Origin of the sequence: Pseudomonas sp. R2-7-07 (assembly GCF_003852355.1) — a bacterium.
Taxonomy (GTDB): Bacteria; Pseudomonadota; Gammaproteobacteria; order Pseudomonadales; family Pseudomonadaceae; genus Aquipseudomonas.
This window is the reverse complement of sequence record NZ_CP027759.1, coordinates 5,542,880-5,597,898: the sequence shown is the minus strand read 5'-3', so window position 1 is coordinate 5,597,898 and position 55,019 is coordinate 5,542,880. Positions and strand designations below refer to the sequence as shown.

Below are 55,019 nucleotides of genomic sequence, written 5' to 3'. Positions count from 1 at the left end.
CCGGGACCATGAACGCCACCGAGACGATCTGCAGGGCAATCTGGTGCGCCGCCAACTGCGTACTGCCCATGGTGCCCATGCACAGCGCCGCAAACGCGAACAGCCCGACTTCCACTGCATAGGTGCCGCCGATCGGCAGGCCCAGGCGCCACAGCTCGCGCAGATAGTGGGTATTGAGGCGCAGCAGGCCGGTAGTCAGGGGGTAGGCGGCGTAGGTCCGGTTGCTGCGGATGTACCACATCAGCGCCAACGCCATGCCATTGGCGACGATGGCCGTCACCAGGCCAATGCCCATCAGCCCGAGCTTCGGCAGGCCGAACATGCCTTCGATCAGCGCATGGTTGAGCAGGTAATTGACCACCGTGCCGCACAGGCTGATCACCACCACTGGCGTGGCTTTGCCGATAGCGCTGGTGAAACCGCGCAACGCCATGAAGCTCAGATAGCCGGGCAGGGCGAATGGCAGGAGGGTCAGGAACTGCCCGGCGGCCTGCACGTTGGTTTCGGTCTGGCCGAACAGCAGCAGCACTGGCTTGAGGTTCCACAGCAGCAGCGCCGCCGCCAGGGCCATCAACCACGCCAGCCACAGCCCGGACTGGGTCAGGCGGGTGGCGCCGTCGATGTCGCCCGCGCCGTGACGGATCGCCACCAGGGTGCCCACCGCCGCAATCACACCGATGCAGAAAATCGCCACGAACGAATAGCTCGCCGCGCCCAGGCCACCGCCGGCCAGGGCTTCGGGGCTCAGGCGGGCCATCATCAGGGTGTCGGTCAGCACCATCAGCATGTGCGCCAACTGTGAGGCAATCAACGGCCCCGACAGCCGCAGAATGGCCCAGAGTTCGGTACGTACCGGATGCTGCATGATCATCACGCTCGACAGGTCAGGGTGGTGGAGAGGGCTGATTCTCGGCGCTTTGGGCGCATTGCACAAAAGGATAAAAGCGATCGTTTGCATGATTAAAACTCATGCCTGATCTATTCTGGTAGGGTTTGCGGATTGCGCTGTCGGAGCTTTCAGAATGTCCCGTCGTCTTCCTCCGCTTTACGCCCTGCGGGCGTTCGAGGCCGCGTCTCGTCACCACTCCTTTACCCGCGCGGCAGAGGAGTTGTCGATTACCCAAAGTGCGGTCAGCCGGCATATTCGTACGCTCGAAGAGCATTTCGCCTGCCGGCTTTTCCAGCGCAGCGGCCGCACTCTGCAGCTCACGGAGGCGGCGCGCTTGTTGCTGCCCGGCGTGCGCGAAGGTTTCGCCGCCCTGGAGCGCGCCTGCCATACCCTGAATGCCGAAGATGACATTTTGCGCATGAAAGCACCGTCCACCTTGACCATGCGCTGGCTGCTGGCGCGGTTGAGTCGCTTTCGGGCCTTGCAGCCGGGCAATGAGGTGCAGCTCACCAGTGCGTGGATGAACATCGACGAAGTGGACTTCAACCAGGAGCCGTTCGATTGCGCGGTATTGCTCAGTAACGGGCACTTTCCCGCAGACTGGGAAGCCAGTTACCTGTTTGCCGAAATGCTGATTCCGGTGGGCGCGCCCAATCTGTTGGATGACGGCCCCTGGGACGTGACGCGGCTGGCAACGGCTGAACTGCTGCATCCGACACCGGACCGGCGCGACTGGCGCTACTGGTTGGAACGCATGGGGTTGGCGTCCCGGGTTTCGCTCAAGGGTGGGCAGGTGTTCGATACGCTGGAGTTGGGCATGATCGCCGCCGCGCGGGGTTATGGGGTGTCCATGGGTGACTTGCTGATGGTGGCCGAGGACGTTGCCCAGAAACGCCTGAGCCTGCCTTGGCCAACGGCCGTCGCCAGCGGGGAAAGCTATTACCTGGTGTGGCCGAAAACCCGCCCCGGTGGTGAGCGCCTGCGGCGTTTGGCGGAGTTTCTCCAGGGCGAGGTGCATGCGATGGTTTTGCCCGAAGTGGCCCGCCTCGAATAAAGGGTTTGGCATGTGTACGGCAATCGTTTGCGCGATACCCCTGTGAATCGCTCAAGTATTGTAAAACTCCGCCGAAGTAGGAGTGTTGGAACCATCGTGCACTTACGTTTCCCACCAGATAATTCGCCGAGCAGCGCTAAGAGATCAGGATGATCCTGGCCTCGGCTCAGGAGCTGTCATGTCTCAACCTCGCGCTCGGATCGCCTCCCAGTTAGGCCTCGCATTGGCCGTGATTCTTGCTGTCGTTATCAGCGGCAGTACCGTTTTCGCTCTACGTTCCCTCGACACCGCCAACCTCGCCACCCGCGAGGAACACCTGGCCAGCGAGGCGCGCCTGCTCGCCGACCAACTCAATACCTTCCACAGCACCTTGCGCGAGAGCACCCAGCGTTTGAGCGGGCTGTTTGAAAAGCGCTTCGGCGCCGGCTTGAGCGTGCGTGCAGACGAGCCAGTCGCCGTGGCCGGTGTGCAAACCCCGGGCCTCTACCTGGGCAGCCAGCTGCTGAACAACAACTTCAGCGAAGTGGATGAATTCAAGGACATGTCCGGCGGCGTGGCCACGGTATTCGTGCGCAGCGGCGATGATTTTGTCCGCATCAGCACGTCCCTGACCAAGCAGGATGGCAACCGCGCCATCGGCACCGTGCTGGACCGCCAGGGGCCGGCCTACCAGCGTGTGTTCAGCGGGCAGACCTACATCGGTCGGGCCGTATTGTTCGATCGCTCGTACATGACCCAGTACAGCCCGGTGCGTGACGCCAGCGGAAAAGTCATTGCGGTGCTGTTCATCGGTTTCGATTACACCGACGAGCAGAAAGCCCAGTTCGACAACCTCAAGCGCTTCCGTATCGGCCAGACCGGCTCCCTCTCGCTGCTGGATGAACAGAAGCACTGGCTGGTGCCGCCGGCCGGTGTACAAGCCTTGGATCAAGCCATTCCGGTGATGCTCGACCTGGCGAAGAAGCCGGGTGAAGGGCGCTTCTGGAGCGACAAGAACGAAGATTTCTACAGCGTTTCGGTACCGTTCGAGGGCGGCCCCTGGGCGGTGGTGGCGAGCATGCCGAAGGCTGAGATTCGTGCAGTGACCTGGGACGTCGGCCTGCGCCTGGTAATCGGCAGCGTGCTGGCCATGCTGTTGGCGGTGGGCGCCACCGTGTGGCTGTTGCGCAGCAAGCTCGCGCCCCTGAGTGACCTGGTGCGCCAAGCCGAAGCGCTCGGTGCGGGCGACCTGAGCGCGCGTCTGAACGTCTCCAGCCATGACGAAATCGGCCAGTTGGCGCGCAGCTTCAACCAGATGGGCGAAGCGCTGTCGACCATGGTTTCGCACATCCGCAAGGCGGCGGAAGAGGTCAACAGCCGTGCCCAGGCGTTGTCCGGTTTGTCTGGCGGTGCCTATGAAGGCATGGAACAGCAGTCTGGCGAGATCACTAGCATGGCGGGCGCGGTGGAAGAGTTCAGCGCCACCTCGCTGAATATCGCCGACAACATGGGCAGCACCGAGCGCCTGGCCCAGGAAAATGCCCAGCAGACCCGCATCGGACGTGCCTCGATGCAGGAGGCGTCGTCGTCCCTGGAACATATCGCCACCGCCCTGAACAGCACCGCGACGGTGATCAACACCTTGGGCCAGCGTTCCCAGGAAATCGGCGGCATCGTTGGCGTGATTACGTCGATCGCGGAACAGACCAACCTGCTGGCGCTGAACGCTGCCATCGAAGCCGCCCGCGCGGGCGAGCAAGGCCGTGGCTTTGCCGTGGTCGCCGACGAAGTGCGCAACCTGGCCTCGCGTACCCGCCAGGCCACTGATGAAATTTCCGGCATGATCCAGAGCATCCAGCAGGAAACCGGGAATGCCATCAGCACCATGGAACACGGCAATGTACTGATGCAGGAAGGCCTGTCGCGTAATGCCGACGTGGCTTCGGCCCTGGCGCGCATCGACGAGCAGAGCCGCTCGGCCGGCCAGCAGTTTGCCGCCATCACCACCGCCACCCAGGAGCAGAGCAGCACCGCGACCTTGCTCAGCAGCAACCTGCAGAGCATTGCGCTGGCTAACAGCGAGCAGCGTGAAGTGGTGTCGAACCTGGCGATCACCGCCAAGGAACTGGAGACCCTGGCGGCGGGCCTGCGGCATGAAGTAGACCGGTTCCGCTAAGCCACCGCCATTCAGGATGCGCAGGCGCATGGCTCAAGTGCTCGCCGCCGGACGGTACTGCAAGGCCTCTTGCAGATGGTGGCGAGCGATGTTGTCTGTTTGTTCCAGGTCCGCCAGGGTACGCGCTACCTTGAGCAACCGATGGGCCGCCCGCAGCGACAGCGTCAGTCGTTCGCATGCGCTTTCCAACCAGCTTTCATCGACCTTTGCCAGCTTGCAGTACTCGCGCAACCCCGGCAGGTCGAGGAAGGCGTTGGCGCATCCTTGGCGGCGTTGCTGGCGTTCCCGTGCATCGGCCACTGCTGCGGAAGCTTTCGCGGTGTTGTCACCGGTCTGTTGTGCCGGGCTCAGTGCCGTGGCCTCCCGCGCCACGGTCAGGTGCAGATCGATCCGGTCCAGCAAAGGCCCGGACAGCTTGTTGCGATAGCGTTGGATCTGCTCCGGCGTACATCGACAGCGGCCGCTGGGTTCGCCCAGATAGCCGCAAGGGCAGGGGTTCATCGCCGCGACCAATTGGAAGCGTGCCGGGAAGCTTACCCGGTCGCGGGCGCGGGAAATCACGATATGCCCCGACTCAAGTGGCTCACGCAGCACCTCCAGGACTTTGCGATCGAACTCCGGCAACTCGTCGAGGAACAGCACGCCGTGGTGGGCCAGGGTGATTTCCCCCGGTTGCGGTTTCGATCCGCCGCCGACCAGCGCGGGGCCCGACGCCGAGTGGTGCGGCTGGCGAAACGGCCGTTGCGGCCAATGGCTCAACGGCGCCAGGCTGACCACCGATTGAATCGCCGCGACTTCCAGCGCTTCGTGCTCACTCAGTGGTGGCAGCAACCCCGGCAGGCGGCTGGCGAGCAAGGTCTTGCCAGTGCCGGGCGGCCCGCTGAATAACAGGTTGTGCGCCCCCGCAGCCGCGATCAGCAAGGCACGCTTGGCAGCCAACTGGCCCTGTACTTCACTGAGGTCCGGGTAAGGTTTGTTCAAATACAGCAAGCCGTCCGACTGGTAGGGCTCGATCGGTACATGCCCGTTCAGGTGCGCCACCACTTGCAGCAAGTGGTCCACCGCAATCACCTTCAATCCCGATGCCAGGCACGCTTCCTCAGCGTTCGCCCTGGGCACTATCAAGGTGCGCCCGGCCTTGCGCGCCGCCAATGCGGCCGGCAACACGCCTTTCACCGCGCGTACCTCGCCGGACAGCGCCAACTCGCCCAGGCACTCAACGTCATCGAGCATCAACGCCGGCACCTGCATACTGGCCGCCAGGATCCCCAGGGCAATCGCCAAATCAAAACGCCCGCCGTCCTTGGGCAGGTCGGCGGGCGCGAGGTTGAGGGTGATGCGACGCGGCGGATATTGCAGGGCCGAATTGAGAATGGCGCTGCGTACACGGTCCTTGCTTTCCTTTACCGCCGTCTCCGGCAAGCCCACCAGCGTCAGTGATGGCAAGCCATTAGCCATATGCACTTCAACCGTGACGACGGGGGCTTCAACGCCGATCTGGGCGCGACTGTGGACGATGGCGAGGGACATGCTCGATCCTTGAATGGGAGGCCGCTTCCTGCGGGTTATTCAAGGGTAGACGAGGGTGGAAAAAGCAAAGCGGGGGAGGTTTTACAGAACGTATCAGGCAAAAACGCAGGGCAAATGTGGGAGGGGGCAAACCCCCTCCCGCACTGATTGCGTTTATTCGGCGGTGGGTGGCGTCAGGCGCGCTTCCAGTTCCGCCACTTTTGCCTCCAGGCTTTCAAGCCGCGCACGTGTGCGGGCCAACACCACCATCTGGCTGTCGAACTCTTCACGGCTCACCAGATCGAGCTTGCTGAAGCCACTTTGCAGCAGTGCCTTGAACTGGCTTTCGATTTCATTGCGGGGCAGCGGAGTGTCGCCGCTGAACAGGCGAGAGGCGTGGCCGCTCAGGGCGTCGAGGAAGTCTTTGGGCGCGAGCATGGGAAATATTCCGGAAAACTGTTGGCCGGCAGTGTATCACGCAGCGTCTATAGTCTTTTCACGGCCCTGATGCGCACGCTTTTCGCGCATCGGGATGGGCGCTTGCGCACTGTTTTGATGCGCATCGCCACCGCCGGAACGCCCTGCAGATGGGCATGAGTGGGCAATGGACTGATTTCAGTGAGTTTTACGGAGCTGGCAAGGTTTCTGCTTAGACGATCATGACCCATGCACTGATGCAGTCGCTGTGACGAATGCAGTGCGCCGACGGATCAGGGGTACAGGTTTCGTCACCAGTGGTTCGCTGGCGTCGCTACGGTAAATGCCGAGGCGACGATGCGTTACAAAGCCAGGCACTGCGCTTAGACTTGAGACGGGTTTGTTTTCCTGGGGCAAGTCCACCAATTCGGGAGAGAGTTTTCATGAAGCTAGTCACTGCCATCATCAAGCCGTTCAAGTTGGACGACGTACGCGAGTCACTGTCCGAGATCGGCGTGCAGGGCATTACCGTTACTGAGGTCAAGGGCTTCGGTCGGCAGAAGGGTCATACCGAGCTGTATCGCGGCGCGGAATATGTGGTCGATTTCCTGCCGAAGGTGAAGATTGATGTCGCCATTGACGACAAGGATCTTGACCGGGTTATCGAGGCGATAACCAAGGCCGCCAACACCGGCAAGATCGGTGACGGCAAGATCTTCGTGGTCAATCTGGAACAGGCTATCCGCATCCGTACCGGCGAAACCGATACCGACGCAATCTAAGCCGCCAAACCCCAACGCCCCAGGAGAAAAACACTATGACTCTGCGTACATTCGCAGGGCTCGGAGCCCTGTTGTCCATCGTAATGCCAGGCCTTGCAATGGCGGCAGACGAAGTGGCGGCTCCAGTCCTCAACTCCGGCGACACTGCCTGGATGCTGACCGCCACCGCATTGGTGCTGTTCATGACCATTCCTGGCCTGGCGCTGTTCTACGGCGGCATGGTCCGCTCCAAGAATATTCTGTCGGTGATGATGCAATGCTTTGCCATCACTGGCCTGATCAGCATCCTGTGGGTCGTCTACGGTTACAGCATTGCGTTCGATACCACCGGTATGGAGCAGGGCGTCGTCAACTTCAACTCCTTCTTCGGCGGCATGGGCAAGGCGTTCCTGGCAGGGGTCACTCCAGCCAGCATTACCGGGCCTGCGGCGCTGTTTCCGGAAGCGGTGTTCATCACCTTCCAGATGACGTTCGCCATCATCACTCCGGCGCTGATCGTCGGTGCCTTCGCCGAGCGCATGAAGTTCTCCGCGATGCTGATTTTCATGGGCATCTGGTTCACGCTGGTCTATGCGCCGATTGCGCACATGGTCTGGAGCGGCAACGGCGGCCTGATGTGGGACTGGGGCGTGCTGGACTTCGCCGGTGGCACCGTGGTGCACATCAACGCCGGTGTGGCTGGCCTGGTGGCGTGCCTGGTGCTCGGCAAACGTAAAGGCTTCCCGACCACCCCGATGGCCCCGCACAACCTGGGTTACACCTTGATCGGCGCGGCCATGCTGTGGATCGGCTGGTTCGGCTTTAACGCCGGTTCCGCTGCCGCAGCCAACGGCACGGCCGGCATGGCGATGCTGGTTACCCAGATTGCTACCGCTGCTGCGGCGCTGGGCTGGATGTTCGCCGAGTGGATCACCCACGGCAAGCCGAGCGCACTGGGCATCGCCTCGGGTGTGGTGGCAGGCCTGGTTGCGATTACTCCGGCGGCTGGCACCGTGGGCCCGATGGGCGCCCTGGTCATTGGCCTGGCGGCGGGCGTGGTGTGTTTCTTCTGCGCCACTACCCTCAAGCGCAAGCTGGGCTACGACGACTCCCTGGATGCCTTCGGCGTGCACGGTATCGGCGGTATCCTCGGCGCGATCCTGACCGGCGTGTTCGCGGCTCCGTCGATGGGTGGCTTCAACGCCGCTACCACTGACATCGCCGCCCAGGTGTGGATCCAGTGCAAAGGCGTCGGCTTCACCGTGATCTACACGGCGATCGTCACCTACGTCATCCTCAAGGTGCTGGACATGGTCATGGGCCTGCGCGTCACCGAAGAGGAAGAGGCGGTCGGTCTCGACCTGGCGCAACATAACGAGCGCGGCTACAACCTGTAAGTACGCAAAAAAAAGATGCCCGGCTTGCCGGGCATTTTTTTGTCTGGCGTTTGTCTCTGCCTATAAGTGGCATGGGTTTTTCGTCAACTTTGTGATGGGATCCACACGGCACTTTTAAGGGTGCGAATGTCTTACAGGCATGTAGGCGTATTCGGCACTTTGTTTTTTTCCAGAGCGCGCTAGAATGCGCGCCGATGGGCGGAGAACTGTATGTGGCAACAGACCCTGATTACCCTTCGGGCCAAGCCCCGGGGCTTTCACCTGGTGACCGACGAGTTGCTTGCCGGCTTGCCTGAATTGAAGGCGTGTCGCGTGGGCCTGTTGCATCTGTGGCTGCAGCACACCTCGGCCTCGTTGACGGTCAACGAGAATGCCGATCCGGCGGTTCGCCGTGACTTCGAGCGTTTCTTCAACTTGCTGGTACCGCAAGGCCATGCAGGGTTCGAACACAACGACGAAGGTCCGGATGATCTGCCGGCGCACTTCAAGGCCAGTCTCCTGGGCTGCCAGCTGAGTTTGCCGGTGAAGGCTGGCTGCTTGGCGATGGGGACCTGGCAAGGTGTTTATCTGGGCGAGCACCGTGATCATGGCGGTGCTCGTAAAGTCCTCGCCACCTTGCACGGTGAAGGGGCATAAGCCACTGGTGATCCAGTGGATGTTGATTTTTTTCCGGCGACCTCGACAGAGGGTGAAGCTGGGCTATAACTAATCTGCTTTTCGCAAGTCATGAGGTAGAACATGAGCGACGATGATCTGGAAAACGACGACCTCGAAGTAGGTGACGAAGACGACACTGAGGAAAGTCTTGAAGCGGCGGCTGATGACGTTGCTGAAGACCTTGATGACAGTGCTGGCGATGATGTCGCGCCCAAAGCCAAAGGCAAGGCCAAGGCTGCTGTTTCGGTAGACGAACTGCCCAGCGTTGAAGCCAAGAACAAAGAGCGCGATGCCCTGGCCCGTGCGATGGAAGAATTCCTCGCCAAAGGCGGCAAAGTGGTCGAGGTCGAGCCCAACGTGGTGGCTGATCCACCGAAGAAGCCGGATAACAAATACGGCAGCCGTCCTATCTGAGGTCAGCTACCTGCTTGTAAGAAAGAACCCGCCGTCGCTGCGGGTTTTTTCATGCCCGCTGATTTATTCGAGCGTTGTGGTGATCCAGATGTGGGAGGTGCAAGCCCTAATGTCAGTCAGTGAAGGCTTTTTGTAGGAGCGAGCTTGCTCGCGAAGAACTCAGGGCTCCCTCGTTCATCCAGAATGAACGCGTTGCCTGGGCGTTTTTCGCGAGCAAGCTCGCTCCTACAGGGAACCCCTTTAAGCCCCCTCCCACATTTGGATCGCTGGTGTTACTGCCAGCTGCGGAGCAATTGCGGTAGCTCCGTCAGGCTGCGAATTTGCGCATCCGGGAGTTTATCCCCTTCCCACGCCTTGCCCGCCGGGTTGAACCACACTGCTCGCAGGCCCGCCTGCTGCGCCCCGGCAATGTCATCGCCCGGATGATCGCCAACATGCACCGCCGCTTCGGCCTTCACGCCGCCGCGCTGCAATGCCTCCTGAAACAACCGCGCATCCGGCTTGGCGATGCCGATATCCTCGGCACGCAAGGCAAAGTGAAAGTAGTCGGCCAGGCCTACGCGTTGTACGTCGGCATTGCCATTGGTGATCACTCCTAGCAGGAAGTGCTGGCGCAGGGCTTTGAGCATGGGCTCGGCTTCGGGGAAGACGGTGAGTTGATGCCGCGCATGAATGAACGCTTCAAAACACACGTCGGCCATTTGCGTGGCTTCAGGCTGTGGATAACCTGCCTCCTCAAACGCATGCATCAACACCCGATGGCGCAGGATACTGATGCGGTGTTTGAGTTCAGGATGACGTTGCAGCACCTGTTGGCGCAGGCTGGCGAAATGCTCCAGGGGCAAGTCGCCGACCTTGGATGCGTTGAGCGCCAACCATTCGCGCATTGACGCTTCGGCGCTGATGATGACGGGTACGTTGTCCCAGAGCGTGTCGTCCAGGTCGAAGGTGATCAGCTTGATGCTCATGAGTCGCCGCCCTTGATGCGTTTGGCCCGTGGATGGGCGCTGTCATACACCGTTGCCAGGTGCTGGAAGTCGAGGTGGGTGTAGATCTGCGTGGTCTTGATGTCGGAGTGGCCGAGCAGCTCCTGTACTGCGCGCAGGTCCTGGGACGACTCCAGCATATGGCTGGCAAAGGAGTGCCTGAGCATATGCGGGTGCAGGTTCTGCCCCAGTTCGCGCTCGCCGGCGGCTTTTACGCGCAACTGAATGGCCCGTGGCCCCAGGCGTCGGCCTTGTTGGCTGATAAATACCGCGTCGTCCTGCGGATTGGCCAGCGCGCGCAACGGCAACCACAGTTGCAGGGCTTCACGGGCTTTTCTGCCGACGGGCAGCACCCGCGTCTTGCTGCCTTTACCCAACACCTGCACCAGCCCCTCCGCCAGGTCCAGTTGATCGAGGTTCAGGCCGGTCAGCTCGGACAGGCGCAGGCCCGAGGAGTAGAACAACTCGAGGATCGCCTGGTCGCGGTGCGCCAGGAAGTCATCCTCGACCGCGCCGTCCAGCAGTTGCAGAGCGCGGTCGGTGTCCAGGGTCTTGGGCAGGCGGCGCTCGCCTTTGGGCGGCGACAGGCCATTGGCCGGGTCGTGGTCACACAGGCCTTCGCGGTTCAGGTAGTGATAGAGGCCGCGCACCGCCGACAGCAGGCGCGACAGGCTACGCGAGGACTGGCCTTGCTGGTGCAGCCGTGCGACCAGGCTGCGCAGGCTCTGGATATCCAGGGCTTTCCAGCTGGCGATCTGCTGCTTTTCGCAATAGGCCAGGACCTTGTTCAAGTCCCGCCGGTAGGCTTCCAGGGTATGAGGCGACACCTGGCGCTCGTTGCGCAGGTGAGCGCAGTAAGCGTCCAGTTGCCGTTCCATGGCTAGCGCACCGCGCGCAGGGCAGTGGTGAAACGCGGCAAGACGCGGCCCAGCACTTCGGCGATGTAGGTCAAAAACAGGGTGCCCACCGAGCTTTTGTAATGCGCGGGATCGCGGCTGGCGATGGCCAGTACGCCATGCAGGCCTTGGTGGCTGAGGGCAACCACGGCGGTGGAGCCGATCTGTTGGCGCTGTTCGGCACCAAACAGGAAGTCCAATTCATGCTCGCGCAGGGTGCCGCTGATGGTCTTGCCTTCGGAAAGCAGGCCGCCGATGGCGGTTTGCGCTTCGCCACCGCTGACCCAGCGACCCACCGGCATCGGGTTATCGCTGAACAGGATCAGGCTGACAAACGGCACCTGGAAGTCCTGGCGCAGGCTGTCTTCCACGGCCATCACCGTTTCTTCCAGGCTGGCGGCGTCCATCAGGGTCAGGATCAGGCGACGGGTCTTGTCGAACAGGCGATCGTTGTCGCGGGCCACATCCATCAGGTGCGAAAGCCGGTGGCGCATTTCGATATTGCGCTCGCGCAGGATCTGCATTTGCCGCTCCACCAACGACACGGTATCGCCGCGTTGGTGGGGGATGCGCAAGGCCGGAAGCAATTGCTCGTGCTCGACGAAAAAATCCGCATGAGCCTCAAGGTACGCCGCGACTGCAGCGGCCTCCAGGCTTTCACTTGGGGTGATTTGTGCGGGTACTTGAGGCTTATCGGTCATTGGCTTGGCTCACTCATAGACGGACCTGTCCTTCGTATACACGCGAGGCCGGCCCGGTCATCATCACCGGGTGGCCAGGGCCTGCCCATTCGATGGACAAGCGCCCACCCGGCAGGTCGATCAGCAGCGGCGAATCCATCCACCCCTGGCTGATCGCGGCCACGGCAGCGGCGCAGGCACCGGTGCCGCAGGCCTGGGTTTCGCCGGCGCCGCGCTCCCAAACACGCAATTGCGCGCGGGAACGGTCGATCACCTGCAGGAAGCCCACATTGACCCGCGCCGGAAAGCGCGGGTGATGTTCGATCTTCGGCCCCAGTTCATGCACGGGCGCGTTGTTGATGTCATTGACCCGCAGCACCGCATGGGGATTGCCCATGGATACGGCGGCGATATCCACGCGGGTACCGTCCACCTCCAGCGCATAACTGAGGGCCTGCTCGGGCGCCTGGAACGGAATGTCCGCCGGCACCAGGCGTGGCGCGCCCATGTTGACGCTGATCTGGCCGTCACTGCGGATATCCAGTTCGATCACGCCGCCCTTGGTTTCGACGCGAATCTGGCGCTTGGCGGTCAGGCGCTTGTCCAGCACGAAGCGCGCAAAGCAGCGCGCACCGTTGCCGCACTGTTCCACTTCAGAGCCATCGGAGTTGAAGATCCGATAACGGAAATCCACCTCCGGGTTGGTCGGCGCTTCCACCAGCAATAATTGGTCGAAGCCGACACCGGTATGCCGGTCGCCCCATTGTTTGGCGTGCTTGGGCAGGATGTGTGCGTGCTGGCTGACCAGGTCGAGAACCATGAAGTCATTGCCCAGCCCGTGCATCTTGGTAAAACGCAGCAGCATGGCTTACTCCGGCAGCAGGCTTTCGCCAGCATACAACTCGGCTACCGTCTCGCGGCGACGCACTTCGAATGCTTGATCACCGTCCACCAGCACCTCGGCGGCTCGCCCGCGCGTGTTGTAGTTGGAACTCATGACAAACCCATAGGCACCGGCCGAATGCACGGCCAGCAGGTCGCCTTCCTCCAGGGCCAACTGACGATCCTTGGCCAGGAAGTCGCCGGTCTCACAGATCGGGCCGACGATGTCGTACGCGCGCGTTTCGCTGTCGCGAGGGACCACGGCGCTGACATTCATCCAGGCCTGGTACAGCGCCGGGCGGATCAGGTCGTTCATCGCCGCGTCGACGATGGCGAAGTCTTTGTGCTCGGTGTGCTTGAGGTACTCGACCTGGGTGAGCAGCAAACCGGCATTGGCGACGATGTAGCGGCCCGGCTCGAACATCAGCGTCAGGTCGCGGCCTTCGATACGCTCGCGCACGGCCTTGATGTAGTCGGCGATCAACGGCGGCTCTTCATCGCGATACCGCACGCCCACACCGCCACCCAGATCGATGTGGTGCAGGTAGATGCCGCAATCGCCGAGGCGGTCGATCAGTGCCAGCAGGCGGTCGAGCGCATCCAGGAACGGCGGCAGGGTGGTCAGTTGCGAGCCGATATGGCAGTCGACGCCCAACACGTCCAGGTTCGGCAATTGGGCGGCGCGGATGTACACGTCTTCGGCGTCGGCAATGGCGATGCCGAACTTGTTCTCCTTGAGGCCGGTGGAGATGTACGGGTGGGTGCCCGCATCGACGTCCGGGTTGACGCGCAGGGAGATCGGCGCGCGAACGCCCATCTCGGCGGCCACGACCTGCAGGCGCTCCAGCTCGTCGGTAGACTCGATGTTGAAGCAGTGCACACCCACTTCCAGGGCGCGGCGCATGTCTTCGCGGCTCTTGCCGACGCCGGAAAACACGATCTTGTCGGCCTGGCCACCGGCGGCCAATACACGTTCGAGTTCGCCACGGGACACAATGTCAAAACCAGCGCCCAGACGCGCCAGGACATTGAGTACACCCAGGTTGGAGTTGGCTTTCACTGCGTAGCACACCAGGTGCGGCACGCCTTCCAGCGGGTCGGTGAACGAGCGGTATTGCGCTTCGATATGTGCACGGGAATACACATACGTCGGGGTGCCAAAGCGCTCGGCAATCGCAGACAGCGCCACGCCCTCCGCGAACAGCTCGCCGTCCCGGTAGTTAAAAGCGTCCATGAGGGTCCCTTAGTAAGTGTCGTGCTTGTGCGCTTTCGATGGCTTTTGCGACGACTGCGCCTGTTCGTTCGGGTCTTTACTGTCGTCGGGCAGGTACAGCGGGCCTTTTTGACCACAGGCACTAACGAGGCAAGCGACCGCGACGAGCGCAGCAAGGGAAGAGATCAGGCGCTTCATGGCGAAATCCTTGAATATGCATTAATTGCGCCCGAGTATACCGACCACCCGCCAGCTTGCCTATGCGCCGGAATACCCATCCGGCGGGGGTTTGCCGAGAGGGTCGGGAAGCGGACTACGCTGTTTGAGGATATTTCACGCCGTCAATCGTGTTGAAATCGGTATCCTTTGCAATCGGCGGGGCGCGTCCGTATCGTGCGGCGCTTGAGCAGAACCAGACACTTTTGAGGTTGCCACAATGAGTTTGACCGAAGCCCGTTTTCACGACCTGGTGGATGCCACCCAGGAGAAGCTGGAAGATATTTTCGACGACAGCGACCTGGATGTGGATCTGGAAAACTCGGCCGGTGTGCTGACCGTCAAATTCGAGAGCGGCCAGCAACTGATCTTCAGTCGCCAGGAACCGCTGCGTCAGTTGTGGCTGGCGGCGCGCTCCGGTGGCGTTCACTTCGACTACGACGAAGACAGCGGCAAATGGCAGTGCGACAAGAGTGAAGAGTTGTTGGGCGAGATGCTCACGCGGCTGGTCGAAGAATATACCGGCGCCGAGCTGGACTTCGACGAGATCTGACCGTGACCCAGCCTGCCCCCGTACGCCCGCCCAAGCCGCTGTTCAGCAATGTCAGCCCGGCGGTGCCGTCGCCTTGTATCAGTTTGTGTCGCCTGGATGAGCAAAAAGTCTGCCTCGGCTGCTTCCGGCATGTCGAAGACATCCGTGAATGGCGCTCCGCCGACGATGCCCGGCGTCGAGTGATCTGCGCGCAGGCCGAGCAGCGCCGGGCCCACGCCTGACGCCATCTTGTTTATTTGTGACGCTGTGGTAGTGTCCGGGTACGCCTCAACTCATCGAGGCCCGTGAGAACCCCGCCTTTTCCTGGCGGGGTTTTGCTTTTTTGTGCAGAAAAAAGGAGTCTGCCTGAATCATGACCACCGCACCGTCCATCATTCTCACCCGTCTTGACGTGCAGCGTCTGGAGCAACTGATCGACCGCTTGGGCGACGAGTTTCCCGGCGTCGAAGCGTTGCAGGCCGAACTCGACCGCGCCGAAGACGTGGTTGGTCACGATGAAGTGCCTGCAACTGTCGTGACCATGAACTCCAGCGTGCATTGCCGTGAACAAGGCAGTGGCAAGGACTATCACCTGACCCTGGTTTACCCCAAGGACGCGAATGCCGATGAAGGCAAGATCTCGATCCTGGCACCGGTCGGCAGTGCTTTGCTCGGCCTGCAAGTGGGCCAGCACATCGATTGGCCTGCACCGGGCGGCAAGACCCTCAAGCTTGAATTGCTGAGTGTCGAAGGCCAGCCCAAAGACGGCGGCGCCTTCCCGCTTTAAATCTGGCTCAGCGCTTCATTGAGCGCGAGCTCCAGCTCGGCCTTGTAGCGCAGGTACAGATTGCTCGGGCTTTGCACGTCGCCGAGCAGGCCCGACAGGTCCAGGTCGGTGATGTAGCAACGGTAACGCTCGGATTCGCGGCGCTGCCCGATGATCTCCCGGGCGACCACCGCAAACAACTGGTCGCCAAACTCCATTTCGGAAAATTCCCGCTGATTGCAGTACAGCGTGACACCCACCTGGCCGGGCGCCGCCTTGCCGATAATCGCCTGCACGTCATAAAACGGCTTGTTGGCCGGGTGTTGCGGCGCCGGCCTTGGTTCGACAACGCGTGCGCGGGCGCTGCCCGATGGCAACAGTTGGTAGTACAGCGTTTGTACTTCGCCCAACGGCTGTTGGGTGTCCAGCGGTGACAGCGCTTCGCGGCGATAGATGATCGACAGCAGGAACCGCTGCAGCGGTGCCAACAGGCTCTGTTCATCATGAAACGGCAAGCGCTGCTGCCAGAGCGCGTTGAATTCGTCGAGCACATACAGTTCGGCGAAGCCTTCATTGACCCGGTAGAACACTTGTATGCAATCGGCCTGGCCCATGGGCAGCAGCAGCGCCAGGTCGTGGTCTTCCAGCGCCATGGCGTCCAGGTGCCACGGGCTGTAGCTGGCCAGCTCTTCGCTGAGGTAGGCGACCAAGGCGTCCTGGGTCGGCAGTGACACGTGGGTGGCCTGGCCGGGAATCAGTTCCATGACGTGATAGTGCTGCTGCACCTGGAGCAGGTAGCGGTGGTTGCTTTGGCCGAGCAGCAGATGCTGTGCGGTGTCGAATATTTCTTCGACGCGCTGGGCAATGAACTGCGCTCGGTTGTGACAGAAACAGCGCACCCGCAACCGCGGCAAATGAGCCGGCGGCAGTTGGTTGAGGTAGTCGCGCAGGCAGTCGAGCAGCGCATGGGGCCCGTCGTAGCGGCTGACCATCACCTCGTTCCAGCTATTGAGCGTGACCTGGTCCAGGGTCAACACCAGGTTTTCACGCACGCCGGCATAACTCAGGGAGTCGGTGCGCTCGGTGGTCATCAGAATGTTCAGGTCGCGGTGATGCTTGAGTGGGTCGACGCCGACGTTGATCAGCAACAACACTTCTTCCGGTACCGCCGAACGCAACAGACGCGCTTCATCGACGCTGGCCAGGGGCAGGGCGATGGTCTGTTGCAGGCTGCCCAGCAGGTTGAACAGCTCGAACTCGGTCATGTCGCTGGCACCGGGGTGCAGCGCCAGGCGCGTGCTGCTGTCGATCACACCGTTGCGATGGCACCAGGTGAGCATTTCCAGCAGGTCGCGGCTGCGTTTGATCGGCGCGAAGTGCTCCCATTCCAGGGCCGTGAGGTTGCCGTTATACAGGCCCCAATGGTGCTGGCCCGGCTCCTTGCGGTTGGGGGAGTGCACCAGGGTCAGGGTGTCTTCGGCCAGGTCCGGGGCAATCCCGGGGTTAATGAACTCAACCTTGCCGGCCTTGCGTTCAAAAGCTGCGTACAAGCGCCGGCCCAGCACATTGAGGTCGCGCTTGTTGATCAGGCTGACGGTCTGTTCCGTACGGGCGAACTGGGTAAGGAAGCGGTAGCTGTAGTTCAGCTCGTTGACCAGGGCACGGCGCTCGGAGGCGACCTGACGCACTTTCCATTGGCTGCGGCTGTCCAGCAGGGCCAGTTGGCGCTGGTCCCAACCCCACTCATCGGCCAGGCGTTCGAGCAGCAGTCGTTGCCAACTGGCGGTGCGCTGGCCGGCGCTGAGCTTGCGGTTGACCTTCAGGTACAGGCTGCGCCGTACCAGTTCCAGGCGCTCGGGTTCCTTGCGGGCCTTGAGGTATTCCTCGATGCGGCGGTAGACCACGATGTACGGATCCAGCTCGTCCAGGTCCAGCTGATTGGCAAACACCGCGCGTTTGAAGCGCAGGCTCAGGCAGTGCACCTTGGGGTGTTCACTGGCGTAGACCTCGGTCAGCAGCAGCTTGAGCACCGATTTATAGGGCGACTCGATGCCCTTGAACAGTTGCCACAGCCCGGCGCCGATGAATTCCCCCGGAGGAATGCGCGCCAGATGGCCGAGATCGAGGGTCTCGTCGGCGCGAATGAAGCGTTTGGAGATCAGCGTGTGGGTGAACTCGGCGTAGCGGCTTTCTTCATACACCGGGACCAGCCACCAGATCGGCGTGCGCCCGGCCAGCCAGATGGCGGTGCGGTAGAACTCGTCCAGCAGCAAATAGTGCTGGGTGGTGCCGCAATCGTCGGAACTCAGTTGGGTGTCCCGTTCACCGAGCACAAAGCGCGTCGGTTCGATCAGAAAGAAATGCGCCTCGGCGCCCATGGTCTGGGCCCAGGCTTCCAGCAGCTGGCACTTCTTGCGCAGCTCGGCCAGCTCGTTTTCATTCAGGTCCGGAGCGTGGCACACCCACACGTCCATATCGCTCTGATCCGCCTGGGCCAACGTGCCCAGGCTGCCCATCAGGAACAGACCGTGGATCGGGCGGGGCGGGTTGCCATGGCGCGGCTTGTAGGAGAACGAACGGGTCAGGCGCTGGGCTTCGGCCAGGGCCTGGGCATCGGGTTCGAAATTCGACAGCCCGGCCGGTGTGCCGCTGGAGACATAGCCCGGCAGCAAAGGGTGATTAACGTGGAAAAACAGCGGCAACAAGGTGAGCACGCTTTGTTGGCGCGGAGTCAGCCCTTCGACGGCCCGGGCCATGCGGCCTTCATTGAGGGCCATGAAACGCGCGCGCAATTGGGCCAGCACCTTACGGTCGATGCCTTCGTCCAGGTCTGGGCGGATTTCATGGGTGCGGGTCATGTCGAATTCGGTGGCTCGCAGGGCCCGACGTGGGCGGCCGTGTAGGAGTTTACAGACAGTAGCGTAGGAGGTTTAGAGGGAAATGGCGGTTGGCGCTAGAATTTTGCACCTTGCACAGCAACGCCCGCGGAATCCGCAGCGGGGCGGACTCCATGGGCGGGATCAGGTGTCAGGCGGCTTCTTTGGTGGAGGCGGTGGTCAAGATAGTCAGCAAGGTCTGCGCTTGCTCGGCGGCGTCCCGGCCAAGGCTGGTCAGGTAGCCTCCATCCGGTTGGTCGATAAGCCCTTTCGCATGGAGACGCTTGGCGGCGGCGATGGCAGTGGGGGCGGCGGTCTGATGGACTTTCAGACCTTCCTTGGTGCTGTCTAGGGGAAAGAGTACAAGGATTTCCAGTTCGGCAACCAACTCAGGGGTATACGACATAAGGACTCCAGACTTTCTAAAATTTATTAGAGGCTAGCAGGCCATAAGGTGAACGCACTTTGCCGAACTGTCCAGCGTGTTGCTGCGCGGCCGAGAGTTATTGTTTTTCCGGCGGCAACTCAGGCAAAGCTCGCAGCGCTGTTTCATACCATTGGGTATCAAAAGCGCGGTCTTCGTCCAGCATTGCATCGATCTCGAAGGCCAGCACATGGGCCATGAGATTCAGAATCTCTTCGCGCTCATAACCGACCAGCGTCAGTTTGTTGAACGTGGCCTTGGCCGCTGGCGGGTTGTCGCTTTCGATCTGGTTTTCAATCGCTTCGATCAGCGTGTTTTCGGTGAATTCTTCTTCGTCGTTGTCGATATCGGTCGGCTCGCTCATGGCAGGCTCCTCAAGGAAAGGGCGCCAGTCTAACTCCATTCAGGCGGGTGATGCTGCTGGTCAGGCCGCGCCTCAGCGTCTATAACGCTTGCAGCCAACCCCACACCCGGCCTGGAGGCGTTCGCAATGCTCAAGCTCTACGGTTTTTCGGTCAGCAACTACTACAACATGGTCAAGCTGGCGCTGATGGAGAAAGGCCTGCCTTTCGAAGAGGTGCCTTTTTATGCAGGACAAACGCCTGAAGCCCTGGCGGTAAGCCCACGAGGCAAAGTACCGGTGCTCGGCGTCAAGCAAGGCTTCATCAACGAAACCAGCGTGATCCTCGAATACATCGAGCAGACTCAGGATGGGCCCGCGCTGCTGCCGGCCGAGCCGTTCCAGCGTGCCCAGGTGCTGGCGCTGTGCAGGGAGATCGAGCTGTACATTGAATTGCCCGCACGGGCGTGCTTCGCCGAGGCGTTCTTTGGCATGCAGGTGCCGGAGGCGATCAAGGAGAAAGCCAGGGGCGAGTTGCTGCTTGGGGTAGGAAGTTTAGGCCGGCACGGCAAGTTCGCGCCTTATGTGGCGGGGGAAAGCATCACCCTTGCGGATCTGTATTTCATGTACAGCATGAACCTCGCCTGTGCCGTGGGCGAGAAACTGTTTGGGCTGGATTTGCTGGCTGAAATGCCGAAGGCGAAGGCGCTGCTGGAGCGTTTGAATGCGATGCCCAATGCGCAAAAGGTCGAGGCGGACCGGCAGGTGGCGATGCCTGGGTTTATGGCGATGATTGCGGCTAAAAAGTGATCAAGTGTGGGAGGGGACAAGCCCCCTCCCACATTTTATTCAGCGGCTGGCGAGCAGGGCCTGGCCGCGTACCACTGCTGCCTTCACCTGCGCCGGCGCGGTGCCGCCTATGTGATTACGGGCATTCACCGAGCCTTCCAGGGTCAGCACGGCGAACACGTCCTGCTCGATCTGGTCGCTGAACTGGCGCAATTCTTCCAGGCTCATTTCAGCCAGGTCCTTGCCGGTGTCCACGCCGTATTTCACGGCATGGCCCACGATTTCATGGCAGTCACGGAACGGCAGGCCACGCCGCACCAGGTAGTCGGCCAGGTCGGTCGCGGTGGAGAAACCCCGCAAGGCTGCTTCGCGCATGATCGCGTGCTTGGGCTTGATCGCCGGGATCATGTCGGCAAACGCACGCAGTGAGTCGCGCAGGGTGTCGGCGGCGTCGAACAGCGGCTCCTTGTCTTCCTGGTTGTCCTTGTTGTAAGCCAGCGGCTGGCCTTTCATCAGGGTCAGCAGGCCCATCAGTGCGCCGAATACGCGGCCGCTCTTGCCACGCACCAGCTCGGGCACGTCGGGGTTTTTCTTTTGCGGCATGATCGAACTGCCGGTGCAGAAACGGTCCGGCAGGTCGATGAACTGGAATTGCGCGCTGGTCCACAGCACCAGCTCTTCGGAGAAGCGCGACAGGTGCATCATCGCGATGCTCGCGGCGGCGCAGAATTCGATGGCGAAATCACGGTCCGACACACCGTCCAGGGAGTTGCCGCCGACGGCGTCGAAACCCAGCAGCTGCGCGGTGTACTCACGGTCGATCGGGTAGGTGGTGCCCGCCAGCGCGGCGCTGCCCAACGGCATGCGGTTGGTGCGCTTGCGGCAATCCACCAGGCGCTCGTAATCGCGGCTGAGCATTTCGAACCAGGCCAGCAGGTGGTGGCCGAAGGTCACGGGCTGAGCGGTCTGCAGGTGAGTGAAGCCGGGCATGATGGTGTCCGATTCACGCTCGGCCTGTTCCAGCAAACCTTTCTGCAAGCGGGTGATTTCAGCCAGGATCAAGTCGATTTCATCGCGCAGCCACAGGCGGATATCGGTGGCCACCTGGTCGTTACGACTGCGACCGGTGTGCAGCTTCTTGCCGGTCACACCGATGCGATCGGTGAGGCGAGCCTCGATGTTCATGTGCACGTCTTCCAGGTCGACGCGCCAGTCGAACGTACCGGCTTCGATCTCGCCACGGATGGTGGTCAGGCCATCGATGATGCTGTCGCGTTCGGCATCGGTCAGTACGCCGACCTTGGCCAGCATCGTGGCATGGGCGATGGAGCCCATGATGTCGTGGCGGTACAGGCGCTGGTCGAAGGTGACGGAGGCGGTGAAGCGCGCGACGAAGGCGTCGACGGGTTCACTGAAGCGGCCGCCCCAGGACTGGTTGGTCTTGTCGGTGCTCATGGATTCGCTCGTGATCTGCTTAAAAGAGGCGTGGAGGTGTGCCGCCGATAATAACAGGGTTGTCCGCAGACGCGGTGCTGTGGGCGGACGGCAATTTTATTTGTGCAAAGGATGGCTAAGTGCCTTGCCGCCGACCGCGTCCGGGACGAGACTGGGAGCAGGTTCTTATTGAAACGATATTTGACGATTGAGCAATATCGTCTCAGCGAGCGTCTACAGTTGGACTGAGAGTGTGTGAATGCACCAAAGTCGGGTCATGCGGTCAGAGCCCAGACTATCCATTAAAAAAGGGGGGTATTCGGATTGTGTATCAGCAAACCCTACGACGCTGCGCGAATGCAGCGGGTCTTGGGCGCTATTGAACAGGTCCGGGTAAATTTGGGTGCCGCTCCCAGGGCACTTTTTGCCGCTCGCGCTAGTCTTAGCGTGGATCGCTGTGACGCAAGTCACCGCACCTGTCTACGCTATCCTTGTGCGAGACTCACGCAGGAATCCAGCGCTATATGAATGTCCTGATCGTTGATGACGAACCCCAAGCCCGCGAGCGACTGAGCCGTCTGGTCAGTGAACTCGAGGGTTATACAGTCCTTGAGCCGAGCGCCACCAGCGGCGAGGAGGCGTTGACGTTGATCGACAGCCTCAAGCCGGATGTGGTGTTGCTCGATATCCGTATGCCGGGCCTCGATGGTCTGCAAGTTGCCGCCCGCCTGAGCGAACGCGAGTCGCCCCCTGCCGTGGTGTTATGCGCGGCCGAGGAAGAGTTTTCTGCACAGACGCTGGAAGACAGCGGTGTCAGTTTTCTCGTCAAGCCGGTGACTGGCGAAGCATTGCTCAAGGCCCTGAAGAAAGCCGAGCGCCCCAGCCGTGTTCAGCTCGCAGCCCTGACCCAGCCTGCCGCCCAGAGTGGTAACGGCCCCCGCAGCCATATCAGTGCACGCACCCGCAAGGGCATCGAGCTGATTCCCCTCGGTCAGGTGGTTTATTTTATCGCCGACCATAAATACGTGACCTTGCGCCACGAAGCCGGCGAAGTGTTGCTCGATGAGCCGCTCAAAGCCCTGGAAGATGAATTCGGCGACCGCTTCGTGCGTATCCATCGCAATGCGCTGGTGGCCCGTGAGCGTATCGAACGCTTGCAACGCACGCCCCTGGGGCACTTTCAGCTGTTCCTCAAGGGGCTCAATGGCGATGCCTTGATCGTCAGTCGGCGCCATGTCGCCGGCGTGCGCAAGATGATGCAGCAGCTTTAACCCAGAGGCCCTGGCGAGCTGCGCAGTCCTTATCCCGGTGCGACGCGGCCAGGGAGGCCCCGCACTTGCTGATTCAAATCAAAGCGTATTTGCCTGAGCTGTTATTATCTGCCGTATCTATTCAGTACGGATTGATCCATGTCTTCTCGCGAAATCCGCATCGCCACCCGTAAAAGTGCCCTGGCCTTATGGCAGGCCGAATACGTCAAAGCACGCCTTGAGCAGGCCCACCCTGGCCTCAGGGTGACCCTGGTACCCATGGTCAGTCGCGGCGATAAATTGCTGGACTCGCCACTGTCGAAAATTGGCGGCAAGGGCTTGTTCGTCAAGGAACTGGAGACCGCGCTGCTGGAGAACGAAGCCGACATCGCCGTGCATTCGATGAAAGACGTGCCCATGGACTTCCCTGAAGGCCTGGGCCTTTTTTGCATCTGCGAGCGCGAAGACCCCCGCGACGCCTTTGTTTCCAACACCTATGCCTCCCTGGATGACCTGCCCCTGGGCAGCATCGTGGGCACCTCCAGCCTGCGTCGCCAGGCCCAGTTGCTGACCCGTCGCCCCGACCTGCAGATCCGCTTTCTGCGCGGCAACGTCAACACGCGCCTGGCCAAGTTGGATGCAGGTGAGTATGACGCGATCATCCTCGCAGCGGCCGGCCTGATCCGCCTGGGCTTCGAAGACCGTATCACCAACGCAATCAGCGTCGAGGACAGCTTGCCCGCTGGAGGGCAGGGTGCAGTCGGCGTTGAATGTCGCACCGCCGACAGCGAAATTCATGCCCTGCTCAAACCGCTGGATCATGCGGACACCGAAGTTCGTGTCACCGCCGAGCGTGCCCTGAACAAGCACCTCAACGGTGGCTGCCAGGTACCGATCGCCTGCTATGCCGTGCTCGAAGGTGAGAACCTGTGGCTGCGTGGCCTGGTCGGGGACCCGGACGGCGGCACGCTGCTGACCGCGCAAGTGCGCGGCCCGCAACGTGAGGCCACGGCCCTGGGCATCCAGGTCGCCGAGGAATTGCTGAGCAAGGGCGCCGGCGCCATTCTGCAAAAAGTCTACGGCGAGGCCGGCCCGCAGTGACCCCGTGGCGATTGCTGCTCACACGGCCTGCCGAAGAATCGGCAGCCTTGGCGGCGACATTGGCCGATGCGGGTGTTTTCAGCAGCCAGCTGCCCTTGCTGGAGATCGAAGCCTTGCCGGTCACTGCTGAGCAACGGGCAGTCTTTGGGGCGCTGCAGCGCTACTGCGCAGTTATCGTGGTGAGCAAGCCGGCGGCGCGTCTTGCCCTGCAACAATTGAGCGCGCCCTGGCCGCGACTGCCGTGGTTCAGTGTCGGTGCCGCAACTGCACAGATACTGGCCGAGCAGGGTCTGGACGTGCACTATCCGCCAACGGGTGACGACAGCGAGGCCTTGCTTCAATTGCCGGCGTTGCGCGAGGCTATCGCACTCCCTGGCGCCAGGGTATTGATCCTGCGCGGCGAGGGCGGTCGGGAGCTGCTCGCGGAGCGTTTACGCGAGCGAGGTGTTAGTGTCGACTATCTGGAATTGTATCGCCGTTTGCTTCCGGCCTACGACCCAGGCGCACTGACGCAGCGCATCCAGTTGGAACGCTTGAACGGCGTGGTGGTCAGCAGTGGGCAAGGTTTTTTACACTTGCAGGCCGTGGCCGGCTCCGACTGGCCTGAGGTGGCGCAGCTGCCGTTGTTCGTGCCCAGCCCGCGCGTCTACGAGATGGCGCGGGCCGCTGGCGCAGAAAAAGTTGTGGATTGTCGCGGCGCGAGTGCTGCGGCTTTGTTAGTGGCGTTAGGGAGTCATCCCGTTCCCACTCTCTGATACGCAAAGGACGGATACGTGAGCGAAACAGCCTTGCCTAAAGATGAAGCTCAGCCCGCGCTCGATGCGCCGGTCGGAACGCCGGTCGCCGCGCCACGCCGTGGCAATGGCCTGGCAGTCGTCGCTTTGCTGCTTGGCGCTGCGGGCGTTGCCGCCGGCGGCTGGGGAATCTGGCAGGTGCGTGCCCTGCAAGCCAGCAGCCAGCAGCAACTGGGTCAGGTACAGACCCTGGATGACCAATCCCAGAGCCTCAAGCAGAGCCAGCAACAGTTGGCCGCCCGCCTGGCGCAGTTGCCCGGCGCCGATGAGCTGGAAGAGCGCCGACGCCTGGTCGCCCAGTTGCAGGGTGACCAGCAACGCCTGAACCAGCGCCTGGAAACCGTACTGGGCGCCAGCCGCAAGGATTGGCGCCTGGCCGAGGCCGAGCATCTGATTCGTCTGGCCAGCTTGCGTCTGTCGGCCTTGCAGGACATCAACAGCGCTCAATCGCTGGTCCAGGGTGCCGACGAGATTCTGCGTGAGCAGAGCGACCCCGGCGCGTTCGCCGCGCGCGAGCAACTGGCCAAGAGCCTGGCGGCGCTGCGCAGCACCGAACAGCCGGACCGCACCGGCTTGTACCTGCAGTTGGCCGCGTTGCGCGACCAGGTGGTGCAACTGGCGGCGATCGCCCCGGAGTATCAACTCACGGAGCCCGCTTCCCAGGGCCGCCCGACCAGCGATACGGGCAATCAATTGAGCCAATGGTGGGAGCAGATATCCCGTTATTTCCGTATCGACTTCAATCCCGATGACAACATTCGTCCGCTGCTGGCGGGCCAAGGGTTGAATCAGGTGCGCCTGGCCCTGAGCCTGGCGCTGGAGCAGGCGCAGTGGGCAGCACTCAACGGCGAATCGGCGGTGTATAGCCGGTCGCTGGGTGAAGCGCGCAGCGTACTGCAGGATAACTTCAACCAGGACAACCCGCAGAGCAAGGCGATGCTGTCGCGTATCGCCGAGCTCGAGCCCAAGGCTGTGTCGGTGGTGACGCCTGACCTGGCCGCGAGCCTCGCGGCTGTGCAGGCGTACCTCGAACGTCGTCATCTGTCTGCCGACGAAGCCAAGGCTTCGGCTGCCAAGCCTGCGACCCAGGAGTAGAGCCGATGAAGCGTTTCTATGTGATCCTGGTGCTGGCAATTGCGATCGCCCTCGCGTTGGCCGTAGGTATTTCGAAACACACCGGCTACGTGCTGATTACCTACCCCCATCTGCTGCATTACGAATCTAGCCTGTGGGCCACATTGGTGGCGGTGTTTGCCATAGGCCTGGCGATCTATCTGATTCGCGTCCTGCTGAGCCTGGTCACTGCCTCGGGTGGCGTGGTCAACCCCTGGTCGCGGCGCAATCGCAGCCGCCGCGTGCAGATTGCAATCGAGCAAGGCCAGATGGACCTGGCCGAAGGCCGCTGGGCCAGTGCCGAACGCCACCTGCACCGTGCCGCAGAAGCGGAGCGCCAACCACTGCTGTACTACCTTGGTGCGGCGCGTGCGGCCAATGAGTTGGGGCGTTATGCAGAGTCGGATGGTTTGCTGGAGCGTGCGCTGGCTCGCCAGCCCCAGGCGGAACTGGCCGTTGCCTTGAGCCATGCGCAATTGCAGATGGACCGTGGCGATACTGAAGGTGCCCTGGTCACCCTGCAGGCGATGCATGAGCGCCATCCTCACAATGCCCAGGTCCTGCGACAGCTGCAGCGGCTGCACCAGCAGCGCGGTGATTGGTCGGCGGTGATTCGCCTGTTGCCTGAACTGCGTAAGGACAAGGTGCTGCCGGCCAGTGAACTGGCCGAACTGGAGCGCCGGGCCTGGGGAGAAAACCTCAGCCTGGCCGCATACCGTGAGGAGCCGGGCGAGGCCGGCTTGCGATCTCTTGATCGCGCCTGGGAGCAACTGACTTCAGCCCAGCGTCAGGAGCCGCAACTGGTGTTGGCGTATGCTGACCAACTGCGTCGACTGGGTGCGGACGCCAAGGCCGAGGAAGCACTGCGCGGTGCGCTCAAGCGCAGTTATGACAGCCATCTCATTCGGCTCTACGGCCTGCTGCGCGGCAGCGACCCGGCCCGTCAGTTGAAGTTTGCCGAAGGCTGGCTGAAGGATCATCCGGGCGATGCCAGCCTATTGCTGACGCTGGGCCGTCTGTGCCTGCAGAACAGCCTGTGGGGTAAGGCACGTGATTATCTGGAAAGCAGCCTGCAGGTTCAGCGCAATCCCGAAGCCTGTGCCGAATTGGCCCGCCTGCTGGCCCAATTGGGTGATACCGAACGCAGCAACCAGCTGTTCCAGGAAGGCTTGGGGTTACTCGACAATCGTCTGCTGGCCTCACCGTTGCCAGCCCCCGCCCGAGCTTGAAGTAGGAAAGGAGCAATGGGTTGGCTCAGACGGATCCAGAAGCCAATCCCATAACCCTATGTAAACATTCGGCTTAAGTGGGCTCGTAACCAATTCTTACGTCTTGAAGGGCGATTTCCTCAGTGTGCTGGCGGGATCTCCCTGTGTTTTAGCGGAATTGTCTGCTCCAAGGCGTATTGAAAGGGGTCGGGCCTTTCCTCTACCGTAGCGACCTATCTCTTGCGGTGCGGATAAACAATGTCTTTGGCCCCCTTACGCTCCTTGTTTTTCCTGGCGTTCATGGCCGGTGCGCTGACGTTGGGCGTGTCTTTCTATCTGGAATATGGCGCACTGTTGCAGCCATGCTTTTTGTGCCAGGTGCAACGGTTGTTGCTTGCTGCCTTTGTACTGATCAACCTGATCGCGTTCCTTCATAACCCTGGCCGCTCCGGTGTGTATGTGTATGGGCTGGCGAGCATGGGGTGTGCGTTGTTTGGCGCCGTCACCGCCGGGCGCCAGGTGCTGCTGCAGAACACTGCGTCGGACCAAATGCCGAAGTGCTGGCCAACCCTTGATTACATGATTGAAAACCTGTCGTTTTGGCAGGCTGCTCGGTCAGTCTTCAAGGGCACCGTCGATTGCGTCGAAATCAATTGGACGCTATTTGACCTCAGCCTGCCGGAGTGGAGTCTGTTGTTTTTCGTGGCGATGCTGATTCTGGGTGCCACGCCGCTTTCTCGCTTGTTGCTCAGCCGGCGTTATCTAGCGTAAAGCGAGGAAAATACGGTTCATGTCGTAGGACGGGATTAAACGCTTGTATGAACTTTCTCTCCTGCGTACCTTGAAGCCATAGTGATGCGGGCATAATCTGGCCCGCACGCGTTATCGAAACCGCTTGTCAGACGTGGCCTTGTCCGGCTGCCGCTTTAACCTTGAAGTGTTGCACGGGCACACGGCAGCAGCGTCCCCATAGGGAAGAGAGATCATCATGCTGGAAAGTTGTCAGAATGCTCAGGAACGCTGGGGTGGGGTGCACAAGCTGATCGACAGCTGGTTGAAGGCACGCCACGAACTGGTTCGGGCCTTTGATGCGCTAGGTGCCAAGCCCGAGGCGCTGGCCGAGAATCGCGAGCCGCTGCAAGATTTCTGCGCAGTGCTGGTGGACTATGTGTCTGCAGGTCATTTCGGCGTCTACGAGCAACTCACCAAAGAGGCGGAAGCGTTCGACGACCAGCGTGGCCTGGAGTTGGCAGAGACCCTTTACCCGCGCATCGATGTTATCACTGAAAAGCTGCTGGCGTTCACTGACCTGTGCGATGCGGGGAAGTGTGTTGCTGAAAAATTCAAAGAGTTGGGCGCCCTGTTGCATGAGCGCTTCGAACTGGAAGATTGCCTGATTGAAGTGCTGCACAACGCTCACAAAGAAGAGCCGGCTACACCGGCATGAAGCGTTGAGATGCAATTAAAAACGGTGCGCATGTCGCACCGTTTTTTATGGGTTAGTGGCGAGTCCCGAGCAATTCGATTTCGAAGACCAGGGGGGTGTAGGGTGGGATCAATTCGCCTGCGCCGTCCGCGCCATAGGCTTGGGCCGAGGGAATAACCAGGCGCCATTTCGCGCCTACCGGCATCTGTTGCAATGCACTGCTCCAGCCACTGATCACGCTGTCCAGGCGAAACCATTGGGGTAGTGCGCTCTGATCGAACACGCTTCCATCGGGCAGTCGACCCACGTATTTCACCTGCACTTCATCAGTTGCCAACGGCTTGTTGCCGGTACCCGGCGTCAACTCGGTGAGCAGTATGCCGTCCGCCAATTCGCGCACGCCCTTTGCAGCTTTTTCCTTCGACAAAAATTGCTGTTCGGCAGCGAGTGCTTTTTCGCTCTGCGGCACTTGGGCGTCGGTGGCGTTCTGTGCCTCATGCTGAGCAAGAATTTGTTCGATGCGGGTGTCATCCAGTGCCAATGGTTTGCCTTGGTAGGCTTGTTTGAGACCCTCGACGAGGGCTTGGATCTGCAAGTCGGGCACCTCCTGGCGCAGACGCTCACCGAGGCTGGCGCCCAGGCTGTAGGCGAGGTCGTGCTGGTCTTGAGTAGCGGTTTTTGGCGGCGATTGCTCGCTCGCATCGGCGCTGAAAATCGCCAGGCCAAGCACTAGGAAAAGGTAACGCGACATGGGTGTTCTCCGCCGAAAGTGCGACGGATTATGCCAGCGTGAGTGGCTGAGCAGTGGGGTGGTTTTCTGTTATATCGATAAGAATTTTCGTACGTTGCAACGCAACGCAAACGATACTGTCAACATGGCCTAGCGGCGGTAAGAGCAGAGGGCTAGTATGAGCCGCACCCACGTCAGCCAGGAGGTAAACCATGTCGGCCAAACAGAAGCCTGTAAATACCCCGTTGCACTTACTCCAACAATTGTCGGGCAGCTTGCTCGAACATCTGGAAAGCGCTTGTTCCCAGGCCTTGGCCGATGCAGAAAAACTGCTCGCCAAACTGGAAAAACAACGCGGCAAAGCGCAAGAAAAGCTGCACAAATCCCGCACCAAATTGCAAGACGCCGCCACTGCCGGCAAAGCCAAGGCACAAGCCAAGGCCAAAGATGCGGTTAACGAACTTGAGGACCTGCTGGACGCCCTCAAGGACCGTCAAACCGAAACCCGCACCTACATTTCCCAGCTCAAAAAAGACGCTCAGGAAAGCCTGAAACTGGCCCAGGGCATTGGTCGTGTGAAAGAAGCCGTCACCAAGGCCCTTGGCGCGCGTACGCCGGCAAAAGCCGTCACCGCCAGCGCAGCCAAAAAGCCAGTGAGCAAAGCTGTTGCAGCGAAGGCGCCGGCTAAAATTGCCGCCAAGCCAGCGACTAAAACCACTGCTGCCAAACCAGCCGCTAAGCCAGTTGCCAAAACTGCTGCTGCCAAACCAGCCGCCAAGCCGGCTGCTAAAACTGCTGCTGCCAAACCAGCCGCTAAGCCAGTTGCCAAAACTGCTGCTGCCAAACCAGCCGCCAAGCCAGCTGCTAAAACTGCTGCTGCCAAACCAGCCGCCAAGCCAGTTGCCAAAACTGCTGCTGCGAAACCAGCCGCCAAGCCAGCTGCCAAAACCGCTGCTGCGAAACCAGCCGCCAAGCCAGCTGCCAAAACTGCTGCTGCGAAACCAGCCGCCAAGCCAGCTGCCAAAACCGCTGCTGCGAAACCAGCCGCCAAGCCAGTTGCTAAAACCGCTGCTGCGAAACCAGCCGCCAAGCCAGCCGCTAAAACCGCTGCTGCGAAACCAGCCGCCAAGCCAGCCGCTAAAACCGCTGCTGCGAAACCAGCCGCCAAGCCAGCTGCTAAAACCACCGCTGCCAAGCCAGCCCCTGCAAAGCCAGCAACTCCTGCAGCACCTGCCGCTACCCCGGCAACGTCCTCCGCTCCAACCGCATCGGCCAGCAGCAACTCTGCACCGGTAGCGCCAAGCACCACCCCAACCAGCGCTTCCTAAGTGCGGGTGACCCCAACGCGCAGCTGCTGCAGCGCGTTGTGGTCAAGGTCGGCGGCTTCGCTTGCCAGGTCTTCAAGCCATTCGTATTGCCCTTTCCCCTCGTTGGTCGGCCATGTCTTCGCCAGCGCTTCCAGGCGTGTCAGTAATGCTCGCTCGGCCTCCAGTTCCAATGCTTTGACCTGACGCCGTAATTCAGCCAACTGCACATCCTGCTGTGCCAGCGCCCGCCATTGCACGCGGACTTCGCGCAAGGGTTCGACGACACGCGTGCGCCATGGCCGCGCAAGCTGCTGCAGCGCCACCACGCGTTCGGGCAACCGCGCCACACCCCGTTGCTCCAGCCACGCACCACACAGCAACAGGCACACATCCGCGCCTTGCGCCTGCAACCGCAGGCAAGCAGCCTCCACGCCGGGGCGGGCGTAAGTCGAGAGGGCAAAGCTCCACAGGTCAGCGCACATATTCACACCCAAGCCAGCGGCCAACGAAGCTGGTAGACTCCGCCGCCATTATGATCCGACTTCAAAGCCTAACATTACAGCGTGGCCCGCAGCGTCTTCTTGAAGATGCCGAGCTGACCCTGCACGCCGGTCACAAAGCCGGCCTGATCGGTGCCAATGGCGCCGGCAAATCCACGTTGTTCGCCCTGTTGCTGGGTGAGCTGACCCCGGATTCCGGGGACTGCCTGCTGCCGGCCGACTGGCGCATCGCCCATATGCGCCAGGAGATCGACACCCTGGACCGCATCGCGATCGACTACGTGCTCGATGGCGACCTGCGCCTGCGCCAGGTGCAACACGACCTCGCCGCCGCAGAACAAGCCCAGGACGGCGCCGCCCAAGCCCGCCTGCATTCTGAGCTGGACAGCGCCGACGGCTACACCGCCGACGCCCGCGCCCGCAAGATGCTCGCAGGCCTGGGGTTTACCAACGAACAGATGGATCGCCCGGTCGCCGATTTCTCCGGCGGCTGGCGCATGCGCCTGAACCTGGCCCAGGCGCTGATGTGTCCTTCGGACCTGTTGCTGCTCGACGAACCGACCAACCACTTGGACCTCGATGCGATCCTGTGGCTGGAAGACTTCCTCAAGAACTATCAGGGCACCCTGTTGCTGATTTCCCACGACCGGGATTTCCTCGACGCCGTGGTCGACAATATCGCCCATGTCGAACAGAAGAAAATCACGCTCTATCGGGGCGGCTACACCGCCTTCGAGCGCGCCCGTGCCGAACGCCTGGCCCAGCAGCAACAAGCTTTCGAGAAGCAGCAGGCGCAGCGCGCGCACATGGAAAGCTATATCGCCCGGTTCAAGGCCCAGGCCACCAAGGCGCGGCAGGCCCAGAGCCGGATCAAGGCGCTGGAGCGCATGGAAGAGCTGTCGGCGGCCCATGTCGATTCGCCGTTCGACTTCGTGTTCCGTGAGTCGGTGAAGATCTCCAGCCCCTTGCTCGATCTGTCGGATGCACGCCTGGGTTATGGCGACAAAACCATCCTCGAGAAGGTCAAGCTGCAGCTCACGCCTGGCGCACGCATCGGTTTGCTGGGGCCTAACGGCGCGGGCAAGTCGACGCTGATCAAGAACCTGTCGGGCGAACTGGAGCCCTTGGCCGGCCGCCTGACCCGTGGCGAGAACACCGTGGTGGGCTACTTCGCCCAGCATCAACTGGACTCGCTGGATTCCAAGGCGAGCCCGCTGTTGCACCTGCAGCGCCTGGCGCCCACCGAGCGCGAACAGACCCTGCGTGATTTCCTCGGGGGTTTCGACTTCCGTGGCGCGCGTATCGATGAGCCGGTGCTGAATTTTTCCGGTGGCGAAAAGGCACGCCTGGCCCTGGCCCTGATCGCCTGGGACCGCCCGAACCTGCTGCTGCTCGACGAGCCGACCAACCACCTGGACCTGGAAATGCGCCTGGCGCTGACCATGGCCCTGCAGGAATTCAGTGGTGCGGTACTGGTGGTGTCTCACGATCGCCACCTGCTCAAGAGCACCACCGATAATTTCCTGCTGGTGGCTGACGGCAAGGTCGAAGAGTTCGACGGCGACCTGGACGACTATGCGCGCTGGCTGACCGACTACCGTCTGCGCAATGCGCCGACCAGCAACACGCCGGTCAACCCGGACAAGACCGACAAGAAAGCCCAGCGCCAGGCCGCCGCCGCACTGCGTCAGCAGTTGGCGCCACACAAGCGCGAAGCCGACAAGCTGGAGGTCGAGCTGGGCAAGGTGCATGAGCGCCTGGCCAAGATCGAAACCAGCCTGGGCGACAGCGCTGTGTATGAGGCCGCGCGCAAGGATGAACTGCGCGACCTGCTGGCCGAACAGGCCCGGCTCAAGGTGCGAGAAGGGCAACTGGAGGAATCCTGGATGGAAGCCCTCGAAGTGCTTGAAACCCTGCAAGCGGAGCTGGAGGCGCTGTCCTGATGGAAGCGTTGCAGCTGCCTTTGCCGGCGCAATGGATCGAGCCTGTGTGGATCGGCGTGCAAATCCTGCTGATCCTGCTGGCGGGTTATCTTGCCCAGCGTTTTGTCGCCAAAGGCCTGACCCGCCTGGGTGAACGCTATCCGTTCCCGCCACAGTTGTTGATGCCGCTGCGCGGTGGCCTGCGCTGGCTGATCATGGGCAGTGCGCTGATCTTCGTGTTGGGCCGCCTGGGCGTATCCGCCACGGTGCTGTGGACGGCACTGTCAGGCTTTGTGGCGGTGGCGGCGGTGGCGTTCTTCGCCATGTGGTCGGTGCTGTCCAACTTGCTGTGCGCGATCTTGATCTTCACCGTGGGGCCGTTTCGCCTCGGCGACATCGTCGAACTGGTGGACACCGTCGACAAACCCGGTGTGAAAGGGCGCGTCGTGGCGATCAATCTGCTCTATACCACGCTGGTCGAGGTGGCAGAGGCCGGTACGGACAGCGCGATGGTACAAGTGCCCAACAGTCTGTTCTTCCAGCGCTCGGTGCGGCGTTGGCCCGGTACCCATGTGTTTCCTGGCGACCGCTAGAAATCACCGCCTGCAAAAATTGATAGCCAGCCTTTGGCCGGCAGCGTTAGCTTAAGGCACAACCGCAAACTCCTTCCCGAGGTGTGCAATGGCACTCGACACGTGGCTGGCCTTTTTCCTGGCCAGTTGGATCATCTCCCTTTCCCCCGGCGCGGGCGCCATCGCCTCGATGTCCAGCGGCCTGCAATACGGTTTCGTACGCGGTTACTGGAACGCCATTGGCCTGCAGCTGGGCCTGGCGATGCAGATTGCCGTGGTGGCGGGCGGCTTGGGTGCCATCCTGGCGACGTCCTCCACCGCGTTTTATGCGATCAAATGGTTTGGCGTGGCGTACCTGGTCTACCTGGCCATCAAGCAATGGCGCGCCTTGCCCATGGACATGACCGATGACGCCGCAGTACGCCCGATTGGCAAGCCGATGGCCATGATGTTTCGTGGTTTTCTGGTCAACGCCAGCAACCCGAAGGCGTTGGTGTTCATGCTCGCGGTATTGCCGCAGTTCGTGAATCCACAGGCGCCGTTGGCGGTCCAGTACCTGATCATTGGTGCAACGATGATCAGCGTCGATATGATCGTGATGGCCGGTTATACGGGGTTGGCCTCGAAAGTCCTGCGCCTGTTGCGCTCGCCTAAGCAGCAGAAGCGCGTGAACCGCACATTCGCCGGGTTGTTCGTCGGCGCCGCCGGTTTCCTCGCCAGCCTGCATCGCGCCACGGTGTAATTGACGAAACCGGATCAAAATGTGGGAGGGGGCTTGCTCCCGATGGCGGGGTACCAGTCAGCTCATCGCTAGCTGAACCACCGCCATCGGGAGCAAGCCCCCTCCCACATTGGTTTGTGGCAATGCCAAATAACACCTTGAGTCAAATCCGGTAAAGCTGAACAATAGTGTTACTTCGTATTTCCACTTGAGATTCATTCATGACTGCCCCCTTCCGTTTTCTCGCCTGGCTGGTGCTGCCGGCGTTGATGTCGTGCAGCTTCAATCTGTTGGCCGCGACGGCCGAAGGCGCACCCCAGGCGCTGCATCTGCTTGACTACATTGGCGCCGACTATCCGCCCACTGTGGAGGCGGGCAAGGTGGTGGACGAATCGGAATTTCGCGAACAGGTGGAGTTCTTGGGCGTGTTGCAGGGTCTGGTTGCGCAGCTGCCGGAAAAACCCGAACGCGTCGAGTTGATCAAGGGCGTCGATGAGTTGCTGGCGGCAGTCACCGCCCATGCAGACGGCGCAACTGTCGCCCACCAGGCCCGTCAGTTGGGCGCCAGGCTGGCGGTGGCGTATGAAGTCAGCCAGGCGCCGGCGATCACTCCCGACCCGACGCGCGGTGCGCCGCTGTATGCCCAGCATTGTTCGGTGTGCCACGGCACGGCCGGCGCTGGCGATGGCCCGGCAGGCATGGGCATGACCCCGCCGCCCGCTAACCTGCGCGATGCCACGCGCCTGGATCGCCTGAGCCTCTATGCGATCTACAACACCCTGGGCCTGGGTGTCGAAGGCACCGACATGCCGTCCTTTGCCGACCAGTTGGATGACCGCCAGCGCTGGGACCTCGCCACCTACATCGCAGGCTTCACGGCTGACCCGGCTGCGGTCAACAGCGAGCACACCTTCAACCTGGCCGACCTGGCACGCCAGACGCCCAACGAAGTACTGGCCGCTGACGGCCCGGCAGTGGCAGCGACCTTCCGTGCCCAACGCGCACAGCCGCCGCAGGTCAAGCGTGGCCCGGCACAGTTGCTCGACTACACCGCTACCACCCTGGACAAAAGCCTGGCCGCGTTCCGCAACGGCGACCACGAGCAAGCCTATGACTTGTCGGTAGCCGCTTACCTTGAAGGCTTTGAGCTGGTGGAAAGCTCGCTGGATAACGTCGACGCCAACGTGCGCAAAGACACCGAGAAGGCGCTGATGGCCTACCGCCAGTCCTTGCAGGACGGGCTGCCGATCGAACAGGTGCAACAGCGCCTGGATGCAGCCAAGGGCAAGCTCAGCGAGTCCGCCGGCTTGCTCGGCGGCGATGGCTTGAGCTGGTCGTTGAGCTACATCTCCGGTTTGCTGATCCTGCTGCGCGAAGGCCTGGAAGCGATCCTGGTGCTGGCCGCGATCCTGGCCTTCCTGCGTAACACCGGCCAGCAATCGGCGGTGCGCAGCGTCAACGTCGGCTGGGGCCTGGCGCTGTTGGCCGGCTTGGCGACCTGGGCGCTGGCGGCGTATGTGATTGATGTCAGCGGCGCCCAGCGTGAATTGCTGGAAGGCTGCACGGCGCTGTTCGCCAGCGTGATGGTGCTGTGGCTGGGCGTATGGATGCACGACCGGCGTCACGCGGCGGCGTGGCAGGACTACATCAAGAGCAGCCTGGTGGGCGGTGGTGGGCGTTTCGGCTTTGCGCTGCTGGCCTTCTTCTCGGTGTACCGCGAGCTGTTCGAAGTGATCCTGTTCTACGAAACCCTGTGGCTGCAAGCCGGCCCGGCCGGGCACAACGCGGTGCTGGCGGGTGGCGCCACCGCATTGGTGCTGCTGGTGGGCCTGGCCTGGGTGATCCTGCGCGGTTCGGCGAAGTTGCCGTTGGCGCTGTTCTTCGGTATCAACGCCGCGCTGCTGTGCGCACTGTCGGTGGTGTTCGCCGGGCATGGCGTCAAAGCATTGCAGGAAGCGGGCGTTTTCGGCACGCGGCCGGTGGCGTTCTTTGACTTCGACTGGCTGGGCATCCACGCCGATGCGTATTCGTTGAGTGCGCAAGCCGTGGCGATCCTGGCGATTGCGGTGCTGTATGGCCGCAGTCGCCTGGCCGAGAAGCGGGTGGCGGCATAGTCATGCGAGTGTGGATCGATGCGGACGCCTGCCCGCGGGCGGCCAAGGATCAGGTGGTGAAGTTCGCCCTCAAGCGCCAGTTTGACGTGGTGCTGGTGGCCGGCCAGAGCCAGATCAAACCCAGCTTTGCCTGTGTGAAGCTGATCGTGGTGCCCAGCGGCCCTGACGCGGCCGATGACTACCTGGTGGAGCACGCCATGCCCGGCGAGTTGGTAATCTGCAGCGATGTGCCCTTGGCCGACCGCTTGGTCAAGAAGGGCGTCACGGCCCTCGACCCGCGCGGCAAAGAGTTCAGCCCGGCAAACATGAGTGAGCGCCTGGCAGTGCGTAACCTGTTCACCGACTTGCGCGAGCAAGGCCAGATGGGCGGCGGGCCACCGCCGCACAGCGAGAAGGACAAACAGGCGTTCGCCAACGCGCTGGACCGCCTGCTCACCCGTTTGATGAAGCCTGTGTAGGAGCGAGCTTGCTCGCGAAGAACGGCAACGATAACGCGGGCACTCTGGATGAACGCGGCGCTCTCAGGTTCTTCGCGAGCAAGCTCGCTCCTACAGAAAGAGGGCGTTAGTCGTCTTCGTGGGTCAGTTCAAGCACCCGGTCCACGAGCTTGTTGATGCCCGACGCCACCTCGCTGATATTTTTGCCCAGCATATACGCCGGCGTACTCACCAACTTGCGTGCCTTGTCCTCGACAATATCTTCCACCGTGCATTCCTGGTGGGTGGCGCCCATTTTGTCCAAGGCCGCTGCGGTGTCGGTATCGTTGCCGATGGTGCAGATCACGCCCGGGCCGTAGATTTTTGCGGCCAGGGCCGGGGAAATGCAGATCAGCCCCACCGGCTTGCCCGCTTCGGCAAAGGCTTCCGCCAGCTCCAGCACCTGCGGATTGACGCTGCAGCCGGCGCCTTCCACTGCGAAATTCGACAGGTTCTTCGCCGCGCCAAACCCGCCCGGCACGATCAGCGCATCGAAGTCAGCCACGTTGGCCTCACGGATATCTTTGACCGCGCCTCGGGCGATGCGCGCTGACTCCACCAACACATTGCGCGATTCGGGCATTTCTTCGCCGGTAAGGTGGTTGATCACATGCAGTTGCGCAATATCTGGCGCAAAGCACTCAACCTGAGCGCCGCGCTGGTCCAGGCGCAGCAGGGTGATCACGCTTTCATGGATTTCTGCACCGTCGTACACGCCACAGCCGGAAAGGATCACTGCAATCTTTTTGCTCATGGGCATTTCTCCTGATTCATGGCGTTAAATGTCTACTAATTTGTAACCTGTTGCCAATGGGATCTCATGGGACTGCACTAATCTGATGTAACAAAAATAAACCGGACTAGCCCATGGACTTCGTGCCTTACGCGGTACCGTTTTTCATTGCCTTGATCGTGGTGGAGCTGCTGGCTGACCGCTGGCGCGGTGCGCGCAACTATCGAGTCGCCGACGCTATCAACAGTCTCAGCACCGGCGTGCTGTCTACCACCACCGGGTTACTGACCAAGGGCGTGGGTTTGCTCACCTATGCATTCGCCCTCAAGCACCTGGCGCTGACCGAATGGTCGGCCCAGAGCGTGTGGACCTGGGTGGTCGCCTTTGTGTTCTACGACTTCTGCTACTACTGGCTGCATCGCCTGGGCCATGAGCGCAATATCCTGTGGGCTGCCCACTCAGTGCACCACCAGAGCGAGGACTACAACCTCACCACCGCGTTGCGTCAGACCAGTACCGGCTTTTTGTTGAGCTGGATCTTCTACCTGCCCCTGGCCGTGCTCGGTGTGCCGTTGGTGGTGTTCGTCAGTGTGGCTTCGCTCAACCTGCTGTATCAATTCTGGGTGCATACACGTCACGTGCCCAAGCTCGGCTGGTTCGAGGTGTTCTTCGTTACACCGTCCAATCATCGTGCCCACCACGCGCAGAACGCCCTCTACATGGATCGCAACTATGGCGGGGTGTTCATTTTTTGGGACCGCTTGTTCGGCACGTTCCAGGAAGAAGACGACAATGAACCGGTGATTTTCGGCGTGACCACGCCCCTGGCCAGTTGGAATCCGCTGTGGGCGAACCTGCAGTTTTATGCGCAGTTGTGGAGCGATGCCCGTCGTACTGAGAACCGCTGGGACAAGCTGCGCATCTGGTTCATGCGCACCGGCTGGCGCCCCGCAGACGTGAAAGCCAGGTACCCGATCACCAAGCCGGACCTGGCCCGGTTCCGCAAATTCGAGGTGCCGCTGGATACGCGCCAGCAGGTCTACGTTGCCGTGCAGTTTGCGGTCTATGTGGGGTTTGGCAGTTATTTGATGAATTTCGCAGAAGGCCTGCCCACGGCGGCGCTGGTGCTGGGCTGGGGCGCCATGGCCCTGGGGCTGTTCACGCTGGGGGTCGCACTGGAGAATCGCCCGTGGGCGCTGAAGGCAGAAGGGGTGCGCCTGGGGCTGAATCTGCCGTTGGTATGGCTGGCCCCGTGGGTCGGGCTATGGCCGGCCAGTACTCTGGGCTGGCTGGCCCTGCTGAGCTACAGCCTGCTCAGCGTGATTGGCCTCTACTGCTGCAGAAGCCGGGTTACTCGCCTGGCGTCTTAGGGGGTTCGACCGGGGCGGGTTCGGCAGCGAGCCGGGCCTTGGCTTCGGCACACGCTTCGCGGGCGATGCGGGCATTCTTGACGCGGCGTCGCAGCCACAGGCCCAAGCCCAGCACCAGCAAGGCGCCCAGCACCCACAGCTCGTATTTCTTGACACTGCCGAGCATGCCTTCGAGTACCGCGCCGAAATGATAGGCCGCAGCCCCTAGCGCAGCCGCCCATATCGCCGCACCGATACCGTTGAGGATCAAATACCGTAGAGGTGGGTAGCCGGACAGGCCAATCGCTACCGGCATCACCGTGCGCAAACCGTAGACGAACCGAAAGCTCAGCACCCAGATATCCGGATGCTTGCGGATATGTTCCAGCGCCTTGTCGCCCATCAATTGCCAGCGCGGTTTGCGCGCGAGCAATTTGCGGCCGTGCTTGCGCCCCATGTAGTACCACAGCTGGTCGCCGGCGTAGCTGCCGAAAAAGGCAACGACCACCACCAGGTTGATATCCATATATCCACGGAACGCCAGGAAGCCTGCGAGCACGAGGATGGTCTCGCCTTCGAAGAACGTGCCGAGGAAGAGGGCAAAGTAGCCGAAGTCATGCAGAAATTGTTGAAGCATGGTCTAGGGTGCTGGCGAAATGAACGCGCAGCCTACGCCTTCACGAAGATTCATGAAAGTATCGAGATGTGTCACGAAGTGAACAATTCCTACGCAAATGCCGAATGCCACTTCATGTCGCATCGATAAGCACAACTGTCATTCATTCGTCATAATGGCCGCTTATAACTGCACCGCCCGCCCGTAAACGCGGGCTCAGGAGTCTGTCGTGAGCTTTATCCCCGCCAACCGGCTATTTCCCGCCACACGTCTGCGTCGCAACCGCCGTGATGATTTTTCTCGCCGTCTGGTACGTGAAAATGTACTGACGACGAATGATCTGATCCTGCCGGTATTCGTGCTGGACGGTGAAAATCGCCGGGAAGCGGTGGCCTCGATGCCGGGGGTGGAGCGCTTGAGCATTGACCTGCTGCTCGAAGAAGCCGCCCATTGGGTGGAGCTGGGAATCCCGGCGCTGCCCAATTGCTTAGAGAGCAACCATAGCCCTCACAGGAACACTCGATGAATACCGAAGGACTTACAGAAGTTGCCGTAAAAGACGCTCATCCGGTGGTTGAACAAGTCACCGAGACCCCGCCGGAGCTTGAGCCTGCCCCGCCTGTGGTGGCCGCCGAAGCGCCGGCGCCGGCGCCAGTGGCCGTGGTTACCAACCTGGATGACAGCAGCCTGTACATCCACCGCGAGCTGTCCCAACTGCAATTCAACATTCGCGTGCTGGAACAGGCGCTGGATGAGTCCTATCCGTTGCTGGAGCGGCTCAAGTTCCTGTTGATCTTCTCGAGCAACCTGGACGAGTTCTTCGAGATCCGCGTCGCCGGCCTCAAGAAGCAGATCACCTTCGCCCGTGAGCAAGCCGGTGCCGACGGCCTGCAACCGCACCAGGCCCTGGCGCGCATCAGCGAGCTGGTGCACGGCCATGTGGACCGCCAATACGCGATCCTCAACGATATCCTGCTGCCGGAGCTGGAAAAACATCAGGTCCGCTTCATCCGTCGCCGGCACTGGACCACCAAGATCAAGACCTGGGTGCGCCGTTACTTCCGTGACGAGATTTCACCGATCATCACCCCGATCGGCCTCGACCCGACGCACCCGTTCCCGTTGCTGGTGAACAAGAGCCTGAACTTCATCGTCGAGCTCGAAGGCATCGACGCCTTCGGCCGCGACTCGGGCCTTGCGATCATCCCGGCGCCGCGCCTGCTGCCACGAATCATCAAGGTACCCGAAGAAGTAGGGGGCGCTGGCGATAATTATGTATTCCTGTCGTCGATGATCCATGCGCACGCCGATGACCTGTTCCAGGGCATGAAGGTCAAGGGCTGCTACCAATTCCGCCTGACCCGTAACGCCGACCTGGCGCTGGACTCCGAAGACGTCGAAGACTTGGCCCGTGCCCTGCGCGGTGAGCTGTTTTCGCGGCGCTACGGCGATGCGGTGCGCCTGGAAGTGGCGGATACCTGCCCGAAACACTTGTCGGATTACCTGCTCAAGCAGTTCAACCTGGCCGAATCCGAGTTGTACCAGGTCAATGGCCCAGTGAACCTGACGCGCCTGTTCAGCATCACCGGCCTGGACAGCCACCCGGAGCTGCAATACAAGCCGTTTACACCGCAAATCCCGAAACTGTTGCAAAACAGCGAGAACATCTTCAGCGTGGTGAGCAAGCAGGACATTCTGCTGTTGCACCCCTTCGAGTCGTTCACCCCGGTGGTCGACCTGCTGCGCCAGGCCGCCAAGGACCCGCACGTCCTGGCTGTGCGCCAGACGCTGTATCGCTCCGGCGCCAACTCGGAAATCGTCGATGCCCTGGTCGACGCTGCGCGTAACGGCAAGGAAGTCACGGCGGTCATTGAGCTGCGAGCGCGCTTCGATGAGGAATCCAACCTGCAACTGGCCAGCCGCTTGCAAGCAGCCGGTGCGGTAGTGATCTATGGCGTGGTCGGCTTCAAGACCCACGCCAAGATGATGTTGATCCTGCGCCGCGAAGCCGGTGAAATCGTGCGTTACGCCCATTTGGGCACCGGCAACTACCACGCCGGCAACGCGAAGCTCTATACCGACTACAGCCTGCTGACGTCCGACGACGCCCTGTGCGAGGACGTCGGCAAGTTGTTCAGCCAGCTCATCGGCATGGGCAAGACCTTGCGCATGAAGAAGCTGCTGCACGCGCCGTTCACCCTGAAGAAGGGCATGCTCGACATGATTGCCCGCGAGACCCAGTTCGCCCTCGAGGGCAAGCCGGCGCACATCATCGCCAAATTCAACTCGCTGACCGATCCGAAGATCATCCGCGCGCTGTACAAGGCCAGCCAGTCGGGCGTGCGCATCGACCTGGTGGTCCGTGGCATGTGCTGCCTGCGCCCGGGCATTGTCGGCGTCTCGCATAACATCCATGTGCGCTCGATCATCGGCCGCTTCCTGGAGCACACGCGGGTGTTCTATTTCCTCAACGGTGGCGAAGAGCAGATGTTCCTCTCCAGCGCCGACTGGATGGAGCGCAACCTCGACAAGCGCGTGGAGACCTGCTTCCCGGTGGAGGGCAAGAAGCTGATCATGCGGGTCAAGAAGGAGCTGGAAAGCTACCTGACCGACAACACCCACAGCTGGAGCCTGCAGTCGGATGGGCGGTATGTGCGCAACACACCGACCGGGAACCAGAACCCGCGCAGTGCGCAGGCCACGTTGCTGGAGAAGCTGGGCAGCCCGATCCTGACGGTGAATTAAGCAAGGTTCGCTGCGATCCAATGTGGGAGGGGGCTTGCCCCCGATGGCCATGGGTATCTACACAACTTTGGCGTAGCCCTGAACCTGTGGCGAGGGAGCTTGCTCCCGTGGCGACCTGGCGGCCTATAGCTATCTGACTGATGCCGCGCGATCCAAATGTGGGAGGGGGCTTGCTCCCGATGGCGGCCTGACAGCCGACCAGGATGTTGGATCAGAGCGAGTACATATCCGTTGCTGCGGTAACGGCGGCTTAGGGTTCCGCCCTTACGGCGTCTCACTTTTGAAAAGCGCAAAAGTAAGCAAAACGCTCTTGCCCCACCACTCGGCACCTCGCCTAGGCTCGGTGTGCCCGTAATCCGACATTGATTTGGGGGGCCGCCGCCACGCGCCATCCATGGCGCGGGGCGGCTAAACCGGCATCCCTGCCGGTTTACCCCCCAAATCAATATCGAATTCCGGCCAGCGTGGTTTAACGGGGCGCCTAGATCAAAAGCAAAATCAAGAGCGACTCGCTTCGCATCGTGGTTAGCGTAGGCTGCTGCCACACAGTTGTGTAGATACCTATGCACCGATGGCGGTGTCTCAGTCAAAGTATCAAGTGACTGACACACCGCATCGGGAGCAAGCCCCCTCCCACATTTGTTTTGTGGTGTTCTTTAATGCAGGTTCAGGCTGAACCCCACCCGCGTCAGCCACTCCGCTTCCTGGGCGAAGTCCGCCTGGGTCAGCTGGTTTTCATCCAGCCAGCCTTTGGGGAACATCACTTCCAGGCTGTCGCCGTCGGCGCGCAGCTTCACCTGGGGCATTTCCTGGGTGCCACGGATGTGGTGGAACAGGATGGCAAAGCGCAACAGCGCGCACAGGCGAATCAGCTTGATGCCGTCTTTGCCGAACTCGGCAAATTTGTCCCTGGGAATATTACGGCGGTGGCCGCGCACCAACAGCGCGAGCATCTGTTGGTCTTCCCGTGAGAACCCGGCCAGGTCCGAGTGTTCGATCAGGTAGGCGCCGTGCTTGTGGTAATGGTAATGGGCGATGTCCAGGCCCACCTCGTGCACCTTGGCGGCCCAGCCCAGCAGTTCACGCCATACGCCGTTTTGCAGGTCCCAGTCATCGGCCACCTGGTCGAAGGCGTGCAGGGCTTTGCGCTCTACGCGCGCCGCTTGCTCCACGTCTACGTGGTAACGCTCCATCAACGAGCTGAGGGTGCGCTCACGCACATCTTCATGGTGATGGCGACCGAGCAGGTCATAGAGCACACCTTCGCGCAGGGCGCCGTCACAGTGGTCCATGCGTTGCAGTTCGAGGGCGTCGAAAATGGCTTCAAGAATCGCCAGGCCGGCGGGGAAGATGGCGCGGCGGTCAGGCTTGATGCCGTCGAAGTCGATCTTCTCGGCATCCCCCAGCTTGAACAGCTTGCGCTTGAGCCACGCCAGGCCTTCCGCATTCACCTCGCCGGTGCCATGGCCGCCGGCCTTGAGCGCCAGGCCGATGGCACGGATGGTGCCGGAAGAGCCGATGGCTTCATCCCAGCTCAGGCGGTGCAGGGCGTGTTCGATGCTCATGATCTCCAGCCGCGCCGCCGTGTAGGCCTGGGCATAGCGCGCCGGGGTGATCTTGCCATCCTTGAAATAACGCTGCGTGTAGCTGACGCAGCCCATCTGCAGGCTTTCGCGCAGCAGGGGTTCAAAACGCTGGCCGATGATGAATTCGGTGCTGCCACCGCCAATGTCCGCCACCAGGCGTTTGCCCGGGGTGTCGGCCAGCGTATGGGAGACCCCGAGGTAAATCAGGCGTGCTTCCTCGCGACCGGAAATAACCTCTACCGGATGCCCGAGGATTTCCTCGGCGCGATGGATGAATTCGTTGCGGTTACGGGCTTCACGCAAGGCGTTGGTGCCCACTATTCGTACAGCGCCAGGCGGCATGCCGTTGATCAGTTGCGCAAAGCGCTTGAGGCAGTCGAGGCCGCGCTGCATGGACTCTTCATTGAGCTGGCGTTCGTCGTTGATCCCGGCAGCCAGTTGCACTTTCTCGCCGAGCCGCTCAAGGATGCGGATTTCACCGTTCTGGGCCTTGGCCACGACCATGTGAAAGCTGTTGGAGCCCAGGTCGATGGCAGCGATCAGGGACAGGTTCTTGGCTTGGGATTGCGGCATGGTTTGGGGTCTCGGTCGATAACCTTGCCATCGTGCCACGATCGACCGCTGGAGCCAACGCGTTGTGCTTCGGTAATTTTTCTGCGGCTGTCTGTGGGGGTAATTTGTGAGATATGTAGGATGTCATCGAATGACAAGCAGGGGAGTAGTGAATTAATTTTGTAGGAGTTTTAACTTCGCCTCGTAGTAAAGCCGCGTTTTGATTTTCCCTACAGGACGCGTTTGATTATGTCATCGGGTATTTTGTTTTAGCCTACTTTTAAATTGGGTTTAAATGACCAGCAGGTTTTACCGTTCTCACACTAACCCAGGCGTTATCTGATTCTTTAATGAAGCACCAAGGCGACACACTGTCACCCGGCAATTTTGCCTTGGTGTTATTTATGTGTCGTCGTAGAACATCCAGGAAGATAAACCGTTTGGCGATGGAGCCGCCAAGACGAACGTAGAGAGCACCTGTTAACTTTCAAGTGACAGGTCGAATATGAAAAAAATTGTTGGATTGACCCTGGGTCTCGTTTGCCTGGCGGCAAACATTGGCGCACATGCTGCCACCAGCGCAGAACTGATCGTCAGGGGGGTCATCAAGCCCGCCGCCTGTAACCTCAGTATGAGCGGCGGTGGCATTATCAACTACGGCGATATTCCTTCGGGCCAACTGTCCCAGACGGCGTTTAACGCGCTCACCGAAAAAACCACGCCTATCACCGTCAGCTGTGGCAATACGCCTGTCCAGTTCGGGCTCAAATTTGTCGACCTGCAGGCCGGCAGCAAGGTAACGGGCATCCTCACTGCGCTCGGGGGTGGTTACACCGAGGCGAACAACTTTGGGTTGGGGACTGTGGCCGGCCGGAGAACGGGTGGCTTTGCCGTTACCCTCAGGGACCTGCGCTCGCCGACCGCAACACTGTTTCCGATCATGCGAATCAGCGCCGGCGCCTGGCAGAACAGTGATGGCAAAGTCGCACAAGCGCCTAGCCAATATTCCTGGCGCAGCAGCACGGCTGCCACACCCGCCTCTATCAACCAGTTGACCGGGACGATTGCTGTGCGCGCGGTGATCAATAAAGGCCAGGACCTGGACCTGAGTCGTGACGTTACCCTTGATGGGCGCGCAACACTTGAATTGAGTTACATCTAAGCGACATAAAAACAGTCGATCAAGAAACATGTGTTTCTGGTCGGCTGTTTTATAAGCGCGCCCGTCGCTCAATAGTCAACTTCAAGGTTGTGGGGAACACAGAGTGCTTAGTCGTCCCGTAAGAAAGAGTACGCGTTTGTTATATGCACTGTTGCTCTTGTGCTTTGTCGGTGTTGCGGTGGCTGATGGTATGTTGCCGGAAACCACGGTCATTGTATTGAACGAAGAGCAGGGTGAAGCGACGATAAACATCAAGAATACCGACGCGGCTCCAGCGCTGCTGCATTCGGTAATAGAAAACATACCGGAAGATGTGGAACCGCTCTTGATCGTGACGCCGCCTATTGCGCGGGTGGAAGGGGGTGAAACGCAACTGGTGCGTTTCATCAGCACGTTGAAGGCCCCGTTGAAGACTCAGCGGCTCAAACGCGTGTCTTTCGAGGGCATTCCCCAGGCGCGTGCTGCGGGCGGTGCGACCATTGGTATCACCTTGCGGCAGAATTTGCCGCTGATCCTGCATCCCCAAGGCCTGCCGGTTCATCACACGCCCTGGGAGCTGCTGAAGTGGCGACGTACAGGGCAACGTTTGACGGTCCACAACGATAGCGCTTATGTGGTGCGCATGGCTCCGCAGGTTCGGTTATTGCCACAGGGAGCCCCGGCTACGCTGCCGCGCACCTACATTTTGCCGGGCGAAGCGCTGGCGGTGAAGGTTGAAGGACCCTTGGAGGAACTGACTGATATAGAGATTCAACCGGCCACGATCTACGGCTTTTCGGTAGAAAACTACCGGGCCCCGATCAATACCGACGGGGGTTGATCGACCCATGACAAACCTGTCGAGTCACCGAACCGGAGCTTTTTTATGGACCCGCCGACCCACGTTGCTCATGGGGATGGCAACACTGTGGAGCTTGCCTGGCGTTGCCCCTGCCTTGGAACTGGGCGAGGGCTTTGACCTGGCGGCACTGACCACGCACGGCATTGACCCGAAAGTCTCGGACTACTTCCGCACGGCGGCGCGCTTTCGCGAGGGCACCCAGGTGGTGGGGTTGAAAGTCAACGGCAACCCGCTCGGGTTGGTGGACGCCCAGTTCGATGCCACTGGGCAATTGTGCTTTACCCCGGCATTGCTGGACAAAGCCGGGTTGGTCAAACCCACTGCCATCGTCCGCAAAGGCGCCACTGCCGACCAGGCATGCCATGACTTTCTGGGGGCGTTTCCCACGACCATGGTGCGGCTGCGCCCTGGCAACGATGAAGTGGCGCTGGTGGTGCCTACCTCATCACTGCGCGAACCGCAGTGGGAGGCCGGGGAGTTCGCCCGGGGCGGTGCGGCGGGCTTGTTCAACTATGATGTGCAGGGTTTCGACAGCCATTCGCGCAGTGGGAACAACCGATTCGTGTCGGCTTACACCGAAGCGGGTTTCAACCTGGGTGATTGGATTCTTCGCAGTCGTCAAATCTACGTCTCCGATAACGGCGTGACGCACAACGAGCACCTGTATGCCTATGCGCAGCGGGATATCGCCGCGTTGCGCTCGACTTTCCAGGCGGGCCAGCTGTCCAGCAACAACCCGCTGTTTGGTGGCATCCAGCTGTCGGGTGTGCAGTTTTCCCCCGACGGCCAGTCGCGCGTGCCGGCGGGCAGCAATAACGCGGTGGTGGAAGGCCTGGCACAGAGCCAGTCGCGGATTGAGGTGCGTCAGTCCGGCGTGTTGATCCACAGTACGCTGGTGCCCGAAGGGCCTTTTCGGCTGACCGGTTTGCCGCTGCTCAATGGCACAAGCGACCTTGAGGTCAGTGTGATCGATGTACGCGGGGGCCGACGCAGCTTCGTGGTGCCGGCGGCTTCGTTCGCCGGCGCCGCGCCGGCGGCACCCGGTTATTACTTGTCCCTCGGCAAACTACGTGAAGAGACGCAGGGCGAGGGGCCATCGCCCGTCGTCGCCATGGGCAGCGGGACGTGGGGCCTGGGGCGCGACTCAACGGGTGGTTTCGGCTTGTTGAGTACCGACGAGTACTGGTCGGCAGGTGGCACGTTGAGCAGCGTGTTTTTCCAGCGAGTGTCGGTGGGCGCGCGTCATAACCTGTCCCGCGACAGCCGTCATGCCGTGTCCGGCTCACGCAGTAGCGTGTCCGTGAGCAGCCCGGTATCCGCCGACGTCGAGCTCAACCTCAGCGCAACCAGCCAGACCCGCGGCTATCGCGAGGTGATCGAGACCGGCCGCCCGACCACGGCCGACGTGCTGGCGTCACGCTTCAAGAATCAATACACGGCGGGCGTGACATGGGTCGACCCCACCCTGGGTGCCTTCTCCCTGGGCTATACCCGTAGCGCTCAATTTGACGGGCAATCGAGCGAACACGTGTTCGCCTCATGGAACAAATCGTTTCGCTATGCCGATGTTGCGTTGATTGCCGACTCCCAGGTGGGCAGCACTCAAGCACGCCGCGACGCCACTCGGGAGCGAAACCGGCGCGACACCGTCCTCGATGATGATTTGTCCTTGCGGCTGCAGGTCAGCGTGCCTCTGGGCGGTGATCGTCGTGTGAACAGCTATGTCAGTCGCCGTGGGGGGCAGTCCCGTACCGGCACGGCGCTCACTGAACGGGTCAATGAGTATGTGAACTATGAAGTGGGTGTCGAGCGCGACCTCAGTGCGCAGGAGCAATCGATGCGCGGCCAGGTAGACCTCACGCCGCGTTACACCCGAGTCGGTCTGGGTGTCAGTCGCGACCCGTTAGGCACCAGTTACACCGGGCAACTGCAAGGTGGCGTGGTCGCTCATGAAGGTGGGATTACCTTCTCGCCCTACACGGTGCAGGACACGTTTGGTATTGCGTCGGTGGGCGACATTGGTTCTGCAAAAATCGACACCCCGCAAGGCCCGGTGTGGACTGACTTCACCGGCCAGGCCGTGCTTCCAGGCTTGCCTGCCTACACCAACAGCCATATCGAGGTGCAAACCCAGTCCTTGCCAAAACGCGTTGATCTGAAGAACGGCACCCGTGTGCTCGCCGCAGGCCGCGGTTCCGTCAACACCGTGGCATTTGATGTGGTGAAGGTGCGCCGCATGCTGGTCAACGCCAGCGATGATCAAGGCCGGCCACTGCCTCAGGGCGCGGCGGTGTTCGGCAAGGGCGATCGTTTTCTGACCAGCGTAGTGGGCGAAGGCATGATCTTTCTGAACGACGTGAACGAGGTGCAAGACCTGAGGGTTTCATTGCCGGACTCGGCCAGTTGCCTGCTGAACATTTCCCCTGGGAGCCAGCCTGATAATGACAAGTTCTTCGATACAACAGCGGCGGTGTGCCATGGTCGGTAAGTTTATATGCCTCGGCTGTGCGCTGTTTTGTACGGTGTTGCTGGCTCAGGGCGCGCACGCCGAAAACTGCCGATTGTCCGTGAGCCAACCGCGTATCGACTACGGGGTCATTCGCCGGGAGGCGCTGGTCGAAAGCACCACCGTGACGCTAGCCACGCGCACGCTGCAGCTCAACGTGTTGTGCGTCGAGCCGTCGGTGATGGCGTTGCGGTTTATCGGTGCCGCCGATGGGCAAGCGTTCCGTTTTGGCCAGCAGGGGCGGTTGCGGCTTAGCCTCAAGCATGCACAGGTGGATGGGCGTGCCGTCGACTGGGACCCGCCCGGCGGTGGCGCGGGTGGGCAGTTATTACCGGGCCAGGTCCTGACGGCACGCGTCGCAGGGAGGCCGGTAACAGGTCAGCGCTTGACCGCCCAGGTCGACATCGACACCGACCTGCCCGCCGAGGCGCTGCAAGTGCGAAGCCAGACGTCGCTGGAGGGGCAGGGTCGTTTTGAACTGGTCAGTCCGGCTGTTCCACTGAACCGATGAAGTTGGCGAGCTCCGGCGTTTGCGGGTTGGCAAACAGGAGCTTGGGGTCGCCCACTTCATGCACCTTGCCTTGGTGCATGAACACCAGCTTGTCACCGACTTCCCGGGCGAAGCGCATTTCGTGGGTCACCATGATCAGCGTCATGCCATCTTTAGCCAGTTGGCGCACCACGCTGAGCACTTCGTTGACCAGTTCCGGGTCGAGGGCCGAGGTGATTTCGTCGCACAGCAGCACCTTGGGTGACATGGCCAGGGCGCGCGCAATCGCCACGCGTTGTTGCTGGCCGCCAGACAGCCGGTCGGGGAAGGCATCGAACTTCTCTCCCAGGCCAACGCGTTCCAGCATCTGTTTGGCCAACTGCGCTGCCTTGGCTTTGGGCACTTTCTGCACCACTTGTGGCGCAAGCATGACGTTTTCGCCAACGGTCAAATGTGGAAACAGGTTGAACTGCTGGAACACCATCCCGACCTTCTGCCGCAGGCTGCGCAGGTCGGCGCGGGCGGCGTCGAGGTATTCGCCATCGACTTCGATCACGCCGTCGTTGATCGACTCCAGGCCATTGAGAGTACGCAGCAAGGTGGATTTACCCGAGCCACTGCGGCCGATGATCGCCACCACCTGGCCCTCTTCAACGGAGAGGTCGATGCCCTTGAGTACATGGTGATCGCCGTAATACTTATGCAGGGCGGAAATTCTAAGCAGAGGCATGCAGTCTCCTTTCCAGGTAGCGCGCACTGAGGGACAAGGGGTAGCAGAGCAGGAAGTAACCGAGGGCCACCAGGCCGTAGACCATGAAGGGTTCGAAGGTGGCATTGGCGAGCATGCCGCCGGTCTTGGTCAGTTCGGTAAAGCCGATGATCGAAGTCACGGCGGTGCCTTTGACCACCTGCACCGAAAACCCCACGGTCGGCGCCACGGCAATGCGCAGGGCCTGGGGCAGGATCACGTAGCGCAGTTGTTCAAGAGGGTTGAGCGCCAGGCTGGCCGATGCCTCCCACTGCCCATGGGAAATAGAGTCAACGCAGCCGCGCCAGATTTCGGCCAGGTAGGCGCTGGTAAACAGGGTCAGGGCGATGGCCGCCGCCAGCCAGGGCGAAATATCCACCCCGAGCAACGCCACACCGAAAAACACCAGGAACAGTTGCATCAGCAGCGGCGTGCCCTGGAACAGTTCGATATAGGTGCGGGCCACATTGCGCGGGAATGCCTTGTGACTGATGCGCATCGCCATCACCAGCAGGCCGATCACACCGCCGCCTATGAACGCCACCAGCGACAGCAACAGCGTCCATTGCAGGCCGGTGAGCAGATTGCGCACGATGTCCCAGAAGGAAAAATCACTCATCGGCTGTTCCTCATCACATAGCGGCGGCCGATCCAGTTGAGCAACTGGCGAATCATCAACGCCATGCACAGGTACACCAGGGTGGTCAGGGCATAGGTTTCAAAGGCGCGGAAATTGCGCGACTGAATGAAGTTGGCGGCAAAGCTCAGCTCTTCGGTAGCGATCTGCGAACAGACTGCCGAGCCAAGCATCACGATGATGATCTGGCTGCTCAGGGCCGGCCACACCTTGCCCAGTGCCGGCAGCAGCACCACATGGCGAAACGCTTCGAAACGCGTCATGGCCAATGCCGCCGCAGCCTCCAGTTGCCCGCGCGGTATGGCCTGGATACCGGCACGGATGATCTCCGTGGAATAGGCCCCCAGGTTGATCACCATCGCCAGTACGGCGGCTTGCCACTCGGTGATTTTCAAGCCCAGGGACGGCAGGCCGAAGAAGATGAAAAACAGCTGCACCAGAAAGGGCGTGTTGCGGATCAACTCGACATACACGCCGAAGCACCAGGCGAACGGCTGAATCTTCCATGCCCGCACAACTGCACCGACGGTGCCCAGGGCCACTCCCAGCAGTGCGCCGATAGCCGTCAGCTCAAGGGTAAACAGGGCGCCGCGTAACAACAGGTCGGTGTTGGCCAGCACCGGTACAAAGTCGAATTGATACGCCATCAGTCAGCTCCGTCGCGTCACAGGTCAGCCGGCAGCGGCTCTTTGAGCCACTGCATAGCGTTCTTTTCCAGGCTGCCATCAGCCTTCGCCGCGACCAGTATCTGGTTGACCTTGTCCAGTAATGCCGGCTCGTTCTTGTTCACACCCACGTACACCGGAGAGTCCTTGAGCTTCACCTTCAGCGCCGGTACGCGTTTCGGGTTGCGCTCGCTGATCGCCACCATCACCACGTTGCCGCTGGCGATCAGGTCGACCTGTCCGGCCAGATAGGCGGCGATAGTCGAATTGTTGTCTTCAAAGCGCTTGATGGTCGCCTCTTTGGGCGCGACAGCCGTCAGCTCGATGTCCTCGATGGCGCCACGGGTCACGCTGATGGTCTTGCCCTTGAGGTCGTCGGTGGTGCTGATCGCCGCGTCAGGCGGGCCGAACACGGCGAGGTAGAAAGGCGCGTAGGCCTTGGAGAAATCGATGACTTTTTCGCGCTCGGGGTTCTTGCCCAGGCTGGAGATCACCAGGTCGACCTTGCCGGTGGTGAGGAAGGGGATGCGGTTGGTGCTATTGACCGGAGTCAGCTCCAGCTTGACCTTGAGCTGGTCGGCCAGCAGCTTGGCGGTGTCGATGTCCAGGCCGCGGGGTTTCATGTCGGGGCCCACCGAGCCGAACGGCGGGAAGTCCTGCGGCACGGCGACCTTGAGGGTGCCTCGGGCAACAATGTCGTCCAAACCGTTGGCCTGGGCGGGTGCCTGGCTCAGCATCAGGCTGGCAAACAGGGCAGTGAGCAGGGCGCTGTAGCGCTTGGTCATGGCAACTCTCCGAGAAGGGCGAAGGAATTTTCTGAGTTTGCCCAGTGCACAGCCCATGCCAGCGCTCATGGAATTGTCTGTAAGGCACGGATCCGTTGAGGTGGGATGGTCTTACTGGTCTGAACAGTCATTAAACTTTTCGCACCCTTTTCGAGCGCCGTAAAAACCCCGCGAGCCCCTTTGGGGCGTGGCTTGCCGGCAGGCGTGAATAGCTTTACAACTAGCCGCTCAGTTGACTGGAACCTTGAGTTTTTATGAATTCCATCGCCCAAGCCGTACCGGAAGCGGCCCTGCAGGCCATCCGCAAACTGATCAAGGAGCAGGGCTTCGGGCCGGGCGATGCATTGCCCTCGCAACGCGATCTGGCGGTGCGGTTGGGCGTCAGCCGGGCCTCGTTGCGTGAGGCGTTATCGTCCTTGAGCGCCTTGGGTGTGGTCAGTGTGCAGCCGGGCAAGGGTGTGTTTGTGCAGGCGCCGGACCCACCGTCCGAACTCGCCTGGCCGTTTGCGGCGCAGGCCACGCCGCTGGAGATCTTCCAGCTGCGTTACGCCCTGGAAGGGTTTGCGGCAGGGTTGGCGGCGGTCACATTGACCACCGACGAGCTCGACAGCCTGGAAGACAATGTCGAGGCGATGCGCAAGGTGCTCAAAGCGGGTGACTTTGACGCTGCCGCCCGGCTGGACTTCAAGTTTCACCAGCGCATCCTGCTGGCCAGCGGCAACCAGGCGATGGTGAGCATTCTGAGCGCCAGCGCCGATGTATTCCTGGAAAGCCAGAAACTACCGTTCATCCGGCCAGAGCGCGCCATGGAAACCTGGCAGGAGCATCGCAGGATTTTGCGTGCCCTGGCCCGGCGCACCAGTGCGGCGGCGCAGAAAACCATGCAGGAACATGTACGTAATGCCGCATTGCGCACGGGCATTGCCTTCGTCACACCCGTCGCACCGTGAACCGGCGATATGCAAAGTCATGCGTCGCCATAGCAAGACTCAATCAGAGGCGGCTTCCTGAACGGGGGAAGGGCGGCTATGATGGGCAACGTTTTTTTTGCTTACATTCCGGAGACATCCATGAGCAACGATCTTATCAAGCACGTCACCGACGCGACCTTTGAGGCCGAAGTACTCAAGGCTGCCGGCCCGGTGCTGGTTGACTACTGGGCCGAATGGTGCGGCCCTTGCAAAATGATCGCTCCGGTCCTGGACGACATTGCAACCACTTATGAAGGCAAGTTGACCATTGCCAAGCTGAACATCGACGAGAACCAGGAAACCCCGGCCAAGCACGGCGTGCGTGGTATTCCAACGTTGATGCTGTTCAAGAACGGCAACGTCGAAGCCACTAAAGTAGGCGCGCTGTCGAAGTCCCAACTGCAAGCCTTCCTCGACGCCAACATCTAAGCGTCGCCAAAAAAGCCCCGAAAATCTCGGGGCTTTTTCGTAAAACAGGGCTAGACGCTCCGAAATTCAGGTGGTACATTCGGCCCCGCACTGGTTTCTCCACTGCCCCCTGCAAGCCGTCGCCGACGCATTCCTTTTCGATTAGTACGCGATCCTGTCGCCTTCTCTGCGGCGCGGCCTCATTAAGCCAAAAGCTTAATTTCCCCCCTCCATAAATGATTACGTCATTCCTATATGAATCTGACTGAACTCAAGCAAAAGCCGATTACCGACCTGCTCCAACTGGCCGAAGAAATGGGCATAGAAAATATGGCCCGTTCGCGCAAGCAGGACGTGATTTTCTCCCTGCTCAAGAAGCACGCGAAAAGCGGCGAGGAAATCTCCGGTGATGGCGTGCTGGAGATTCTCCAGGACGGCTTCGGCTTCCTCCGCTCCGCAGACGCTTCCTATCTTGCCGGCCCAGACGATATCTACGTCTCGCCGAGCCAGATCCGTCGCTTCAACTTGCGCACCGGCGACACCATCGTGGGCAAGATCCGCCCTCCGAAGGAAGGCGAGCGTTACTTCGCTCTGCTCAAGGTCGACACGATCAACTTCGATCGCCCAGAGAACGCGAAAAACAAGATTCTCTTCGAGAACCTGACCCCGCTGTTCCCGACCGTGCGCATGAAGATGGAAGCCGGTAATGGTTCCACCGAAGACTTGACCGGTCGTGTGATCGACCTGTGCGCACCCATCGGCAAGGGCCAGCGTGGCCTGATCGTTGCGCCGCCGAAAGCCGGTAAAACGATCATGCTGCAAAACATTGCAGCGAACATTGCGCGTAACAATCCTGAAGTTCACCTGATCGTACTGTTGATCGATGAGCGTCCGGAAGAAGTGACCGAAATGCAGCGCACCGTGCGTGGCGAAGTGGTTGCCTCGACGTTCGATGAGCCGCCAACCCGCCACGTGCAGGTGGCTGAAATGGTGATCGAGAAGGCCAAGCGCCTGGTCGAACACAAGAAAGACGTGGTGATCCTGCTCGACTCCATCACCCGTCTGGCCCGTGCCTACAACACTGTGATCCCGAGCTCCGGCAAGGTGCTGACCGGTGGTGTCGATGCCCACGCCCTGGAGAAGCCAAAGCGTTTCTTCGGCGCCGCGCGCAACATCGAAGAAGGCGGCTCGCTGACCATTATCGCCACCGCGCTGGTTGAAACCGGCTCGAAGATGGACGAAGTGATCTACGAAGAGTTCAAGGGTACCGGCAACATGGAACTGCCCCTGGACCGTCGTATCGCTGAAAAGCGTGTGTTCCCGGCCATCAACATCAACCGCTCCGGCACGCGCCGCGAAGAGTTGCTGACTGCCGACGACGAACTGCAGCGCATGTGGATCCTGCGCAAGCTGCTGCACCCGATGGACGAAGTGGCCGCCATCGAGTTCCTGATCGACAAGCTGAAAACCACCAAGACCAACGACGAGTTCTTCCTGTCGATGAAGCGCAAGTAAAACCGCGTTTCAGGTCCGAAAAATGGCGCCCCAATGGGGGCGCCATTTTTTTGCGTCGAGATTCATCGGGTTTTATGGCATAAGTGTCCGTTAAGTAACAAAAATTGTACGCGCGACTACGCTCACTCCTTTCGTCACAGACTGACCACAATTCTTATGACCACTCTTGCTTACCGCAGAGACATCGAT

At 61.0% G+C, this 55,019-nt stretch carries 55 protein-coding genes and 1 pseudogene (2 of these 56 running past the window's edge); 34 read left to right on the top strand and 22 right to left on the bottom strand.

Annotated elements, in window-relative coordinates; all coding sequences use genetic code 11:
• Positions 1–871, bottom strand: the 5' portion of a protein-coding gene (locus C4J86_RS25860; RefSeq protein ID WP_124372270.1) for a NorM family multidrug efflux MATE transporter. Its footprint begins 533 nt before the window's first position; 871 of the gene's 1,404 nt are visible here — the first part of the coding sequence; the start codon lies at positions 869–871; its stop codon lies beyond the left edge, outside the window.
• A 151-nt stretch (positions 872–1,022) separates the two neighbouring features.
• On the opposite strand from C4J86_RS25860, the gene C4J86_RS25855 reads away from it, so the two are divergent.
• Positions 1,023–1,943 carry a LysR substrate-binding domain-containing protein gene (locus tag C4J86_RS25855; RefSeq protein WP_124368804.1) on the top strand — a complete coding sequence of 307 codons (921 nt, stop codon included), beginning with the start codon at positions 1,023–1,025 and terminating at the stop codon, positions 1,941–1,943.
• Positions 1,944–2,121: 178 nt separating this feature from the next.
• A complete protein-coding gene (locus C4J86_RS25850) occupies positions 2,122–4,098 on the top strand; it encodes a methyl-accepting chemotaxis protein (RefSeq protein ID WP_124372269.1) in 1,977 nt (658 codons plus the stop codon).
• 33 nt (positions 4,099–4,131) lie between these two features.
• Here C4J86_RS25850 and C4J86_RS25845 read toward each other — a convergent pair whose 3' ends face one another.
• Positions 4,132–5,628 (bottom strand): YifB family Mg chelatase-like AAA ATPase, encoded by a 1,497-nt coding sequence (locus C4J86_RS25845; RefSeq protein WP_124372268.1) that lies wholly within the window; start codon positions 5,626–5,628, stop codon positions 4,132–4,134.
• Positions 5,629–5,781: 153 nt separating this feature from the next.
• Complete coding sequence (locus tag C4J86_RS25840) at positions 5,782–6,045, bottom strand: accessory factor UbiK family protein (protein WP_124372267.1); 264 nt, start codon at positions 6,043–6,045, stop codon at positions 5,782–5,784.
• A 422-nt stretch (positions 6,046–6,467) separates the two neighbouring features.
• Here C4J86_RS25840 and glnK point away from each other — a divergent pair, with 422 nt between their 5' ends.
• The 4 genes from glnK to sutA all read left to right on the top strand — a co-directional run bounded on the left by glnK (position 6,468) and on the right by sutA (position 9,253).
• Positions 6,468–6,806, top strand: a complete 339-nt coding sequence (gene glnK / locus C4J86_RS25835) for a P-II family nitrogen regulator (RefSeq protein WP_002555808.1) — start codon at positions 6,468–6,470, stop codon at positions 6,804–6,806.
• A 35-nt stretch (positions 6,807–6,841) separates the two neighbouring features.
• On the top strand, positions 6,842–8,182 hold the full coding sequence (locus tag C4J86_RS25830) for an ammonium transporter (protein ID WP_124372266.1): 1,341 nt from the start codon (positions 6,842–6,844) through the stop codon (positions 8,180–8,182).
• Between the two features lie 210 nt (positions 8,183–8,392).
• Positions 8,393–8,818 carry a secondary thiamine-phosphate synthase enzyme YjbQ gene (locus tag C4J86_RS25825; RefSeq protein WP_124372265.1) on the top strand — a complete coding sequence of 142 codons (426 nt, stop codon included), beginning with the start codon at positions 8,393–8,395 and terminating at the stop codon, positions 8,816–8,818.
• Between the two features lie 102 nt (positions 8,819–8,920).
• Positions 8,921–9,253 (top strand): transcriptional regulator SutA, encoded by a 333-nt coding sequence (sutA, locus tag C4J86_RS25820; RefSeq protein ID WP_124364948.1) that lies wholly within the window; start codon positions 8,921–8,923, stop codon positions 9,251–9,253.
• 272 nt (positions 9,254–9,525) lie between these two features.
• Here sutA and C4J86_RS25815 read toward each other — a convergent pair whose 3' ends face one another.
• The 6 genes from C4J86_RS25815 to C4J86_RS25790 are packed head-to-tail and all read right to left on the bottom strand — an operon-like array spanning position 9,526 to position 14,108.
• The gene (locus C4J86_RS25815) at positions 9,526–10,221 is read right to left on the bottom strand and encodes an HAD family hydrolase (protein WP_124372264.1); all 696 of its coding nucleotides are present in this window, start codon (positions 10,219–10,221) and stop codon (positions 9,526–9,528) included.
• Entirely contained in the window at positions 10,218–11,117 is a 900-nt protein-coding gene (gene xerC, locus C4J86_RS25810; RefSeq protein ID WP_124372263.1) for a tyrosine recombinase XerC, read from the bottom strand. Before xerC ends, C4J86_RS25815 begins: the two co-directional genes overlap by 4 nt.
• A gap of 2 nt (positions 11,118–11,119) precedes the next feature.
• Entirely contained in the window at positions 11,120–11,836 is a 717-nt protein-coding gene (locus tag C4J86_RS25805; protein ID WP_124372262.1) for a DUF484 family protein, read from the bottom strand.
• Between the two features lie 13 nt (positions 11,837–11,849).
• Positions 11,850–12,680, bottom strand: coding sequence for a diaminopimelate epimerase (dapF, locus tag C4J86_RS25800; protein WP_124368796.1), 831 nt, complete (start codon positions 12,678–12,680; stop codon positions 11,850–11,852).
• Between the two features lie 3 nt (positions 12,681–12,683).
• Positions 12,684–13,931, bottom strand: coding sequence for a diaminopimelate decarboxylase (gene lysA, locus C4J86_RS25795; protein ID WP_124372261.1), 1,248 nt, complete (start codon positions 13,929–13,931; stop codon positions 12,684–12,686).
• Between the two features lie 9 nt (positions 13,932–13,940).
• Positions 13,941–14,108 (bottom strand): lipoprotein, encoded by a 168-nt coding sequence (locus C4J86_RS25790; protein ID WP_003195417.1) that lies wholly within the window; start codon positions 14,106–14,108, stop codon positions 13,941–13,943.
• 238 nt (positions 14,109–14,346) lie between these two features.
• Between C4J86_RS25790 and cyaY the strand changes: the two genes are divergently transcribed.
• The 3 genes from cyaY to rnk all read left to right on the top strand — a co-directional run bounded on the left by cyaY (position 14,347) and on the right by rnk (position 15,445).
• A complete protein-coding gene (cyaY, locus tag C4J86_RS25785) occupies positions 14,347–14,679 on the top strand; it encodes an iron donor protein CyaY (protein ID WP_124364942.1) in 333 nt (110 codons plus the stop codon).
• 2 nt (positions 14,680–14,681) lie between these two features.
• On the top strand, positions 14,682–14,900 hold the full coding sequence (locus tag C4J86_RS25780) for a DUF1289 domain-containing protein (RefSeq protein ID WP_003176868.1): 219 nt from the start codon (positions 14,682–14,684) through the stop codon (positions 14,898–14,900).
• Between the two features lie 131 nt (positions 14,901–15,031).
• On the top strand, positions 15,032–15,445 hold the full coding sequence (gene rnk, locus C4J86_RS25775) for a nucleoside diphosphate kinase regulator (RefSeq protein ID WP_124364940.1): 414 nt from the start codon (positions 15,032–15,034) through the stop codon (positions 15,443–15,445).
• Here rnk and C4J86_RS25770 read toward each other — a convergent pair.
• The 3 genes from C4J86_RS25770 to C4J86_RS25760 form a co-directional block, all read right to left on the bottom strand.
• Positions 15,442–18,282 (bottom strand): class I adenylate cyclase, encoded by a 2,841-nt coding sequence (locus tag C4J86_RS25770; RefSeq protein ID WP_124372260.1) that lies wholly within the window; start codon positions 18,280–18,282, stop codon positions 15,442–15,444. The genes rnk and C4J86_RS25770 overlap by 4 nt on opposite strands.
• 169 nt (positions 18,283–18,451) lie before the next feature.
• On the bottom strand, positions 18,452–18,706 hold the full coding sequence (locus C4J86_RS25765; protein WP_003195403.1) for a TIGR02647 family protein: 255 nt from the start codon (positions 18,704–18,706) through the stop codon (positions 18,452–18,454).
• Positions 18,707–18,803: 97 nt separating this feature from the next.
• The gene (locus C4J86_RS25760; RefSeq protein WP_124364938.1) at positions 18,804–19,088 is read right to left on the bottom strand and encodes a hypothetical protein; all 285 of its coding nucleotides are present in this window, start codon (positions 19,086–19,088) and stop codon (positions 18,804–18,806) included.
• Between the two features lie 126 nt (positions 19,089–19,214).
• Here C4J86_RS25760 and C4J86_RS25755 point away from each other — a divergent pair, with 126 nt between their 5' ends.
• Positions 19,215–19,874 (top strand): glutathione S-transferase family protein, encoded by a 660-nt coding sequence (locus C4J86_RS25755; RefSeq protein WP_124372259.1) that lies wholly within the window; start codon positions 19,215–19,217, stop codon positions 19,872–19,874.
• A 39-nt stretch (positions 19,875–19,913) separates the two neighbouring features.
• Here the strand turns inward: C4J86_RS25755 and argH are convergent, their stop codons facing one another.
• On the bottom strand, positions 19,914–21,308 hold the full coding sequence (gene argH, locus C4J86_RS25750) for an argininosuccinate lyase (RefSeq protein ID WP_124372258.1): 1,395 nt from the start codon (positions 21,306–21,308) through the stop codon (positions 19,914–19,916).
• A gap of 503 nt (positions 21,309–21,811) precedes the next feature.
• Between argH and C4J86_RS25745 the strand changes: the two genes are divergently transcribed.
• From C4J86_RS25745 to rsd, 7 genes are all read left to right on the top strand, one after another.
• Positions 21,812–22,558 carry a LytTR family DNA-binding domain-containing protein gene (locus C4J86_RS25745; protein WP_124364935.1) on the top strand — a complete coding sequence of 249 codons (747 nt, stop codon included), beginning with the start codon at positions 21,812–21,814 and terminating at the stop codon, positions 22,556–22,558.
• Positions 22,559–22,696: 138 nt separating this feature from the next.
• Entirely contained in the window at positions 22,697–23,638 is a 942-nt protein-coding gene (gene hemC / locus C4J86_RS25740; RefSeq protein ID WP_124372257.1) for a hydroxymethylbilane synthase, read from the top strand.
• Positions 23,635–24,393 (top strand): uroporphyrinogen-III synthase, encoded by a 759-nt coding sequence (locus tag C4J86_RS27195; RefSeq protein WP_256681714.1) that lies wholly within the window; start codon positions 23,635–23,637, stop codon positions 24,391–24,393. The genes hemC and C4J86_RS27195 overlap by 4 nt, the downstream gene beginning before the upstream one ends.
• Positions 24,394–24,411: 18 nt before the next feature.
• Entirely contained in the window at positions 24,412–25,527 is a 1,116-nt protein-coding gene (locus tag C4J86_RS27190; RefSeq protein WP_256681713.1) for a uroporphyrinogen-III C-methyltransferase, read from the top strand.
• 5 nt (positions 25,528–25,532) lie between these two features.
• Positions 25,533–26,774, top strand: a complete 1,242-nt coding sequence (locus C4J86_RS25730; protein WP_124372256.1) for a heme biosynthesis protein HemY — start codon at positions 25,533–25,535, stop codon at positions 26,772–26,774.
• 237 nt (positions 26,775–27,011) lie between these two features.
• Positions 27,012–27,524 (top strand): disulfide bond formation protein B, encoded by a 513-nt coding sequence (locus tag C4J86_RS25725; RefSeq protein ID WP_124372255.1) that lies wholly within the window; start codon positions 27,012–27,014, stop codon positions 27,522–27,524.
• Between the two features lie 217 nt (positions 27,525–27,741).
• Positions 27,742–28,200, top strand: a complete 459-nt coding sequence (gene rsd / locus C4J86_RS25720) for a sigma D regulator (protein ID WP_124372254.1) — start codon at positions 27,742–27,744, stop codon at positions 28,198–28,200.
• Positions 28,201–28,252: 52 nt separating this feature from the next.
• Here rsd and C4J86_RS25715 read toward each other — a convergent pair whose 3' ends face one another.
• Positions 28,253–28,930, bottom strand: coding sequence for an FKBP-type peptidyl-prolyl cis-trans isomerase (locus C4J86_RS25715; RefSeq protein WP_124372253.1), 678 nt, complete (start codon positions 28,928–28,930; stop codon positions 28,253–28,255).
• 191 nt (positions 28,931–29,121) lie between these two features.
• Here C4J86_RS25715 and C4J86_RS25710 point away from each other — a divergent pair, with 191 nt between their 5' ends.
• A complete protein-coding gene (locus tag C4J86_RS25710) occupies positions 29,122–30,237 on the top strand; it encodes an AlgP family protein (RefSeq protein ID WP_124372252.1) in 1,116 nt (371 codons plus the stop codon).
• Here the strand turns inward: C4J86_RS25710 and C4J86_RS25705 are convergent.
• Entirely contained in the window at positions 30,234–30,698 is a 465-nt protein-coding gene (locus C4J86_RS25705) for a TIGR02444 family protein (RefSeq protein WP_177413165.1), read from the bottom strand. The two genes, C4J86_RS25710 and C4J86_RS25705, sit on opposite strands and share 4 nt — an antisense overlap.
• 50 nt (positions 30,699–30,748) lie before the next feature.
• Here C4J86_RS25705 and C4J86_RS25700 point away from each other — a divergent pair, with 50 nt between their 5' ends.
• The 5 genes from C4J86_RS25700 (at position 30,749) to C4J86_RS25680 (ending at position 36,503) form a co-directional block, all read left to right on the top strand.
• Positions 30,749–32,659 (top strand): ATP-binding cassette domain-containing protein, encoded by a 1,911-nt coding sequence (locus C4J86_RS25700; protein WP_124372250.1) that lies wholly within the window; start codon positions 30,749–30,751, stop codon positions 32,657–32,659.
• Positions 32,659–33,231, top strand: coding sequence for a mechanosensitive ion channel family protein (locus C4J86_RS25695; RefSeq protein WP_015886482.1), 573 nt, complete (start codon positions 32,659–32,661; stop codon positions 33,229–33,231). The genes C4J86_RS25700 and C4J86_RS25695 overlap by 1 nt, the downstream gene beginning before the upstream one ends.
• Before the next feature lie 88 nt (positions 33,232–33,319).
• Entirely contained in the window at positions 33,320–33,952 is a 633-nt protein-coding gene (locus tag C4J86_RS25690; protein ID WP_124368783.1) for a LysE family transporter, read from the top strand.
• A gap of 200 nt (positions 33,953–34,152) precedes the next feature.
• Positions 34,153–36,045, top strand: coding sequence for a cytochrome c/FTR1 family iron permease (locus C4J86_RS25685; RefSeq protein WP_124372249.1), 1,893 nt, complete (start codon positions 34,153–34,155; stop codon positions 36,043–36,045).
• Between the two features lie 2 nt (positions 36,046–36,047).
• Positions 36,048–36,503: a YaiI/YqxD family protein gene (locus C4J86_RS25680; protein ID WP_124364923.1), complete on the top strand. Its 456-nt coding sequence runs from the start codon at positions 36,048–36,050 to the stop codon at positions 36,501–36,503.
• Positions 36,504–36,609: 106 nt separating this feature from the next.
• Here the strand turns inward: C4J86_RS25680 and elbB are convergent, their stop codons facing one another.
• The gene (elbB, locus tag C4J86_RS25675) at positions 36,610–37,275 is read right to left on the bottom strand and encodes an isoprenoid biosynthesis glyoxalase ElbB (protein ID WP_124364922.1); all 666 of its coding nucleotides are present in this window, start codon (positions 37,273–37,275) and stop codon (positions 36,610–36,612) included.
• A gap of 113 nt (positions 37,276–37,388) precedes the next feature.
• Here elbB and C4J86_RS25670 point away from each other — a divergent pair, with 113 nt between their 5' ends.
• Positions 37,389–38,624: a sterol desaturase family protein gene (locus tag C4J86_RS25670; RefSeq protein ID WP_124372248.1), complete on the top strand. Its 1,236-nt coding sequence runs from the start codon at positions 37,389–37,391 to the stop codon at positions 38,622–38,624.
• On the opposite strand, the gene C4J86_RS25665 is transcribed toward C4J86_RS25670, so the two are convergent.
• Positions 38,605–39,240, bottom strand: a complete 636-nt coding sequence (locus C4J86_RS25665) for a DedA family protein (protein ID WP_124364920.1) — start codon at positions 39,238–39,240, stop codon at positions 38,605–38,607. The two genes, C4J86_RS25670 and C4J86_RS25665, sit on opposite strands and share 20 nt — an antisense overlap.
• 208 nt (positions 39,241–39,448) lie before the next feature.
• Between C4J86_RS25665 and C4J86_RS25660 the strand changes: the two are divergent.
• Positions 39,449–39,697 (top strand): annotated as a pseudogene (locus C4J86_RS25660) (porphobilinogen synthase); the annotation flags it as partial.
• 44 nt (positions 39,698–39,741) lie between these two features.
• Entirely contained in the window at positions 39,742–41,964 is a 2,223-nt protein-coding gene (gene ppk1, locus C4J86_RS25655; RefSeq protein WP_124372247.1) for a polyphosphate kinase 1, read from the top strand.
• A 656-nt stretch (positions 41,965–42,620) separates the two neighbouring features.
• Here the strand turns inward: ppk1 and ppx are convergent.
• Complete coding sequence (ppx, locus tag C4J86_RS25650) at positions 42,621–44,123, bottom strand: exopolyphosphatase (protein WP_124364918.1); 1,503 nt, start codon at positions 44,121–44,123, stop codon at positions 42,621–42,623.
• Between the two features lie 484 nt (positions 44,124–44,607).
• Here ppx and C4J86_RS25645 point away from each other — a divergent pair, with 484 nt between their 5' ends.
• From C4J86_RS25645 to C4J86_RS25630, 4 genes are all read left to right on the top strand, one after another.
• Positions 44,608–45,264 carry a DUF1120 domain-containing protein gene (locus C4J86_RS25645; RefSeq protein ID WP_124368777.1) on the top strand — a complete coding sequence of 219 codons (657 nt, stop codon included), beginning with the start codon at positions 44,608–44,610 and terminating at the stop codon, positions 45,262–45,264.
• A 136-nt stretch (positions 45,265–45,400) separates the two neighbouring features.
• Complete coding sequence (locus C4J86_RS25640) at positions 45,401–46,084, top strand: fimbria/pilus chaperone family protein (protein ID WP_218567879.1); 684 nt, start codon at positions 45,401–45,403, stop codon at positions 46,082–46,084.
• A 7-nt stretch (positions 46,085–46,091) separates the two neighbouring features.
• A complete protein-coding gene (locus C4J86_RS25635) occupies positions 46,092–48,593 on the top strand; it encodes a fimbria/pilus outer membrane usher protein (protein ID WP_124372246.1) in 2,502 nt (833 codons plus the stop codon).
• The gene (locus C4J86_RS25630) at positions 48,583–49,122 is read left to right on the top strand and encodes a hypothetical protein (RefSeq protein ID WP_124372245.1); all 540 of its coding nucleotides are present in this window, start codon (positions 48,583–48,585) and stop codon (positions 49,120–49,122) included. Before C4J86_RS25635 ends, C4J86_RS25630 begins: the two co-directional genes overlap by 11 nt.
• On the opposite strand, the gene C4J86_RS25625 is transcribed toward C4J86_RS25630, so the two are convergent.
• From C4J86_RS25625 to C4J86_RS25610, 4 genes are read right to left on the bottom strand one after another with little or no spacing between them, the layout of a single operon-like run.
• Positions 49,094–49,831: an amino acid ABC transporter ATP-binding protein gene (locus tag C4J86_RS25625; protein WP_124372244.1), complete on the bottom strand. Its 738-nt coding sequence runs from the start codon at positions 49,829–49,831 to the stop codon at positions 49,094–49,096. The genes C4J86_RS25630 and C4J86_RS25625 overlap by 29 nt on opposite strands.
• On the bottom strand, positions 49,818–50,468 hold the full coding sequence (locus C4J86_RS25620) for an amino acid ABC transporter permease (protein ID WP_124372243.1): 651 nt from the start codon (positions 50,466–50,468) through the stop codon (positions 49,818–49,820). The genes C4J86_RS25625 and C4J86_RS25620 overlap by 14 nt, the downstream gene beginning before the upstream one ends.
• On the bottom strand, positions 50,465–51,133 hold the full coding sequence (locus C4J86_RS25615; protein ID WP_124364912.1) for an amino acid ABC transporter permease: 669 nt from the start codon (positions 51,131–51,133) through the stop codon (positions 50,465–50,467). Before C4J86_RS25615 ends, C4J86_RS25620 begins: the two co-directional genes overlap by 4 nt.
• A gap of 17 nt (positions 51,134–51,150) precedes the next feature.
• On the bottom strand, positions 51,151–51,936 hold the full coding sequence (locus C4J86_RS25610) for a transporter substrate-binding domain-containing protein (RefSeq protein WP_124372242.1): 786 nt from the start codon (positions 51,934–51,936) through the stop codon (positions 51,151–51,153).
• A gap of 254 nt (positions 51,937–52,190) precedes the next feature.
• On the opposite strand from C4J86_RS25610, the gene C4J86_RS25605 reads away from it, so the two are divergent.
• From C4J86_RS25605 to C4J86_RS25590, 4 genes are all read left to right on the top strand, one after another.
• Entirely contained in the window at positions 52,191–52,886 is a 696-nt protein-coding gene (locus C4J86_RS25605) for a FadR/GntR family transcriptional regulator (protein ID WP_124372241.1), read from the top strand.
• A 120-nt stretch (positions 52,887–53,006) separates the two neighbouring features.
• On the top strand, positions 53,007–53,336 hold the full coding sequence (gene trxA / locus C4J86_RS25600) for a thioredoxin TrxA (RefSeq protein WP_124368772.1): 330 nt from the start codon (positions 53,007–53,009) through the stop codon (positions 53,334–53,336).
• Between the two features lie 234 nt (positions 53,337–53,570).
• Positions 53,571–54,830 carry a transcription termination factor Rho gene (rho, locus tag C4J86_RS25595; protein ID WP_003176825.1) on the top strand — a complete coding sequence of 420 codons (1,260 nt, stop codon included), beginning with the start codon at positions 53,571–53,573 and terminating at the stop codon, positions 54,828–54,830.
• 156 nt (positions 54,831–54,986) lie between these two features.
• Positions 54,987–55,019, top strand: the start of a protein-coding gene (locus C4J86_RS25590; protein ID WP_124372240.1) for an acyltransferase family protein. The gene runs 1,950 nt beyond the window's last position; the window shows 33 of its 1,983 coding nt (coding positions 1–33); its start codon is at positions 54,987–54,989; the stop codon falls past the right edge of the window.

What these genes read in the sequence shown, in the direction of transcription:
- hemC (WP_124372257.1), top strand. Translation starts at nt 22,697, where the DNA reads ATGTCTTCTCGCGAAATCCGCATCGCCACCCGTAAAAGTGCCCTGGCC.
- glnK (WP_002555808.1), top strand. Translation starts at nt 6,468, where the DNA reads ATGAAGCTAGTCACTGCCATCATCAAGCCGTTCAAGTTGGACGACGTA.
- ppx (WP_124364918.1), bottom strand. Translation starts at nt 44,123, where the DNA reads ATGCCGCAATCCCAAGCCAAGAACCTGTCCCTGATCGCTGCCATCGAC.
- C4J86_RS25755 (WP_124372259.1), top strand. Translation starts at nt 19,215, where the DNA reads ATGCTCAAGCTCTACGGTTTTTCGGTCAGCAACTACTACAACATGGTC.
- C4J86_RS25805 (WP_124372262.1), bottom strand. Translation starts at nt 11,836, where the DNA reads ATGACCGATAAGCCTCAAGTACCCGCACAAATCACCCCAAGTGAAAGC.
- trxA (WP_124368772.1), top strand. Translation starts at nt 53,007, where the DNA reads ATGAGCAACGATCTTATCAAGCACGTCACCGACGCGACCTTTGAGGCC.
- C4J86_RS25700 (WP_124372250.1), top strand. Translation starts at nt 30,749, where the DNA reads ATGATCCGACTTCAAAGCCTAACATTACAGCGTGGCCCGCAGCGTCTT.
- C4J86_RS25725 (WP_124372255.1), top strand. Translation starts at nt 27,012, where the DNA reads ATGTCTTTGGCCCCCTTACGCTCCTTGTTTTTCCTGGCGTTCATGGCC.
- xerC (WP_124372263.1), bottom strand. Translation starts at nt 11,117, where the DNA reads ATGGAACGGCAACTGGACGCTTACTGCGCTCACCTGCGCAACGAGCGC.
- C4J86_RS25855 (WP_124368804.1), top strand. Translation starts at nt 1,023, where the DNA reads ATGTCCCGTCGTCTTCCTCCGCTTTACGCCCTGCGGGCGTTCGAGGCC.
- C4J86_RS25665 (WP_124364920.1), bottom strand. Translation starts at nt 39,240, where the DNA reads ATGCTTCAACAATTTCTGCATGACTTCGGCTACTTTGCCCTCTTCCTC.
- ppk1 (WP_124372247.1), top strand. Translation starts at nt 39,742, where the DNA reads ATGAATACCGAAGGACTTACAGAAGTTGCCGTAAAAGACGCTCATCCG.
- rsd (WP_124372254.1), top strand. Translation starts at nt 27,742, where the DNA reads ATGCTGGAAAGTTGTCAGAATGCTCAGGAACGCTGGGGTGGGGTGCAC.
- C4J86_RS25620 (WP_124372243.1), bottom strand. Translation starts at nt 50,468, where the DNA reads ATGAGTGATTTTTCCTTCTGGGACATCGTGCGCAATCTGCTCACCGGC.
- C4J86_RS25615 (WP_124364912.1), bottom strand. Translation starts at nt 51,133, where the DNA reads ATGGCGTATCAATTCGACTTTGTACCGGTGCTGGCCAACACCGACCTG.
- rho (WP_003176825.1), top strand. Translation starts at nt 53,571, where the DNA reads ATGAATCTGACTGAACTCAAGCAAAAGCCGATTACCGACCTGCTCCAA.
- lysA (WP_124372261.1), bottom strand. Translation starts at nt 13,931, where the DNA reads ATGGACGCTTTTAACTACCGGGACGGCGAGCTGTTCGCGGAGGGCGTG.
- C4J86_RS25770 (WP_124372260.1), bottom strand. Translation starts at nt 18,282, where the DNA reads ATGACCCGCACCCATGAAATCCGCCCAGACCTGGACGAAGGCATCGAC.
- C4J86_RS25625 (WP_124372244.1), bottom strand. Translation starts at nt 49,831, where the DNA reads ATGCCTCTGCTTAGAATTTCCGCCCTGCATAAGTATTACGGCGATCAC.
- C4J86_RS25840 (WP_124372267.1), bottom strand. Translation starts at nt 6,045, where the DNA reads ATGCTCGCGCCCAAAGACTTCCTCGACGCCCTGAGCGGCCACGCCTCT.
- C4J86_RS25815 (WP_124372264.1), bottom strand. Translation starts at nt 10,221, where the DNA reads ATGAGCATCAAGCTGATCACCTTCGACCTGGACGACACGCTCTGGGAC.
- C4J86_RS25685 (WP_124372249.1), top strand. Translation starts at nt 34,153, where the DNA reads ATGACTGCCCCCTTCCGTTTTCTCGCCTGGCTGGTGCTGCCGGCGTTG.
- argH (WP_124372258.1), bottom strand. Translation starts at nt 21,308, where the DNA reads ATGAGCACCGACAAGACCAACCAGTCCTGGGGCGGCCGCTTCAGTGAA.
- C4J86_RS25610 (WP_124372242.1), bottom strand. Translation starts at nt 51,936, where the DNA reads ATGACCAAGCGCTACAGCGCCCTGCTCACTGCCCTGTTTGCCAGCCTG.
- C4J86_RS25645 (WP_124368777.1), top strand. Translation starts at nt 44,608, where the DNA reads ATGAAAAAAATTGTTGGATTGACCCTGGGTCTCGTTTGCCTGGCGGCA.
- C4J86_RS25715 (WP_124372253.1), bottom strand. Translation starts at nt 28,930, where the DNA reads ATGTCGCGTTACCTTTTCCTAGTGCTTGGCCTGGCGATTTTCAGCGCC.
- C4J86_RS25760 (WP_124364938.1), bottom strand. Translation starts at nt 19,088, where the DNA reads ATGAGCGAGCCGACCGATATCGACAACGACGAAGAAGAATTCACCGAA.
- rnk (WP_124364940.1), top strand. Translation starts at nt 15,032, where the DNA reads ATGACCACCGCACCGTCCATCATTCTCACCCGTCTTGACGTGCAGCGT.
- dapF (WP_124368796.1), bottom strand. Translation starts at nt 12,680, where the DNA reads ATGCTGCTGCGTTTTACCAAGATGCACGGGCTGGGCAATGACTTCATG.
- C4J86_RS25690 (WP_124368783.1), top strand. Translation starts at nt 33,320, where the DNA reads ATGGCACTCGACACGTGGCTGGCCTTTTTCCTGGCCAGTTGGATCATC.
- C4J86_RS25790 (WP_003195417.1), bottom strand. Translation starts at nt 14,108, where the DNA reads ATGAAGCGCCTGATCTCTTCCCTTGCTGCGCTCGTCGCGGTCGCTTGC.
- sutA (WP_124364948.1), top strand. Translation starts at nt 8,921, where the DNA reads ATGAGCGACGATGATCTGGAAAACGACGACCTCGAAGTAGGTGACGAA.
- C4J86_RS25695 (WP_015886482.1), top strand. Translation starts at nt 32,659, where the DNA reads ATGGAAGCGTTGCAGCTGCCTTTGCCGGCGCAATGGATCGAGCCTGTG.
- C4J86_RS25730 (WP_124372256.1), top strand. Translation starts at nt 25,533, where the DNA reads ATGAAGCGTTTCTATGTGATCCTGGTGCTGGCAATTGCGATCGCCCTC.
- C4J86_RS25710 (WP_124372252.1), top strand. Translation starts at nt 29,122, where the DNA reads ATGTCGGCCAAACAGAAGCCTGTAAATACCCCGTTGCACTTACTCCAA.
- C4J86_RS25680 (WP_124364923.1), top strand. Translation starts at nt 36,048, where the DNA reads ATGCGAGTGTGGATCGATGCGGACGCCTGCCCGCGGGCGGCCAAGGAT.
- C4J86_RS25845 (WP_124372268.1), bottom strand. Translation starts at nt 5,628, where the DNA reads ATGTCCCTCGCCATCGTCCACAGTCGCGCCCAGATCGGCGTTGAAGCC.
- C4J86_RS25830 (WP_124372266.1), top strand. Translation starts at nt 6,842, where the DNA reads ATGACTCTGCGTACATTCGCAGGGCTCGGAGCCCTGTTGTCCATCGTA.
- C4J86_RS25745 (WP_124364935.1), top strand. Translation starts at nt 21,812, where the DNA reads ATGAATGTCCTGATCGTTGATGACGAACCCCAAGCCCGCGAGCGACTG.
- C4J86_RS25705 (WP_177413165.1), bottom strand. Translation starts at nt 30,698, where the DNA reads ATGTGCGCTGACCTGTGGAGCTTTGCCCTCTCGACTTACGCCCGCCCC.
- C4J86_RS25850 (WP_124372269.1), top strand. Translation starts at nt 2,122, where the DNA reads ATGTCTCAACCTCGCGCTCGGATCGCCTCCCAGTTAGGCCTCGCATTG.
- C4J86_RS25635 (WP_124372246.1), top strand. Translation starts at nt 46,092, where the DNA reads ATGACAAACCTGTCGAGTCACCGAACCGGAGCTTTTTTATGGACCCGC.
- C4J86_RS25605 (WP_124372241.1), top strand. Translation starts at nt 52,191, where the DNA reads ATGAATTCCATCGCCCAAGCCGTACCGGAAGCGGCCCTGCAGGCCATC.
- C4J86_RS25630 (WP_124372245.1), top strand. Translation starts at nt 48,583, where the DNA reads ATGGTCGGTAAGTTTATATGCCTCGGCTGTGCGCTGTTTTGTACGGTG.
- cyaY (WP_124364942.1), top strand. Translation starts at nt 14,347, where the DNA reads ATGAGTTTGACCGAAGCCCGTTTTCACGACCTGGTGGATGCCACCCAG.
- C4J86_RS25670 (WP_124372248.1), top strand. Translation starts at nt 37,389, where the DNA reads ATGGACTTCGTGCCTTACGCGGTACCGTTTTTCATTGCCTTGATCGTG.
- C4J86_RS25825 (WP_124372265.1), top strand. Translation starts at nt 8,393, where the DNA reads ATGTGGCAACAGACCCTGATTACCCTTCGGGCCAAGCCCCGGGGCTTT.
- C4J86_RS25765 (WP_003195403.1), bottom strand. Translation starts at nt 18,706, where the DNA reads ATGTCGTATACCCCTGAGTTGGTTGCCGAACTGGAAATCCTTGTACTC.
- elbB (WP_124364922.1), bottom strand. Translation starts at nt 37,275, where the DNA reads ATGAGCAAAAAGATTGCAGTGATCCTTTCCGGCTGTGGCGTGTACGAC.